Origin of the sequence: Halosolutus amylolyticus (assembly GCF_023566055.1) — an archaeon.
Lineage (GTDB): Archaea > Halobacteriota > Halobacteria > Halobacteriales > Natrialbaceae > Halosolutus > Halosolutus amylolyticus.
On record NZ_JALIQP010000001.1, the window covers coordinates 507,104 to 563,591 of the forward strand.

53 protein-coding genes (2 of these 53 cut by a window edge) are annotated in these 56,488 nt (G+C 67.0%); 24 read left to right on the top strand and 29 right to left on the bottom strand.

Annotated elements, in window-relative coordinates; all coding sequences use genetic code 11:
• From MUN73_RS02450 to MUN73_RS02460, 3 genes are all read left to right on the top strand, one after another.
• Positions 1-346, top strand: partial view of a hypothetical protein gene (locus MUN73_RS02450; protein WP_250138862.1) — the 3' portion only. Its footprint begins 179 nt before the window's first position; 346 of the gene's 525 nt are visible here — the last part of the coding sequence; the start codon falls outside the window, past its left edge; the stop codon is at positions 344-346.
• Positions 347-427: 81 nt separating this feature from the next.
• A complete protein-coding gene (locus tag MUN73_RS02455; protein WP_250138863.1) occupies positions 428-1,306 on the top strand; it encodes a ribose-phosphate diphosphokinase in 879 nt (292 codons plus the stop codon).
• 134 nt (positions 1,307-1,440) lie between these two features.
• Positions 1,441-1,989, top strand: a complete 549-nt coding sequence (locus MUN73_RS02460; RefSeq protein WP_250139599.1) for a heme NO-binding domain-containing protein — start codon at positions 1,441-1,443, stop codon at positions 1,987-1,989.
• Here the strand turns inward: MUN73_RS02460 and MUN73_RS02465 are convergent, their stop codons facing one another.
• A complete protein-coding gene (locus tag MUN73_RS02465) occupies positions 1,990-4,128 on the bottom strand; it encodes a CARDB domain-containing protein (RefSeq protein WP_250138864.1) in 2,139 nt (712 codons plus the stop codon).
• Positions 4,129-4,367: 239 nt separating this feature from the next.
• Between MUN73_RS02465 and MUN73_RS02470 the strand changes: the two genes are divergently transcribed.
• Complete coding sequence (locus tag MUN73_RS02470; RefSeq protein ID WP_250138865.1) at positions 4,368-5,390, top strand: DUF4382 domain-containing protein; 1,023 nt, start codon at positions 4,368-4,370, stop codon at positions 5,388-5,390.
• A gap of 103 nt (positions 5,391-5,493) precedes the next feature.
• Here the strand turns inward: MUN73_RS02470 and ileS are convergent, their stop codons facing one another.
• Both ileS and MUN73_RS02480 read right to left on the bottom strand, forming a co-directional pair.
• Positions 5,494-8,760, bottom strand: a complete 3,267-nt coding sequence (gene ileS, locus MUN73_RS02475) for an isoleucine--tRNA ligase (protein WP_250138866.1) — start codon at positions 8,758-8,760, stop codon at positions 5,494-5,496.
• A gap of 129 nt (positions 8,761-8,889) precedes the next feature.
• Positions 8,890-9,111, bottom strand: coding sequence for a DUF8151 family protein (locus tag MUN73_RS02480; protein WP_250138867.1), 222 nt, complete (start codon positions 9,109-9,111; stop codon positions 8,890-8,892).
• 131 nt (positions 9,112-9,242) lie between these two features.
• Here MUN73_RS02480 and MUN73_RS02485 point away from each other — a divergent pair, with 131 nt between their 5' ends.
• From MUN73_RS02485 to MUN73_RS02500, 4 genes are all read left to right on the top strand, one after another.
• Positions 9,243-10,031: an enoyl-CoA hydratase/isomerase family protein gene (locus tag MUN73_RS02485; protein ID WP_250138868.1), complete on the top strand. Its 789-nt coding sequence runs from the start codon at positions 9,243-9,245 to the stop codon at positions 10,029-10,031.
• A 55-nt stretch (positions 10,032-10,086) separates the two neighbouring features.
• On the top strand, positions 10,087-10,782 hold the full coding sequence (locus MUN73_RS02490; protein WP_250138869.1) for a uracil-DNA glycosylase: 696 nt from the start codon (positions 10,087-10,089) through the stop codon (positions 10,780-10,782).
• Between the two features lie 60 nt (positions 10,783-10,842).
• Entirely contained in the window at positions 10,843-11,262 is a 420-nt protein-coding gene (locus MUN73_RS02495) for an HIT family protein (RefSeq protein WP_250138870.1), read from the top strand.
• A 172-nt stretch (positions 11,263-11,434) separates the two neighbouring features.
• Positions 11,435-11,653 carry a hypothetical protein gene (locus MUN73_RS02500; RefSeq protein WP_250138871.1) on the top strand — a complete coding sequence of 73 codons (219 nt, stop codon included), beginning with the start codon at positions 11,435-11,437 and terminating at the stop codon, positions 11,651-11,653.
• On the opposite strand, the gene MUN73_RS02505 is transcribed toward MUN73_RS02500, so the two are convergent.
• The 3 genes from MUN73_RS02505 to MUN73_RS02515 all read right to left on the bottom strand — a co-directional run bounded on the left by MUN73_RS02505 (position 11,650) and on the right by MUN73_RS02515 (position 14,750).
• The gene (locus MUN73_RS02505) at positions 11,650-12,675 is read right to left on the bottom strand and encodes an A24 family peptidase C-terminal domain-containing protein (protein ID WP_250138872.1); all 1,026 of its coding nucleotides are present in this window, start codon (positions 12,673-12,675) and stop codon (positions 11,650-11,652) included. The two genes, MUN73_RS02500 and MUN73_RS02505, sit on opposite strands and share 4 nt — an antisense overlap.
• A gap of 256 nt (positions 12,676-12,931) precedes the next feature.
• On the bottom strand, positions 12,932-13,321 hold the full coding sequence (gene fer, locus MUN73_RS02510) for a ferredoxin Fer (protein ID WP_250138873.1): 390 nt from the start codon (positions 13,319-13,321) through the stop codon (positions 12,932-12,934).
• A gap of 247 nt (positions 13,322-13,568) precedes the next feature.
• Entirely contained in the window at positions 13,569-14,750 is a 1,182-nt protein-coding gene (locus MUN73_RS02515) for an inorganic phosphate transporter (RefSeq protein ID WP_250138874.1), read from the bottom strand.
• 361 nt (positions 14,751-15,111) lie between these two features.
• Here MUN73_RS02515 and MUN73_RS02520 point away from each other — a divergent pair, with 361 nt between their 5' ends.
• The gene (locus MUN73_RS02520; RefSeq protein ID WP_250138875.1) at positions 15,112-15,606 is read left to right on the top strand and encodes a hypothetical protein; all 495 of its coding nucleotides are present in this window, start codon (positions 15,112-15,114) and stop codon (positions 15,604-15,606) included.
• Positions 15,607-15,692: 86 nt separating this feature from the next.
• Here the strand turns inward: MUN73_RS02520 and MUN73_RS02525 are convergent, their stop codons facing one another.
• The 3 genes from MUN73_RS02525 to MUN73_RS02535 form a co-directional block, all read right to left on the bottom strand.
• The gene (locus MUN73_RS02525) at positions 15,693-16,121 is read right to left on the bottom strand and encodes a universal stress protein (RefSeq protein ID WP_250138876.1); all 429 of its coding nucleotides are present in this window, start codon (positions 16,119-16,121) and stop codon (positions 15,693-15,695) included.
• Between the two features lie 37 nt (positions 16,122-16,158).
• Positions 16,159-17,337, bottom strand: coding sequence for an inorganic phosphate transporter (locus tag MUN73_RS02530; protein ID WP_250138877.1), 1,179 nt, complete (start codon positions 17,335-17,337; stop codon positions 16,159-16,161).
• Between the two features lie 139 nt (positions 17,338-17,476).
• Positions 17,477-19,339, bottom strand: a complete 1,863-nt coding sequence (locus MUN73_RS02535) for an SLC13 family permease (RefSeq protein WP_250138878.1) — start codon at positions 19,337-19,339, stop codon at positions 17,477-17,479.
• Between the two features lie 116 nt (positions 19,340-19,455).
• Between MUN73_RS02535 and hisA the strand changes: the two genes are divergently transcribed.
• Positions 19,456-20,196 (top strand): 1-(5-phosphoribosyl)-5-[(5-phosphoribosylamino)methylideneamino]imidazole-4-carboxamide isomerase, encoded by a 741-nt coding sequence (hisA, locus tag MUN73_RS02540; protein ID WP_250138879.1) that lies wholly within the window; start codon positions 19,456-19,458, stop codon positions 20,194-20,196.
• 6 nt (positions 20,197-20,202) lie between these two features.
• On the opposite strand, the gene MUN73_RS02545 is transcribed toward hisA, so the two are convergent.
• Both MUN73_RS02545 and MUN73_RS02550 read right to left on the bottom strand, forming a co-directional pair.
• On the bottom strand, positions 20,203-21,732 hold the full coding sequence (locus MUN73_RS02545; protein ID WP_250138880.1) for a TrkH family potassium uptake protein: 1,530 nt from the start codon (positions 21,730-21,732) through the stop codon (positions 20,203-20,205).
• A 169-nt stretch (positions 21,733-21,901) separates the two neighbouring features.
• Positions 21,902-22,177, bottom strand: coding sequence for a DUF8028 family protein (locus MUN73_RS02550; RefSeq protein ID WP_250138881.1), 276 nt, complete (start codon positions 22,175-22,177; stop codon positions 21,902-21,904).
• A 279-nt stretch (positions 22,178-22,456) separates the two neighbouring features.
• On the opposite strand from MUN73_RS02550, the gene hisB reads away from it, so the two are divergent.
• Entirely contained in the window at positions 22,457-23,044 is a 588-nt protein-coding gene (gene hisB, locus MUN73_RS02555) for an imidazoleglycerol-phosphate dehydratase HisB (protein WP_250138882.1), read from the top strand.
• Between the two features lie 3 nt (positions 23,045-23,047).
• Here hisB and MUN73_RS02560 read toward each other — a convergent pair whose 3' ends face one another.
• Positions 23,048-23,950: a hypothetical protein gene (locus MUN73_RS02560; protein ID WP_250138883.1), complete on the bottom strand. Its 903-nt coding sequence runs from the start codon at positions 23,948-23,950 to the stop codon at positions 23,048-23,050.
• A gap of 128 nt (positions 23,951-24,078) precedes the next feature.
• Between MUN73_RS02560 and trpY the strand changes: the two genes are divergently transcribed.
• Positions 24,079-24,582: a TrpY family transcription regulator gene (gene trpY / locus MUN73_RS02565; protein WP_250138884.1), complete on the top strand. Its 504-nt coding sequence runs from the start codon at positions 24,079-24,081 to the stop codon at positions 24,580-24,582.
• 116 nt (positions 24,583-24,698) lie between these two features.
• Here the strand turns inward: trpY and MUN73_RS02570 are convergent, their stop codons facing one another.
• On the bottom strand, positions 24,699-25,094 hold the full coding sequence (locus tag MUN73_RS02570; RefSeq protein ID WP_250138885.1) for a DUF7522 family protein: 396 nt from the start codon (positions 25,092-25,094) through the stop codon (positions 24,699-24,701).
• Positions 25,095-25,235: 141 nt separating this feature from the next.
• On the opposite strand from MUN73_RS02570, the gene MUN73_RS02575 reads away from it, so the two are divergent.
• Positions 25,236-25,838 (top strand): IMPACT family protein, encoded by a 603-nt coding sequence (locus MUN73_RS02575; RefSeq protein ID WP_250138886.1) that lies wholly within the window; start codon positions 25,236-25,238, stop codon positions 25,836-25,838.
• Positions 25,839-25,841: 3 nt separating this feature from the next.
• Here MUN73_RS02575 and MUN73_RS02580 read toward each other — a convergent pair whose 3' ends face one another.
• From MUN73_RS02580 to MUN73_RS02595, 4 genes are read right to left on the bottom strand one after another with little or no spacing between them, the layout of a single operon-like run.
• Positions 25,842-26,738: a hypothetical protein gene (locus MUN73_RS02580; protein ID WP_250138887.1), complete on the bottom strand. Its 897-nt coding sequence runs from the start codon at positions 26,736-26,738 to the stop codon at positions 25,842-25,844.
• 54 nt (positions 26,739-26,792) lie between these two features.
• A complete protein-coding gene (locus MUN73_RS02585; protein WP_250138888.1) occupies positions 26,793-29,528 on the bottom strand; it encodes a TRAP transporter permease in 2,736 nt (911 codons plus the stop codon).
• Positions 29,529-29,533: 5 nt separating this feature from the next.
• Positions 29,534-30,088, bottom strand: coding sequence for a DUF1850 domain-containing protein (locus tag MUN73_RS02590; protein WP_250138889.1), 555 nt, complete (start codon positions 30,086-30,088; stop codon positions 29,534-29,536).
• A 27-nt stretch (positions 30,089-30,115) separates the two neighbouring features.
• On the bottom strand, positions 30,116-31,105 hold the full coding sequence (locus tag MUN73_RS02595) for a TAXI family TRAP transporter solute-binding subunit (protein WP_250138890.1): 990 nt from the start codon (positions 31,103-31,105) through the stop codon (positions 30,116-30,118).
• Positions 31,106-31,324: 219 nt separating this feature from the next.
• Between MUN73_RS02595 and MUN73_RS02600 the strand changes: the two genes are divergently transcribed.
• Positions 31,325-33,409 carry a S9 family peptidase gene (locus tag MUN73_RS02600; protein ID WP_250138891.1) on the top strand — a complete coding sequence of 695 codons (2,085 nt, stop codon included), beginning with the start codon at positions 31,325-31,327 and terminating at the stop codon, positions 33,407-33,409.
• Positions 33,410-33,450: 41 nt separating this feature from the next.
• Here MUN73_RS02600 and upp read toward each other — a convergent pair whose 3' ends face one another.
• Positions 33,451-34,131, bottom strand: coding sequence for a uracil phosphoribosyltransferase (upp, locus tag MUN73_RS02605; RefSeq protein WP_250138892.1), 681 nt, complete (start codon positions 34,129-34,131; stop codon positions 33,451-33,453).
• 294 nt (positions 34,132-34,425) lie between these two features.
• On the opposite strand from upp, the gene MUN73_RS02610 reads away from it, so the two are divergent.
• Together MUN73_RS02610 and MUN73_RS02615 are read left to right on the top strand one after the other, a co-directional pair.
• Complete coding sequence (locus tag MUN73_RS02610) at positions 34,426-35,124, top strand: hypothetical protein (protein WP_250138893.1); 699 nt, start codon at positions 34,426-34,428, stop codon at positions 35,122-35,124.
• A 64-nt stretch (positions 35,125-35,188) separates the two neighbouring features.
• Positions 35,189-35,911, top strand: a complete 723-nt coding sequence (locus tag MUN73_RS02615) for a DUF5828 family protein (protein WP_250138894.1) — start codon at positions 35,189-35,191, stop codon at positions 35,909-35,911.
• A 15-nt stretch (positions 35,912-35,926) separates the two neighbouring features.
• Here the strand turns inward: MUN73_RS02615 and MUN73_RS02620 are convergent, their stop codons facing one another.
• From MUN73_RS02620 to MUN73_RS02635, 4 genes are read right to left on the bottom strand one after another with little or no spacing between them, the layout of a single operon-like run.
• The gene (locus MUN73_RS02620; protein WP_250138895.1) at positions 35,927-36,946 is read right to left on the bottom strand and encodes an amino acid ABC transporter permease; all 1,020 of its coding nucleotides are present in this window, start codon (positions 36,944-36,946) and stop codon (positions 35,927-35,929) included.
• A 42-nt stretch (positions 36,947-36,988) separates the two neighbouring features.
• The gene (locus tag MUN73_RS02625; protein WP_250139600.1) at positions 36,989-37,738 is read right to left on the bottom strand and encodes an amino acid ABC transporter ATP-binding protein; all 750 of its coding nucleotides are present in this window, start codon (positions 37,736-37,738) and stop codon (positions 36,989-36,991) included.
• 44 nt (positions 37,739-37,782) lie between these two features.
• The gene (locus MUN73_RS02630; RefSeq protein WP_250138896.1) at positions 37,783-38,616 is read right to left on the bottom strand and encodes an amino acid ABC transporter permease; all 834 of its coding nucleotides are present in this window, start codon (positions 38,614-38,616) and stop codon (positions 37,783-37,785) included.
• Positions 38,617-38,627: 11 nt separating this feature from the next.
• Entirely contained in the window at positions 38,628-39,455 is an 828-nt protein-coding gene (locus tag MUN73_RS02635; RefSeq protein ID WP_250138897.1) for a basic amino acid ABC transporter substrate-binding protein, read from the bottom strand.
• Positions 39,456-39,621: 166 nt separating this feature from the next.
• On the opposite strand from MUN73_RS02635, the gene MUN73_RS02640 reads away from it, so the two are divergent.
• Both MUN73_RS02640 and MUN73_RS02645 read left to right on the top strand, forming a co-directional pair.
• The gene (locus MUN73_RS02640; protein ID WP_250138898.1) at positions 39,622-40,815 is read left to right on the top strand and encodes an inorganic phosphate transporter; all 1,194 of its coding nucleotides are present in this window, start codon (positions 39,622-39,624) and stop codon (positions 40,813-40,815) included.
• A 137-nt stretch (positions 40,816-40,952) separates the two neighbouring features.
• Positions 40,953-41,669: a hypothetical protein gene (locus MUN73_RS02645; RefSeq protein ID WP_250138899.1), complete on the top strand. Its 717-nt coding sequence runs from the start codon at positions 40,953-40,955 to the stop codon at positions 41,667-41,669.
• Positions 41,670-41,684: 15 nt separating this feature from the next.
• Here the strand turns inward: MUN73_RS02645 and MUN73_RS02650 are convergent, their stop codons facing one another.
• A complete protein-coding gene (locus tag MUN73_RS02650) occupies positions 41,685-43,064 on the bottom strand; it encodes a hemolysin family protein (protein ID WP_250138900.1) in 1,380 nt (459 codons plus the stop codon).
• Between the two features lie 102 nt (positions 43,065-43,166).
• Here MUN73_RS02650 and MUN73_RS02655 point away from each other — a divergent pair, with 102 nt between their 5' ends.
• Genes MUN73_RS02655 through MUN73_RS02665 form a run of 3 tightly spaced genes read left to right on the top strand, consistent with a single transcriptional unit; the run spans position 43,167 to position 44,634 of the window.
• Positions 43,167-43,496, top strand: a complete 330-nt coding sequence (locus MUN73_RS02655) for a glutathione S-transferase N-terminal domain-containing protein (RefSeq protein ID WP_250138901.1) — start codon at positions 43,167-43,169, stop codon at positions 43,494-43,496.
• The gene (locus tag MUN73_RS02660; protein ID WP_250138902.1) at positions 43,496-44,005 is read left to right on the top strand and encodes a redoxin domain-containing protein; all 510 of its coding nucleotides are present in this window, start codon (positions 43,496-43,498) and stop codon (positions 44,003-44,005) included. Before MUN73_RS02655 ends, MUN73_RS02660 begins: the two co-directional genes overlap by 1 nt.
• A gap of 44 nt (positions 44,006-44,049) precedes the next feature.
• Positions 44,050-44,634 carry an L-threonylcarbamoyladenylate synthase gene (locus MUN73_RS02665; RefSeq protein WP_250138903.1) on the top strand — a complete coding sequence of 195 codons (585 nt, stop codon included), beginning with the start codon at positions 44,050-44,052 and terminating at the stop codon, positions 44,632-44,634.
• Here MUN73_RS02665 and MUN73_RS02670 read toward each other — a convergent pair.
• Both MUN73_RS02670 and MUN73_RS02675 read right to left on the bottom strand, forming a co-directional pair.
• The gene (locus tag MUN73_RS02670) at positions 44,631-45,332 is read right to left on the bottom strand and encodes a CRISPR-associated protein Cas4 (RefSeq protein ID WP_250138904.1); all 702 of its coding nucleotides are present in this window, start codon (positions 45,330-45,332) and stop codon (positions 44,631-44,633) included. The two genes, MUN73_RS02665 and MUN73_RS02670, sit on opposite strands and share 4 nt — an antisense overlap.
• Before the next feature lie 224 nt (positions 45,333-45,556).
• The gene (locus tag MUN73_RS02675; protein ID WP_250138905.1) at positions 45,557-46,147 is read right to left on the bottom strand and encodes a conditioned medium-induced protein 4; all 591 of its coding nucleotides are present in this window, start codon (positions 46,145-46,147) and stop codon (positions 45,557-45,559) included.
• 179 nt (positions 46,148-46,326) lie between these two features.
• Between MUN73_RS02675 and MUN73_RS02680 the strand changes: the two genes are divergently transcribed.
• Entirely contained in the window at positions 46,327-48,528 is a 2,202-nt protein-coding gene (locus MUN73_RS02680) for a (Fe-S)-binding protein (RefSeq protein ID WP_250138906.1), read from the top strand.
• Between the two features lie 81 nt (positions 48,529-48,609).
• Here the strand turns inward: MUN73_RS02680 and MUN73_RS02685 are convergent, their stop codons facing one another.
• Both MUN73_RS02685 and MUN73_RS02690 read right to left on the bottom strand, forming a co-directional pair.
• Positions 48,610-49,362, bottom strand: coding sequence for a type 1 glutamine amidotransferase (locus tag MUN73_RS02685; protein WP_250138907.1), 753 nt, complete (start codon positions 49,360-49,362; stop codon positions 48,610-48,612).
• 145 nt (positions 49,363-49,507) lie between these two features.
• The gene (locus MUN73_RS02690) at positions 49,508-50,836 is read right to left on the bottom strand and encodes an AMP-binding protein (RefSeq protein ID WP_250138908.1); all 1,329 of its coding nucleotides are present in this window, start codon (positions 50,834-50,836) and stop codon (positions 49,508-49,510) included.
• Positions 50,837-50,916: 80 nt separating this feature from the next.
• On the opposite strand from MUN73_RS02690, the gene MUN73_RS02695 reads away from it, so the two are divergent.
• Positions 50,917-52,989, top strand: a complete 2,073-nt coding sequence (locus MUN73_RS02695; RefSeq protein ID WP_250138909.1) for a cation:proton antiporter — start codon at positions 50,917-50,919, stop codon at positions 52,987-52,989.
• Positions 52,990-53,015: 26 nt separating this feature from the next.
• On the opposite strand, the gene MUN73_RS02700 is transcribed toward MUN73_RS02695, so the two are convergent.
• The gene (locus MUN73_RS02700) at positions 53,016-53,795 is read right to left on the bottom strand and encodes an alpha/beta fold hydrolase (protein ID WP_250138910.1); all 780 of its coding nucleotides are present in this window, start codon (positions 53,793-53,795) and stop codon (positions 53,016-53,018) included.
• Positions 53,796-53,924: 129 nt separating this feature from the next.
• On the opposite strand from MUN73_RS02700, the gene MUN73_RS02705 reads away from it, so the two are divergent.
• Entirely contained in the window at positions 53,925-54,536 is a 612-nt protein-coding gene (locus MUN73_RS02705; RefSeq protein WP_250138911.1) for a DUF8121 family protein, read from the top strand.
• A 43-nt stretch (positions 54,537-54,579) separates the two neighbouring features.
• On the opposite strand, the gene alaS is transcribed toward MUN73_RS02705, so the two are convergent.
• Positions 54,580-56,488, bottom strand: the 3' portion of a protein-coding gene (gene alaS, locus MUN73_RS02710; RefSeq protein ID WP_250138912.1) for an alanine--tRNA ligase. Its footprint extends 869 nt past the window's final position; 1,909 of the gene's 2,778 nt are visible here — the last part of the coding sequence; its start codon lies beyond the right edge, outside the window; the stop codon is at positions 54,580-54,582.

Sequence of the window (56,488 nt, forward strand, 5' to 3'; positions counted from 1 at the left end):
CGTCCTCGGCGAGATCGATATCGCCAACTTCCAGGACGAGTCCCACACGGTCGACATCATCGTCGAGTTCGACGGGTCGTTCGAGGAGTGGAAGACGACCGAACTCGAGGGCCGAACCGACACCCGGCTCGAACGCAACTGGCCGACCAGCCCGGGCTCGTTCCGCGTGATCGCGCGGCTCGACGGGGGGGAGCCGGAGCAGGTTACGCCGGCGAAGTGGAATGCTCCGGACTGTCTCAACCTCGTCGTGATGGTCCGGAACGGCGAACTATCGATCACGGGCGATCCCAACGGCGGCCCGTGCGGGTCGGGTGACGCTGGACTCGACGACGAGAGCGACGACTGACGCGCTACCCATTGGTTCCGCCCCGGATCATCCGGTCGCGAGAACGAAAACTGGTTTACCCCGCGGGCTGTGGCCACGAGTATGATCGTCAGCGGATCCGCGTCGCAGGCTCTCGCCGCGGCGCTCGCACGCGAACTCGAGGAACCGCTCGCCGCCGTCGAGTACGATCGATTTCCCGACGGCGAACTGCTCGCGTCCGTTCCAGGCGCTGCGACCGACGCCACTGCCAGCGACGCGACTGACGCCGATCGGGCAGTGATCGTCGCCGCGACGGTCTCGAGCGACGCCCACGTCGAACTCCTCCAGCTACAGGACGCCGTCCGGGAAGCGGGCGTCGACGAGGTCGTCACGGTCCTGCCGTACATGGGGTACGGTCGACAGGACAAGTCATTCGAGGCGGGACAACCCATCTCCGCGCGTGCGGTCGCGCGAGCCATCTCGACCGGCGCGGATCGCGTGCTCACCGTCACCCCCCACGAGGAGGCCGTCTGCGAGTTCTTCGAGCCGACGGCGACCGCGATCGACGCGGCGGGCCGGCTGGCCGAGCCGCTGCCCGACGACCTCGCCGATCCCGTCTTCCTCTCGCCGGACGCGGGCGCGATCGATCTCGCCGAGACGGTCCGTGACGCCTACGAGACCGGCGAGACGGACTACTTCGAGAAGACCCGCCACTCCGGCACCGAGGTCGAGATTACCCCCAGCGACGTCGACGTCGCGGGCCGGGACGTCGTCGTGGCCGACGACATCATCGCGACGGGGTCGACGATGAGCGAGGCCGTCGGCGTCCTGGGCGAGCGCGACGTCGGTCGCGTCTTCGTGACCTGCGTCCATCCGCTGCTCGCCAGCAACGCCCTGGCGAAGCTCTCGCGGGCCGGCGTCGAGGCGATCTACGGCACGGACACGATCGAACGGGCGGTCAGCACCGTCTCGGTCGCCCCGGCGATCGCTGCCCACCTGTAATCGTCGGTAACGTCTCCGCCCGGCGACAGGTATCTCAATTCTTAAGTGATTACCCATCCCTCGCCTAATTGTTAGCGATTCGGACAGATCACAGTGCGGAGCCCGCCGTGGACCGGCCCCGATACCCCAACCAGATGCACGGAATCGTCCACAAGACGCTCAAGGAGTACGTCGTCGCGAAAACCGACGACGAGACCTGGGCCACCATCGTCGATCGCGCCGACGTCGAGTCGACGCTCTATCTTCCCGTTTCACACTACGACGACGACGACGCCGAGGCGATCCTCGCGACGGTCTCCGAGATGGCGGTCCAGGACCGGCGAGCGATCGAACGCGACTTCGGCCGCATGCTCGCGCCGAACCTGGTACGGACGTTCGACGCCTACATCGACGCCGATGGGGGCCTCGAAGGGGTGCTCACGTCGCTCGAGGCGATCGTCGACGACGTCGCGGCGGCGAGCGAGGAGACGTCGCCCCCGGACGTCTCGTCTCGACCGGAACCGGCGGTGGACGCGGTCGTCGTCACCTACCGAACCCACCGGGACCGCGACTACTGTGCGCTGGCCCACGGAATTCTCGAGGGGATCGCGACGACGTTCGACACCGACGCGACCGTCACGAAGACGGCCTGCATCGACGACGCCAACGATGACGCCTGTCGGTTCCGCGTCCAGTTCGAGTGATCAGGCGCGGCGACCGTGCACCGCGACCAGCGACAGGACGAGTGCCGCGAGCGACGCGATCGCCGCCGGCACACCGAACCCGGGCACGTCCTCGACCCTGTCGATCGGACTCGACCCGATCGTGACGGTCGTCGTCCGGTCGCCGACGGCGACCTCGTACCGGCCGGCGTCCGCGAACGAAAGCGTCGTCGCCACCGTCTCGCGCTCGCCCGGAGCGACGACGACGGGGACCTCGGCGGCGTCGCCCGCCGGCGTCCGGAAGGCGAGAACGGTCGCTCCCGGCCGATCGTCCGCGGCCTCGACGGTCGCCGTGGCCGTCACGTCCTCGCCCGGGTCGGCGGTCTCGGGATCGACCGCCAGCCCGGTCACGGCCACGCTCGCGGGCGATCGGACGTGCACCGTCAACCGATCCGAACCGACCCGCAGGTCGTACACGCCGGGTTTCGGCGGCGTCCACGTGAAGGCGTCCGTCGTCCGATCGCCGGCCGCGAGTTCGACCGGCCGGTGATCGACGACGTCGCCGTCGACTACGAGCGTCGCGTCCGCGGTCCCGTCTCGATCGCCGACGTTCCTGATCGCGACCGGGACCGTGACGGGTTCGCCGGCCGGGACCGCGACCTCGTCTACCGCGTCCGCATCGGCCGGCTCGCCGGGACCCCACGGTTCGCCCCCGACCTCGATCGGGGCCGCGTCGAGGTCGTACTCGAACTGCGCGACCGGCCCCTCGAAGGCGGCCTCGTGGGCCGTTCGGGTCCACATCTCGGGCGTCCGATCGGTCCGGGTGTACCGCTCGGCGACCGATCGCACGTCCGCGCCGCCCTCGGCCTCGACCGCCGCGAGGAAGTCGTCCTCGGTCACCGGCCCGTCGTCCCGGTTCAGCGTGCGGACGACGTCCGCGAGCGTTCGATCGCCGTCCGTCGCGAGCCGAAGCCGGCGATCGATCTCGCCGTAGACGAGTGCACCCTTCACGTAGTCGGTTCGATCGTCCGTCCAGGTCGCCGGCTCCGCCAGCGTGGCGTCCGCGTAGGGCTCGCGTTCGCCCGTCCCGAGGGCGTCGGCGAACTCGTCGAAGCCGACCAGCCCCGCTTCGAGTGCGAACAGCCCCGCGTAGTACTCCGCCTGTGCCTCGACGAGCCACGCCGTCTCGGTCGTGGTGCCGACGTCGGGGTTGGCAAACGCCTGTCGCGCGTGGACGTACTCGTGGAGCCAGACGGTGTTCGCCTCGTCTAAGGGTGCGTCGGCGACGACCCACGCGTCGGACTCGCCGTACTGGATTCCCCGGGCCGCCCACTCGACGTCGTCGGACGGCACCGCGACGAGAAACACTTCGTCGTGGCTCGCACCGACGTCGAACCGATCGCTCGCGGCGACGACGGCGTCGAGAATCTCCGCAGGCGACTCGCGGAGTTCCGCGTCGTCTGCGACCGCGAGCCTGACGCGTTCCCTGTCGCCCGTGCGTTCGTACTCGGTCACCGGTCCGAAGTACGCGATATCGCCGCCGGTCGCGCCGGGACCGTCGACGGTAACCGTCTCCTCGATGCCGACGGACGCGGTCTGCCGGAGCGAGAGGCCGACTCCGGGGACCTGGACGACGGCCCAGTCTCCCGTATCGACGAACGTGTAGCCGTCACCGTCGCGCGACTGGGCCAGGCCAGCGTCGTCGCGTGACGGCGTCACGGTCCGATCGGCCGACCCGTCCGCGTGACCGTCGCCCGTCCGATCGGTCGGCATCGTGAACCGGACCGTCGGTTCGTCGGTCGTCTCGGTCCAGCGATAGGTCCCGTCCCCGGTCGGTTCGAAGCCGTCGATCGAGTCGACCGACGCTTCGGACTCGAGTTCGATCTCGAGTTCCGTCACCGGATCGGGCACGCGAAACGTCATCTCCGCCTCGAACTCGCCCGGCCGATCGGGCCGGTGACGGAGGACGGTCGTCCGGTGGAGGACGTCGTCCGTCTGCGATACCGTGGCGGTCGATCCGGTTGCCCCGCCCGCAACAGCGACGAACGGGGTGGTGGTCACGGTGGCGTCCGGACCTGCCGACGGGGCCGGCGATCCGGTCGCAGCGATCACGCCGACGTTCGCGGGACCCGCGGCGACGAGCAAACAGACGACGAGGACGAGCGAGAGCCGGGCGTTCACAGAGGTACACTGGAAACTGATAGTCAAGACTTTTGTGGCGATTCCGTACACGCGTCGGGCCGTCCGCGAACGTTTTCGTAACTCGAAACTGATAATAACGGCCACGAACTGATTCGGCCCCAGCCGGGAGCCAGCGGACCGTTCGGTCTGGTTGACTCTCCGTTAAAAACGATCGTAAACGGTCCTGAAACGACGAACGGCTGTCGTTCCTTAAGTCCGGTCCGTTCGATGGGACGACCATGCCAAAAAACCAGCCGAGTCGCGATCGCAACGAAACCGACGATCGGTTCGCGTCCACCGTCGGACGCCGGACGTTCATCGCCGCCGGCAGTGGTGCCAGCGCCACGCTCCTCGCCGGATGTATCTCGGGGAGTTCGCCGACGGGTGGGGACGCCGATGCATCCGAAGATGGCGACGCCGAGGACTCCACGGACGACGCTGACAGTGCGAACTTCCGACTGCTCATCAGCGACATGCCGGCCGACATCGGAGACTTCGAGCGACTGGACGTCTCGTTCGATCGCGCCCGGATATTCGACGGCGGGAACGAGGAGTCCGACGGAGACGGGTCCGACGAGGAACAGGCGAAGGACGACGAAGAGAAAGAAGACGCCGACGACGAAGAACAGGCGGACGACGGAGACGGTGCCGACGATCCGGACGGCGAGGACGACGAATCCGGGGACGGAAACGAGAAAGACGACGAAGAGAGCGACGACGGCGTCGAGCGGAAACGCGGCTTCTACGTCATCGATCTCGACGGCGCGACGGTGGATCTGACGCAGGTGATCGGCGACAAGGCAAAGTCGGTCTGCGACGTCGAGCTATCCGACGGAACCTACCAGAAGATCGAACTCCACGTCTCGGACGTCGAGGGAATCGTCGACGGCGAGGAAGTGGCCGTGAAGGTCCCCAGCGAAAAGCTCCAGCTCACCTCCCCGTTCGAGGTCGGTGGCGACGAACCCGTCGAGTTCGTGTTCGACATCAACGTGGTGAAACGCGGCCCGGACAACGGCTACATCCTGAAACCCGTCATCTCGAAGAGCGGTGTCAACGGCAAGGACGTCGACGTCGAAGACGTGGACGACGATGAGGACGAAGACGAGGACGAGAGCGACGAGAAAGAAGACGAGAAGAGCGAATCCAGCGACGGCAACGATGATGACGATGCCGACGGTGACGGTGAAGAAGACGCGGACAACGGAGACGAAGCCGAAAACGAAGACGGAACCGATGAGAACGCCGGCGGAGCGGACAACTGAGACCGGTCGGTGAGCCGTTCCGCTACCGCCGGCTCTCCGCCGATCCGAATCAATCTCCGAACCAGGCGGCGTCCTGGGCCGATATCTTCTCGCGGCGGTTCGACTAGTCCGACGCTTCGGCCGTCGCGATCGGCTCGATCGCCAGTTCCATCGTCACGCCGTCGACGTCCCACTCCTCGCGGTAGCCGTCCTCGACCGTCCCGATCTCGTCGGCGCGGACCTCCTCGCGGACCAGGTCCGTCCGCTCCTCGACGAGGGCGGCGACGCGATCGTCCTCGATCTCGAGGTCGAGCGCGATCCGCTCCTCGACGTCGAGGTCGAGGTCCTTGCGCATCTCCTGGACCCGGCGGATGACCTCGCGGGCGTAGCCCTCGCTCTCGATGTCGTCGGTCAGCGAGGCGTCGACGTAGACGACGCCGCGATCGTCGCCGTTCAGGCCGAACGCGCTTCCGGCGACGCCCGCGGGCGTCTGGGTGACGAAGGAGACCATCTCCTCGGTGATGGACTCGTCGTCTTCGAGGACGTCCGCGACGGCGTCCGCGATCGTCTCGAGGCTCGGGTCCTCGATCCGGGCCTCGTTGAGGGCGTTCATGACCCGCCCGGCGCGATCGCCGAAGGCCGGGCCGAGTTCGCTCATGTCCGCCTCGGCGCTGTACTGGAGTTCGCCCCAGCGATCGTCCGGCGAGACCAGTTCGATCTCGCGGGCGTTGAGCCGGTCGGCCAGCAGGTCGGTGTGCCGGTCGACGGCCTCGACGACTCGCTCGTCGTCGGCCGCGACGACGACCCGCGGGACGGGCCAGCGGAGTTTGCGCCCGGCCTGCTGGCGGGCGTTCGCGCCGGCCTCCTCGATCGCCCGCAGGAGCGCGACGTCCTCCTCGAGCTGTTCGTCCTCCCAGTACTCCTCGACCGCCGGCCAGTCGCACATGTGGACGGTGTCGTGCTCGGCGTCGCCGGTCAGGGTGCCGTAGATCTCCTCGCTGATGAACGGCGCGTACGGCGCGAGCAGGGCGACGACCTCCCGGAGCACCCGGTAGATCGTCGCGTAGGCGGCCCGTTTGGTGGCGCTGTCGTCTTCCTCCCACATGCGTTCCCGGACCGCCTGCACGTAGAACCGCGAGACGTCCTCGACGACGAACTCGAGGAGGGCGTCGACCGCCTTGTCCTGGCGGAACTCCTCGAAGTGGGCGGTCATCTCGGCCTTCGTGGACTGGAGGCGGGCGAGGATCCACTCGTCGATCAGTTCCAGATCCTCGTCGACGTCCTCGAGCGTCGTCTGCTGTGGATCGAACTCGTCCAGTCGCATGTACGGCAGCGGGAACCGGAAGACGTTCCAGAGCGTCCGGAGGTGATTCTCCATCGTCTGCATCCCGTCCCAGGAGAAGCGCATGTCGTCGCCCTGCGGGTTGTTCGACAGCAGGAACAGCCGCATCACGTCCCGGCCGTGGCGATCGATCGCCTCGTGGGGGTCGATCAGGATGTCCTTGGACTTGCTCATCGCGCGGCCGTCGGGCATGAGCGCGTGGCCGTGCATCAGCACTTCCTGGTAGGGAATCTCGCCGAGTGCGGCGGTGCCCATGCCGAGCTGGGACCAGAACCAGCCGCGGGTCTGGTCGTGGGCCTCGAGGATGAAGTCCGCGGGCCAGAGTTCGTCGAACCGGCTGTCGTCCGCGGGGAAGTCGAGGGTCCCCCACGACGCCACGGAGGAGTCGAGCCAGACGTCGAAGACGTCGGGAACGCGGGTGTAGGTGGTCCCGTTCTCGGTGATCGTGAGGTCGTCGACCGTGTCCTTGTGGAGGTCGACCTCGTCCGGGTCGATCTCCTGGTCGACCCGATCGGCGAGTTCCTCGCGATCGCTGATGACGATCCGGTCCTGGTCGTCGTCGCGGTCTTCGGGCGTCCACACGGGAAGGGGAATGCCCCAGTAGCGCTGCCGTGAGACGTTCCAGTCGGGAGCCTCCTCGACGAAGTCGCGGAAGCGGTTGTCCCGTGCCCACTCGGGGTGCCACTCGCTGTCCTCGATGTTCTCGAGGAGTTCGTCCTTGACGTCCGTGATCGTGATGAACCACTGGTCGGTGACGATCTGGATGATCCCCGTGTCGCAGCGCCAGCAGTGGCCGTAGCTGTGGGAGACGGTGCCCGACGCCAGCAGCGCTCCGTTCTCCTCGAGATCCGCCATGATCTCGTCGTCGGCGTCCTTGACGAACTGGCCCGCGTACGTGCCGGCCTCCTCGGTGTAGACGCCGTCGCCGCCGACGGGACAGAAGATCGGGAACCCGAGTTCCCGCCCGCGCTCGAAGTCCTCCTCACCGTGACCCGGCGCGGAGTGGACGAGGCCGGTACCCTCGCCGTGCGTGTCGACGTAGTCCGCCGCGTAAACCTCGAACGCGCCCTCGGCGTCGACGTGGTCGGGGACCTCCTCGGCGAGCGGGTGCTCGTAGGACCAGCCGATCAGGTCCTCGCCGGACAGTTCCTCGACGACCTCGTAGTCCTCGTAGCGGCCCTCCTTGAGGACCTCCTCGTGTTTCGCTTCGGCGACGTACAGCAGTTCCTCCTCGCCGTCTTTCTCCGCCCGCACGCCGACGTAGTCGCCCTCTTCGTCGACCGCGACGAAGGTGTTCGCGGGGATCGTCCACGGCGTGGTCGTCCAGATGACGATCGAGCCCTCGCTGCTCGCGGGTCCGTCGTCCCCGCTCGCTCCATCCGGGGACTCCCCCTGGTCGTCCCCGCGATCCTCGAGGTCGAATTTCACGTATATCGAGGGGTCCTCGACGTCCTCGTACTCGACCTCGTTGTTCGCGATGGCGGTCTCACACCGGGGACACTGCGAGATCGATCGGTGCCCCTTCTCGACCAGCCCGCGCTCTGCGGCCTTCGAGAAGCCCCACCAGGCCGCCTCCATGTACTCCGGGCTGACCGTCCGGTAGGGATTCTCCCAGTCCATCCAGACGCCGAAATCCTGGAAGTCGGACTGCAGGCCCTCGAGTTGCTCGTTGGCGTAGTCCTTGCACGCCTGGATGAAGTTCTCCTCGCCGTACTCCTCGATGTCCTGCTTGTTCTCGAAGCCGAGTCGCTCCTCCACGCGGGTCTCGATCGGCAGGCCGTGCATGTCGTAGCCCGGCCGATCGGTGACGTCGTACCCCTGCATCCGGAAGAAGCGGAGGTAGACGTCCTTCAGCGATTTGTTCCAGGTGGTCCCCATGTGCGCCGAACCGGACGTGTACGGCGGGCCGTCCACGAAGAAGAAGGAGTCACCGTCGGAGCGATGCTCGACCGTCCGTTCGTAGGCGTCGACCGCGTCCCAGTACTCGAACACCTGCTGTTCGAGTTCGTGGGGATCGTACTGGTCGTCGACCTCGCCGAACCTGCTCATACCAGAGGTAACTGGCTGGTGCAGTAAAGAGGAATCGATATTGCGAACCCTGCGCCCGGATCGACGCCGGCCGCGGGTTCGGCTCGAAACGTCGATCGACGGGGACGAGAACCGCGGTTCAGGGGCCGATCAGACGACCCTCGAGAGGACCTTCTGGTAGCCGAGGCCGTAGGCTCCGGCGTAGAGCATGACGCAGCCGATCGCGGCGAGCCACACGGCAACCATCGCGTCGCCCGCCCCGAGGTGCTGGAAACTCGCGTACTCTGCGGCGATACCGCCCACCGTGAGCAAGCCGGCGATGGCGGTATAGACGACGAGCGAGAGCGATTCCACGATGAGTTCCGATGTCATTACCGAATCAGAGTTCCCGGGAGAACGTAAATCTGTCCCCGCGTTCGGAACGCGATGACGAGGGGCGCAGCGCCCGCCGTCCGACCGCCACGAGAACTGTTAACTGACAGTCCGGGGAACGTCCGGCCACCATGCCCGCGTACGAGAACCTCACGGTGGATCGCGACGACGGCGTCACGACGGTAACGCTCCAGAGCACGGCCGGCCGAAACGCCTTGCACCTGGAGATGGCGAACGAACTGGTGGCCGTGGCCACCGCGCTCGGCGAAGACCCGGACGCGAGATGTATCGTCCTGACTCACGACGGGGATTTCTTCGGGAGTGGGGCCGATCTCACCGAATTTTCGGGCGACGAATCCGACGCCCCGCTGCTCCGGCGACTGGCTGGCCGCCTCCACGAGGCGATCGTCCAGTTCCACCAGTCCGAAACGCCTGTCGTCGGCGGTATCGACGGGATCGCCGCCGGGGCCGGGTTCAGCCTCGCGCTCATGCCCGATCTGGTCGTCCTCGGCGACGAGGCGACGCTGAAATTCGCGTACCCGGGAATCGGACTGACCGGCGACGGCGGGGCGACGTTCTACCTCCCGCGACTCGTCGGCCTCCGGACCGCGAAGGAGATCGTCCTGCGTGACGAACCGATCGATCCCGAGGAGGCCGTCGAGATGGGGCTCGCGACCGAAGTCGTCCCGACCGACGCGTTCGACGATCGGCTCGCGGACCTCGCGAGCGAGGTGGCGTCGGGGCCGACGACGGCGTTCGGGACGACGACCCGCCTGCTGACCGAGAGCTTCGATCGGGACCTCGAGGCCCAACTCGCCGCGGAGACGAACGCCATCGCGAACGCGACCCACACCGAGGATTACGCGCGGGGCCTCGACGCGTTCTTCGGCGACGACGATCCCGAGTTCGTCGGCCGGTAACGAGCGGCGGCCGTCGGATCGGCCCGCATATATCCCTGCGGACGTATCCTCGCGTGTGCCCGCGTCCGACTCCGACTCCGACTCCGGATCTCGAGACGATCCACCCTTCCCGACCGCTCGCCACGTCCTCGAAGACGACTGCCGGCGCTGCCCGGCGCTCGTCGAGCACCGCGAGTGCATCTCGTGGGGCACCGGCGATCCCGACGCGAGCGTCGTGGTCGTCGGCGAAGCGCCCGGCTACGGCACCCCCGAGGCCGATCGGTGGCGGGGCGGCAACTGGACCGCCAAGGCCTACACCTCGCGTCACTCCGGTCGCCGGATTCGGCGCATGCTCGCACAGGTCGGCTACGGAGAGGAGGCGTACTACACGAACGCGGTGAAGTGTTTTCCCGCCGATCCCGAGGCGCCGACGAGCAACCGCGAACCGACCGCGGAAGAGCGCGCGAACTGTCGGACCCACCTGCTGACCGAACTCGATCTCGTCGATCCCGACGTCGTCCTCGCGACCGGGAAACACGCGACGAAGACGGTTCTCGCGGCCGAGAACCAGGACCTCGACGGCTTCGTCGACGGCGTGCTCGACCCGATCGACTGCGATCGGCTCGGGGTGTGGCTCGTCCCGATCCTGCATCCCTCCTACCAGGACGTCTGGATCGGCCGACTGGGATACGACGCCGACGAGTACCTCGCGGCGATCGGGGAGACACTGGACGAACTGTGCACGACGAGGGTCGACTCGAGGCGGGGATAGCGCCGCGGTCGTCGTAACAGGCGAGTAAGCTTCTTACAGGCGGGCGACACACAGTCGCCTATGAGTACGATCTTCAGCCAGATCGTGGAGGGAGAGATTCCGGCACGTATCGTGTACGAAGACGAGACGACGGTCGCCTTTCTCGACGCCAACCCGCTCGCGCCGGGCCACACGCTGGTGATCCCGAAAGACGAGTACGAACGGCTGAACGACGTCCCCGGCGACGTCGCCGACGACCTCTACGCGACCATCCACCGGCTGGTTCCCGTCGTCGAGGAGGCAGTCGACGCCGACGCGACCACCGTCGCGTTCAACAACGGCGAGGAAGCCGGCCAGGAGGTCCCCCACGTTCACTGCCACATCGTCCCCCGGTTCGAGGGCGACGGTGGCGGCCCCATCCACGCCATCGCCGGCGATCGACCCGACCTGGACGACGACGAACTCGACGAGATCGCCGGAGAGATCGAGTCGAACGCCTGATACGGAGTGCTGTACCGATGGACCGGCACGACCGCAGGCGGGTCGCGGTTGCGCCGGAACTGACGGACAGTAGTTCGTATGAATCGATCGTCCCACAGTCGGGTCGGCGTCTACTTGGCCGGCCCCGAACCGGTGCCGTGAGGGTTTTGCCGATCGCGCGCGAGCGTCGCGTATGAGTCTCGTCGCCCAGTTTCGCGCCCACCCGATCGCCACGACCCTCGAACTCGGGAGCGTCCTGGTCTGTTGCCTGCTGTTTTTCGGGACGTTCGTCGCGCTCGCGACCGTCCCGCCGTCGCAGTCGACGACGCCGTGGCTCGCGATCGTCGGCGTCGGTGCGGCGTTCGTCCTGTTCTGGACCGCGATCGTGCCGCTGTACGAGCGGACGCGCTAGACGATCGTCCCGACAAGCAGATCGCCGTACAGCAGGCCGATCACCAGCCCGGCGAACACCGGGACGAGAAACGGTGCGCCCGGCGAGATCCAGACCGTCTCGTTCGCCGTGAGCACCTCGAGCCCCTCCCGCAGTTCGTCCGGCGTGGTGCCGTAGGCCGTCCCCTCGATGTCGTCCAGGAATGCCGCGGCGCCCCACGGGTCGTCGGCGGCCGGCGTTCGATCGACACCCGACGCGTCGATGGCGCCAGTCTCGGGTCCAGCCTCCGCCGTCCCCCCGTCGCTTCGAACGTCGGGGCCGGCCGCGACCGCCCCGTCGGTCGGTGGGTTCGGCTCGTCGGGGAGCGACGCCGGGTCCCGGTACCGACCGGGCGCGTCGCGCAGGTCGGCGAGCGTCAGTCCGCGCCAGCGGAGGTACATCCGCAGGGCGTCGAGATCGAGTCCGTTCCGGGAGAGCCCCTCCGGCGTCGAGAGCAACGTCCCGTGGCGCTCGGCGACCGCCTCCCAGGAGACCGGCCAGCCGACGAACATGACGGGCGCGATGCGCCCGGCGACGGCGTTGCGGGCCGCGAGGACGATCGGGAGCGCCAGTCCGACGAGGACGGCGTTCGAGAGGATCGTGAACGAGAACGCCTCGATCGGCGTGCCCGAGACGGGGAGCGTCCACGTGCCGACGGTGTACTGCGGAAAGGTCGGGAACAGCAGGGCGAGCACGAGCAGCGCCTTCGCGTCCGCGCCGCCGAAGCCGCCGAGCCACCAGAACAGGTACGCGATCGGGACGACCAGCCCCAGGCTGATCGCCGCCGGGACGAGAAAGTCGTGGGTCCAGGCCAGGCCGCCCGCCTGCCGGGCGGTCCAGCCGTCCCAGACGAGCGTCACGGTTCCGATCGCCGCGAGGGGGATCCAGACGGTGCTCGAGACGCGCCTGGTCCGAACGTCGCGGATCGCGGCCCACGCGAAGACGGGGAGGGCGACGAGTCGCAGGAGATCCGGCACCGTCGCCGACGCGAAGGCGAGTGTCACAGGTCCCCCTGCGAAGGGCGGTCCCCTTACGTTTTCGGCTCCGGAGCATCCCGCAGATGAGAGACCGACGCCCGCCGATCGGCTGGTGGTGGACACCGTCGGATCGGTCCGCCAGCAGACGTCGCACGCACCGGAGCACAAGAGAGACGACGGGCGGTAGTAGCGACTAGAGTGGAGGAAAACGCAGTGTCCGGACCGGCCGGAGCGGCCGATCGGCACGGGATCCACGGCGGACCCCGCGGGTGACGGGCACAGTTTAAATGACGCGGTTCTGCAGGTAGTCGAGGTGTTTCGCGTTGTAGACGATCTTGACCTCGTCAGTCTCGGCGGACCCGATGCAGGTCAGCCGGACGTTCTTGTCCTCGACCTCCTCGTCGCTGAGGATCTGCTGCATGTCCATCTGGATCTCGCCCTCCTTGACGATCGCCGCGCAGTTCGCGCAGGCACCTGCGCGACAGGAGAAGGGCCAGTCGTAGCCCTGTGCCTCGGCGGCCTCGAGGATGTATTCGCCCTCGGCGACGTCGAGGGAGCCGTAGTCCTCGTCGTCCAGACCGGCGTCGGCGGCCTGGTCGAAGAGATCGTCGTCGTCCATGTCCCAGCCCTGGTCGTCCAGCACTTCGTAGTTGAGGTATTCTACCGTGGGCATCACTCGGCGATTCGAGTCCCGTACTGGTATAGCTTGCTGTTCGGTCCTCAATTGTCTTTCAGTCAGAATCGAGCAATTCGACTGAAAGACTGTCACGAGGTGACGAAGTTCACGGCGATGCGGAGAATCGAAACGGGAATGGTCGGGCGGATCCCGTGAGTACCCAGTCGGAGAGAATCGGGGCGAATACCACGTTAGCTGTCGGAGATCGTCGATCGGGCGCGTGCGGTCCGCGATCGGACCGGTCTCAGAACCCGAAGATGGGGACGAACCGGAACGTGAGAAACGCGCCGACCGTCGCGATGATCGGCACGACGTTCTGCATGATGATGACCCGCGCCGTCGTCGACGGATCGAACAGGTCGGACGCCTGGGGAATGTCCTCGGGTTCCTCCTCGCCGATCTCGGGCGGCGTCTCCCCCTCCTCTTCCGCGGTGAGCGCGCCGACTGAGACGCGGGTCTCCTCGCCACGGCGAGCGTCGGAGAGCGTCGTCGTCCGGGTTGCCCGACCCCAGCCGAGCCCGATGATGCACATCGTCGCGACCACGACGAAACTCGCGGGAATGCCGATCGCCGAGAGAACGATGACGATCGTCGAGGCGATGACGGCGACGACGATCGCCGCCGTAATCGGGAGGTTCGTGATGTCGTTGCCGAGCGTGTCGAGCGTCCGGCGGGCGATCGTGAAACACCCCACTGCGACGGCGGCAGAGCCGAGCAGAATGAGCGGGATCATGTCGACGTCGCCGGTGCCGTAGATCGGGGCGATCGCGTTCGCGATGTTACTCGTACCCGAGGAGAACGCCATCAGACAGCCGATCGCGACGACGACGAACGCGCCGGTGATCTCCCGCCGGTCCGCGCCGACCCCGAATCGGAGTCGGGGAACCGTCCCCGATCGATCGACGGTGATCATCTCGCGGCCCTCCTGATTGGCCTCGATGGCGACCCACGCGTTGATCTGAGGGTAGAAGTACCGGCCGACGACGCCGGCCACCCAGAAGCCGATGATCGGGGCGACGATCCACCAGACGACGATCTCGCCCATCACCGCCCAGTTGAGTTCGCCGGTCGCGAGGCCGAGCGCGGCGATCGCGCCGACCGCGGTCATCGACGTCGACGCCGGAACGCCGGCGTAGTTGCCGACGAACAGCGCGCCGCCGATGAAAAAGAGGACGGCGACGTTCGATCGCATAGTGAAGACGTCGGTCGTGTGCACGAGTTCGTCCCCGAGCGTCGTGACGACGTTCGGGCCGATCGTGATCGCGCCGAGAAAGAAGAAAATCGACATCAGCGCTGCCGCCGCGAGTTTCGTGATCACGTTGGCGCCGACGGCGGGCCCGAACGCCGGTCCCGTCGTCGCACCGCCGATGTTGTAGCCGACGAAGACCGCAACGAGAAGCCCCACGAGCAACAGTACTTCCGTCACGTTCGAGAGTCACGAGATCCAACCCCAAAAGCACGCCTGTTTGCGATCGGCCCCCACCGAGCGCGAGCGGCGTCACGTTCGTCGGTCCGGCCGACGCGTCGCCCCGTTTCGAGATCCTGTCTCGAGGGATCGGCGTCCGCGTGCCGTCAAATCCCGGTTTCGTCGCCGCTGTACTCGCGGTTCCTTGCCAAAGAATTTCAACTGGGTGTACCATACGTACCGACAGCATGTACTTCGACCGGGAACTGGTGCGGCAAACGGGACGAGGGCGAACCGAACCGACCCAACGAGTAGATCGAAGCGACCGCGTCGAGGTCCGCCGAGCGTCCACCCGTCCGAAACAGTTGGGTGACGATCGACGATGTTGAATCCGATCCGCGTCGATGCGGCCGTCGACCTCGCTTATGGTGCGTTGATCGCGCTTTCGATCGTCCTTATCGCGAGGCTGGATGCGAGCATCGGTCTCTCGTTCGGGATCGGCGTGTTCGCGTCGTACGTCGTCCACGTCGTCTGGAAGATGGCTCGGTTCGATCCCGACTGGATGACGCAGGCCGTCGAGGAAACGGTCGGCGAAACCGTCGAGAAGCAAGTCGAGGAGGTACAGGCGCAGGTCGAGCAGACGGTCGGTGAGACCGTCGAAGAAACGGTCGGCGAAACCGTCGAAGAGACCGTCGAGGAAACGGTCGGCGAAACTGTCGAAGAGACCGTCGAAGAAACGGTCGGCGAAACCGTCGAGAAGCAGGTCGACGAAGTACAGGCACAGGTCGAAGCCGTCGACGAGCGCGTTGATCGGCGCCCTCGCGAAGACGAAGTCGAAGAGATCATCGAGGAGTCGGTCGAGGACGAGTCGGAGTAAACCGGCACGCATCAGACGGACTGTCTTTACCGGGGCGGCCGAGGACAGGTTTCGCTTGCTCCGGGAAACAGTTACAGCAGTCAGTATCAGTGAACGATCGTCACCGGCACCTCGGACCGTTTGGACACCGTCTCCGCGACGTTCCCGACGAGAAACCGGTGTGTCGCGCGGGACCAGTCCGCGCCGTGGCTCCCGAGCACGATCGTGTCGTAGTCGTCGGCACGGCTGATGATGTTCCGGGACGGATGGCCGATGCCGAAGATCGTCTCGATTTCCCGATCCCGTTCGTCTGCGATCGTCCAAGCACGTTCGAAGACGGGGTCGGCGCGTTCGGCGGCGGCGTCGCTGATGTCGTCCTCGAGCGAGAGTCCCACCGCGTCGCCCATCATCATCGACGGGACGCCGACGACGTGGAGGACGGTGACCTCGGCGTCTGGATGGTTCTCGAGCGCGTACTCGAGGGCGTGGCCGGCGTACTCGGAGTCGTCCATCGGGACGAGAATTTTCGAGAGCATGCGCGAGGATACAGCACCCAGGGACGTAAGTTCCCCGTCAGGCGACGCCCGGAACGATGATGAAGAACCCGTAGGCCAGGATCGTCGACATCGAAGGGCCGATGATCCACATCGAGACGTACTTGATAATGGCCCGCGGGTTGAAGAGGTCGCCCGCGTTGAGCACCGCTTCGGGTTCTTCCTCGCCGATCGGTGGTGACGGTTCGCCTTCCATCTCCTCGGCGGTGATCGCGCCCGGAACGATTTCGGTGTCTTCCACGTCGCGGGTAACCGCCTCGCGGAAGGTGATCGGACGGGTCGCCCGCCCCCAGCCGATGCCGACGATCGTCATCACCGTCGCCATCACGAGGCTAATTGGAATCCCGATGTACGAGAGCGCGGTCGTGATCGTCGACGCGGTCACCATGACGAACAGCGCCGCGAGCAGGGGGATGTCGCTCAGTTCACCCCCGACCGAGTCCATCGTTCGGCGGGCGATGGTGAAGCCGCCGAGTCCGATCGCGAGCGTGGCGACCATAATCGCGACGTCCGCGTCCAGTCCGCCGGCACCGCCGACCAGCGGCGCGGCGGCGTTGGGAACGTTACTCGCACCGGCGCTAAACGCCATGTAACAGCCGATGATGAGGACGACCACCGTCGTGGCGAGTTCCCGCCAGGTCGTGTTCGGGCCGAACGTCGGTTTCGGGACCGAGCCCCGACGATCGAGCGTCAGTAACGGTCCGTCGGACTTTTCGATCTTCACCCGTCGATTGACCTCCGGATAGATGTAGCGGCCGATCATCGCGCCGATCCAGAACCCGATGATCGGCGTCACGACCCACCAGGAGATGATCTCCGCGATCGTCACGTAGTTGAGAGTACCGGTCGCCAGACCGAGTCCGGCGATCGCCCCGACGGTCGTCATCGACGTCGGGACGGGGACGCCGAAGACGTTGGCGACGAGGATTCCCAGCCCGATGAAAAAGAGGATCGCGACGCCCGACGTCAGCGTGAGATCGATCGTGATGATGCCCTCACTGAGCGTGTCCATCACGTTCCGGCCGACGGTCCACCCGCCGAAAAAGACGAAGAACGTCATGATCGCTGCCGCCGACGTCTTCTTTACGATTCCGGCACCGACGGACGGGCCCCAGGTGATCCCTGTCGATGACCCGCCGATGTTGAAGCCGACGAAAATCGAGGCGACGATCCCGACCAACAGCACGGTTTCGACCATCGACAGCGAATACGATTGTCCGGATGAAATAAGTATTGGAGCCTCCCTGTACTGTTTGCGTTGGTTATCACTCTTTCCGGAATGGTGACAGTGGAACGGTCGGTGGCCGCACCTCTCGATCGCGTTCGGACCGCTTCGATCACACGCCCCAGAAGAACGCGATGCCGAGCACGGTGACGATCGATAACAGCAACTGGAGCGGCGCACCGACCCGGAAGTAGTCGGTAAAGCGGTAGCCGCCAGGACCGTAGACGAACAGGTTCGTCTGGTAGCCGATCGGCCCCAGGAAGGCGGTGCTCGCGGCGAACGTGACCGCCATCACGAACGCGAACGGGTTCGAACCGATCCCGGCGGCCGCGGCCGCCGCCACCGGAATCAGGAGGACGACGCTGGCGTTGTTGCTGATCACCTCCGTGATCAACCCGGTCACGATGTAGAACAGCCAGAGGACGACGAGCGTCGGCAGGAAGCCGGCCGTCTGGACGACCAGGAACGCGAGATAGGCCGCCGCACCCGACTGTTCCAGGGCGATCCCGAGCGGGATCACGCCCGCCAGCAGGAAGATGATGTCCCACTCGACGGCGTCGTACAGTTCGTTCGGTTCGAGGACCCCGGTAACGACCATCGCGACCACGCCCGCGAGCGCGGTAAGCAGGATCGGGTATATTTCGAGGGCGGCGATCGCGACGACGCCGATCATGATGGCGACGGCGATCGGCGCCTTGTCGGCCCGGTACTCGGGCCGGGGCGGTTCGCGGGCGACGATCACGTCGTCGCGCCGCGAGAGGCGATCGAGCGTGTCGGGCGGGGCCTGTACGAGGAGCGTGTCGCCGACGTCGAGTCGCCGGCCGACGAGGCGCTCGCCGACGACAGTCCCGTGGTGTCGAAGTCCGAGCACCGCGGCGTTGAACTCCTCGCGGAAGCGTTCGGGGTCCAGCCGTTCCCCGACGAGTCGCGAGTCGAGTGAGACCACCAGTTCCGTGAGGATCCCCTCCGAGTCGAGCGCCGAAATCTCCGCCGCTGACTGCGGATCACCGACGAGTTCGACCACCTCGGCGTCCTCGAGGGTCGCGATGGCGTCCCGGTCCGTCCGGACCACGAGCACGTCGCCCTCGCTGAGACGGGTCGCCTGTCGCGGGGCGACCGATCGGTCCTCGTCGTGGAGGACCTGCACGACGTCGACCTCCGGCCCCAGCACGGCGGTCGCCTCGCGGATCGTCCCGCCGGCGAGGGGCGACCCGGGGACGACGGCCACGTCCGCGATGTAGTCGCCGACCGCGTACTCCTCGACGTAGTCGGCCCGCGGCGGCACGCGTTCCGGCAGGAGGTAGTGGCCGACGAAGACGAGGTAGAGCCCCCCGACGAGGGCGACGATCGCGCCCAGGCCCGTAAACTCGAACATCGAGAACCGGTGGAGTTCGGGGTAGTCCGCTCCGAGACGGGCGCTGATGTCGCTCGCGAGGATGTTCGTCGAGGTGCCGATCAGCGTGAGCATCCCGCCGACCTGCGAGGCGTAGGACAGCGGGATGAGCAGTTTCGACGGCGATGTGTTCCCCCGATTGGCGACGTCGGTGACGACGGGCACCAGCAGGGCGACGACGGGCGTGTTGTTCAGAAAGCCCGAAACGGGACTCGTCGCGAGGACGGTCGCGAACAGCTGCTTGCGGAGGCTCGTGCCCGCGAAGGCGGCCATTCGCCGGCCCAGTTCCTGCACCAGCCCCGTTCGGCTGATCCCGCCGCTCAGGATGAGCATCGCGAGCACGGTGATCGTCGCGTCGTTCGAGAACCCGGAGACGCCGGTGCTCGGATCGATCCCCGTCCACGGCTCCAGGACGACCAGGATCACGATCAGCAGGATCGCGGTCACGTCGATCGGCAGTCGCTCGGTGAGAAAGAGGACGAGCGCGACCGCGACGACGCCGAACACGACGAGAATGTCTGTCGTCAGTGCCGGCTGTGCCACTGGCTCCTGGGCGAGGGGCACGCCGGCCGCAACTGACATACGACGAGCAACACCGACCAGACACGTAACGATTCTGAACGGATAGCGAACAGTGTACGGCCGATGACGGTCGTGAAATCGTCGCCTTTACTCGCGTTCGCACCGCGAGGTCGGATATGAACGCCGACGACACTGCGGCGGAGTTCGAAGTGATTCCGGCGGTCGACGTCCAGGACGGCGAGGTCGTCCAGCTCGTCCAGGGCGAGCGCGGCACGGAGAAGACCTACGGCGATCCCGTCGAGGCCGCCCGGCGGTGGATCGACGCCGGTGCCGAGACGCTCCACCTCGTCGACTTAGACGGCGCGTTCGAGGGCGAACGGGCCAACGCCGACGCGATCGAGGCCGTGATCGACGCGGTCGACGTCCCGACCCAGCTCGGGGGCGGGATCCGAACCGCCGCGGAGGCGATCGACCTGCTCGATCGGGGCGTCGATCGGGTCATCCTCGGGACGGCGGCGATCGAAAACCCCGAGATCGTCGCGGAGATCAGCGACACGCACCCCGACAGCGTGGTCGTCAGTCTCGACGCCAAAGACGGCGAAGTGGTCGTCGAGGGCTGGACCGAGGGGGCCGGCGTCTCGCCCGTCGAGGCCGCCGAGCGGTACGCGGACCTCGGCGCGGCCGGCATTCTCTTTACGAACGTCGACGTCGAGGGGCAACTCGAGGGCGTCGCGACCGATCCCGTCCGCGACCTGGTCGAGGCGACCGAGATCCCGGTGATCGCGAGCGGCGGCGTCGCGACGATCGACGACGTGCGGGCGCTCGCGGACGCCGGCGCGGCCGCCGCGGTCGTCGGCAGTGCGCTGTACGAGGGACGGTTCACGCTCGCCGAGGCACAGGCCGCGATCGAAGCGTGAACTCGGCTACGATCGCCAGAACGCGGCCGTGAACAGGACGAGCACCGGAATGATCTCGATGCGCCCGATCCACATCATGACGATCATGACGATCCTGGTCGTGGTCGGGAACCCGGCGTAGTTTTCGAACGGTCCCGCGCGCTCGAACGCCGGGCCGATGTTGAGGAAGATCGACGCGGAGGCACCCATCGCCTCGAACTCGCCGACGCCGTCGCCGACCCGCACCGAGTCGACGACGACGAACACCGTCAGGAGGAAGAAGATGATGATGGCCAGCAGGACGTAGGTGTAGACGTCCTGGACGGTCTCCTCGTCGACGACCTCGTCGCCGAGCCGCAGCGGCCGGACCGCCTCCGGGTGGATCGAGGTGAAGAGATTTCGGCGGAACGCCTTGATCGTCACCAGCCAGCGCAGCGACTTGATCGAGCAGGTCGTCGACCCGGCCATCCCGCCGAGGAACATCCCGAGAAAGAGCATGTGCTTCGCGCCCGGCGACCAGAGGTCGAAGTCCGTCGAGGCGTAGCCCGTCGTCGTCACCATCGAGACCACGTTGAACAGTCCGTGGCGGATCGTCGGTTCGACCGCCGAACTCGTCTCCGGATCCAGCCAGACCATGGCCGACACGATCGCCCCGAGAACCGCGAGGACGCCGATGTAAAACCGGAACTCCTCGGACTCGATCGGGCGCGTCCAGTCGCCCTGTGTCAGGTAGTACAGCAGGACGAAGTTCGTCGCCCCGACGATCATGAACGGGATGATCGCCCACTGGACGATCGGCGTGAACGCGCCAGCGCTGTCGGGTTCCGGCGAGAACCCGGCGGTTGCGACGCTGGTCAGCGCGTGCGAGACGGCGTTGAAGAGATCCATTTCGGGTGCCAGTCCGAGCAGGTGCAACGCGTAGAACGTTCCCGCCGCCAGTGCCGTCAGCCCGACGTACAGCCCCCAGATGAGTCGTGCCGTCTCGTCGAGGTGCGGGTGGAGCTTCCGGACGTTTCGCGTCTGGGACTCCGTCTCCATCAGCTGGGCACCGGCGACGAGCAGGTTCGAGAGGAGCCCGATCGCGACGATCAGGATCCCGAGCCCGCCGAGCCACTGGAGGAGCTGTCGCCAGAGCAGGACGGCCCGCGACTGATTCTCGAAGTCCCAGCCGCTCATCACGGTCGCGCCCGTCGTCGTGATCCCGCTCATGCCCTCGAAGAAGGCGTTGACGGGGCCGTCGATCGGGCCGGCGAACGCGGACGCGGACGGCGCGGCGAGGCCCGTGACGAAGAAGGGGATCGAGCCGACGGCGGCGACGCCGAACCAGGTCAGCGCGACCATCAGGAACGCTTCCCGCTGTTCGAGCGTCCGCTCCTCGCGGAGGCGTTCGAGGGCGCCGCCGAGGACGACTGCGACGGCGATCGCGACGAGGAACGGCAATGGATCGTCACCGTCGATGACGGCGAGCACGAGCGGGGCGGCGAGCGGGACGGAGAGCCACTTCAGGACCGTCCCGGTGAGACTACAACTCGATCGCCAGTCGACTCGGATCTCCATCTACTGCGAATGACTGGCGGAGCGCCGAAATAATTGGTTCGGATTCGAGCATCGTGAAACGGATCGAAACGACGACGAACCGTCGGGAGGTGTGATGGAAGCACGGGGTAGAGCCGTGGGAGGGCATTGCCGAAAGCGGTGAGGGCACGCGACCGCGAACCGCCGCCGCTCACCGCTCCTGGTTGTAGCCGTGGCCGACGTAGAGGGCCACCACGTTGAGCGCGAGGAGGGCGAGGAACGTCAGCGTGGCGGTGGCGGTGCCGAGCCCCTGCGCGAGCAAGGGCACGTGGACGAACGGGAGGGCGATGGCGATCCAGAACGAGAGGAACTGGGCCGGCCGCTTGACCGATCGGGCGAGCCGGCTGCGGTGTCCCTCGCGCTGTCGCTCCGCCTCAGGGTTCGACGGTGCGATCGAGTCGTTCGAGAGCGGGGAGTGGTTGGACATTGGTCGACGATTCACCTCGTCGTATTCACGACATTCACTGTAGACATCATATAATGGGCTGAATATTGCCCTGGTTTCGGCCCGTTTTACCCCGGTAATCGACCCAAATCGACGTTTCGAAACCGGGTTAGAAACAGTTAGACGTTTTATAATCACATCTGGTGCCGTAACCGTATTTGACCATCGAGACGAGGTCAGAATGTGTCGTCCCGTACTGTCGAGACGTAGACGGGTCCGGCGAGCGGAATCCCCTTGTACCGTCGGCCGTATCGATACGGCATGAGCGATCGAACGGCGACCGTGATGCGCGAGACCGCCGAGACGGCGATCGACTGTACCGTGACGATCGACGGCAGCGGCGAGGCGGCGGTCGAGACGGGGGTCGGGTTCTTCGATCACATGCTGACTTCGCTGGCCAAACACGGCCTGTTCGACCTCGAACTCGAGTGTGACGGCGACCTCGAGATCGACGACCACCACACGGTCGAGGACTGCGCGATCGTCATCGGGGAGGCGATCGACGAGGCGCTCGGCGATCGATCGGGCATCGTCCGCTACGCCGATCGGCGGGTTCCCCTCGACGAGGCGGTGGCGAGTGCGGTGGTCGACGTCAGCGGACGCCCGCGTTTTTACTTCGACGGCGAGTTCTCGCAGGACCGGATCGGTGAGTTCACCAGCGACATGGCGCGTCACTTCGCCGAATCGCTCGCGATGAACGCCGGACTGACCCTGCACCTCGCGGTCGAGGGCGAGAACGCCCACCACGAGGTCGAGGCGCTGTTCAAGGCGCTGGCCCGGACCCTCGACGACGCGACGCGGATCGACGAGCGCCGGGAGGGGACGCCGAGTACGAAGGGCGCGCTCTGACGGTCAGGCACGCCGGAGGAGTCGCCCGTCCTCCGCGAACTCCCCGTTCTCGATCGCTCTATCGAGTATTTCCTCCACCTCGTGGTTCTCGAGGTCGTACGCGCCGGCGGCGAGCGACTCGACGGCGTCGCGTTCCATCGGGAACTCGCGGTTGCGAAGCAGGCGAACGACCTTGGCGTAGGCCTTCGGGGCCCGGTTCCGCGTCGCGGCCGTCGCCGCCGCGCCGGATTTGTCGTTCCGATCGGCACCCGTCTCGGCGCCGTCCTCGTCCGATGTCTCGACATCGATTCCGTCCGATTCGGTCGCAGCGGAGTCGGTAGCCGTTCCGTCCGGTTCGTCGGCGGTAGTGTCGGGACTCGTCTTCTCGTGGTCCAGTTCGGTGGCAGCGTCGGCAGACGACCCGTCGTCGGTTTCGGCGGGAGTGGCGTCGGCCCCGGACTCGCTCGCCGACGTCTCGCTCGTCTCGGAGTCGTGCTCGCGATCGGTCGCGCCGGTCACGTCGTGTTCGACGGTGATTCCCTCGATCGATCGGCGCTCGTCCGGGTCCGCCACTGCGGCGGCGTCGGCGGTGGCCTCGGTGGAGCGATCGCTGCGCTCGGGATCGGCGTCGACCGCGTCCGACACGGTCCCGTTCGGACTGCTCGAGCGCCCGCGGGTCGCGGTCGAGCCGTCGGCGGTCGCGACGCCGGTTCCCGATCCGGCTGCGTCGGGCCCGTCACCGACGGTCCCGTCGGCACCGAGCCGATCGAGCAGTGGTTCCAGCAGCGTCTCGAGTCGGTTCGAGCAGTCGGTACAGAGGACCACGCGTCGTTGCTCGGCGTCGGTCGGATCGAGTTCCGGCGGCACGACCTCGAACGTGCCGACGGCCTCCGCCTCACAGAAGTCACAGCTCCGGAGTGCGCGCATAGACGAGGAGTATCAGGGGCGAGGCTAAAAAGCTCCGTCAGACGGCCACACCGTCCGGGCGGTCGGCAGTGCCGTCGCGTCCCGGACCACCGGACATTATATTCAGGCCCGCGTACATCCGCCAGCGAATGTTCGACGAGATCATGGAGAAGTTCGAAGGGTCGCCGAGCCAGCAGGCGGTCATCCGCCTGTTGCTCGAGCGGGGCTTCTCCGTCAACGACGACGGGCGCGTGGTATCCGGCGGCATCGAGATTCCGAACACGGGAATCGCCCGGGAGATCGACGTCGATCGACGGGTCGTCGACTCGACGACCGACGCAATCCTCGAGGATCCCGAACTGCGGCGGATCTTCCAGAACATCTCCCAGGTGCCGAGCCTGATGGACCTCGCACCGGTGCTCGACCTGACCGTGCTGTCGATCGCGGTCGACGACGCGGAACAGGAGGGGATCGTCTCCCAGGTTACCGGCACGCTCGCCGACAACGGCATCTCGATCCGCCAGACGATCAGCGAGGACCCCGAGTTCACCGACGAGCCGCGGCTCTACCTCGTCACCGACGAGGACCTGCCCGGCGAGGTGATCACCCAGCTTCGGGACCTGGAGTTCGTCCGCAAGATCGAACTGCAGTGACGACTGGCTCGAGCACCGCGGGGACCGATCGGCTCATACGGACCGCTGGCACTGTGTACCGGCGCACCCGCGGCCCGCCATGCGGGTACGCCGGAACTGACTGACAGGAGTCCGTATCAGGCGTCGATCGCCACGTCGTGGTCCACGAGAACGGTCTCGAGCGCGCTCGTCAGCTCCTCGAACCGCTCGATCGACATCGGGTCCGTCGTCACCCAGACGCCGTGCTCGCCGCGGATGACCCGCGTCAGGTAGCCGTTCTCGAACAGTCGAATCGTCGCCCGGTAATCGCCGAGTTGCGTATTGCGGTAGGCCGACTGGGAGCGAAAGCCGAGCCGTTCGTGGTCGGCGAAGCCGACGAGGTCTGCCGTCTGCTCCAGGTCAGAGCGGAGATACAGCTGTTCGATCGCGTCTTCGGTGAAGTACGTGATGCTTCGCAGTTCGTCGCCGACCGTCGTGCGACAGGTGCTACGGAGTTCGTCCGCGAACGCCGGATCGATCGCGTTACCGTCCATGCCAACAGAAACCACACCATCGCTAATAGCATCGGGGGTTCCGGGAGTACTCGCCACGGAGGATCGGCGGGACCGATGGGCTCTTTTCGCCGGCTGGAGTAGCGCCGCCATGGAGGATCCACGGGACGACGGGGTGAAACCGTGAGCGAGACCTACCGGACCGTCGCGGCGTCGGCGACCGCGCAGTTCGTCGTGCAGGGCTCGGAGTTCATCGGCCACGTCCATCCCGTCGACTCGGTCGCGGACGCGGAGGCGTTCGTCGACGCCATCGCGGCGGAGTACGACGACGCCACGCACAACGTCCCGGCCTACCGGGTCCGGGTCGACGGCGACATGCTCCGGGAGTACTCGAGCGACGCGGGCGAACCGACCGGCTCCGCCGGGAAGCCGGCGCTGAACGTGCTCACCCAGCAGGAGATCGAGAACTGCGCGGTCGTCGTCACGCGCTACTACGGCGGGACGAACCTCGGCGTCGGCGGCCTCGTCAGGGCCTACTCCCGGGCGGTCAAGGAGGCCGTCGAGGCGGCCGGCGTCGTCGAGGAGCGCCCGCACGAGCGCGTCTCGATCACCGTCGCGTACGACGACTCCGGGACTGTGCGGAGTATCCTGGAGAGCGAGGGCTACGAGTTCGAGGCCGAGTACGAGGCCGAGGTGTTCTTCGACGTGCGCGTCCCGGTCGCGGCGGCCGACGACCTCCGCGATCGGCTTCGCAGCGCGACGAGCGGCCGGGTCGACCTCGAGTGAGCGTCAACCCGACGCGACCCCGCGGGAATCGACGTTCGAGAGCCGACGTTCGATCGTCTCGAGCGCCGCCTCCGGGTCCGCCAGTTCCTCCCGGTCGAACCGGACGTCGAACAGGCCCCGATCGAGGACGAGTTCCCCCTCGCGGAGCCGAACCCGATCGATCGTCTCCCACGGGACCAGCGAGCGGGTGTACGGCCGTCGTTTGACGAGGCCGGCGTCGTGAACGCGGATCTCGGTGGTGGATCCCGCACCGACCTGCCAGCGTCCCTCCTCGACGGCGCTGATCACCCAGAACACGGCAACGAACAGCCAGCCACCGGCGAGTACCCAGTCACCGCTGAAAGCGTTTCCGACGGCCAGAAAGAGAAACAGCGCGATTATCGCGGCGTCGAGTTTGTGCGCGTTCGGCGGCGTCCATCGCCACGCCGCGATCGGTTCGTCGGCCGTGACGCGCTCGACGTACCGGGACTGGGCCACTCTCGCGAGGACGTAGCCCGTGAGCGAGAGGGCGGCTGCCGTCCCGAGCGCGACGGTGGCGGCCGCGTCACCGATCGGCCCCCACCACGAGGCCGCGACGAGCGCGCCGAACGGTAGTACGGGCAGGATCGGGAGGAAACGGCGTCGCGCGGTTCGACCGAGTCGCGCCGGAAGCACGCGGTCGCGGCTCGCGATGACAGCGCCGAGGACCGCTCCGAACAGGAGTCCGCCCACGTACGTGCTCGCGAGGACGGTCACCGACGGGGGACGCGGACCGATCGGGGTCGACGCGAGGAGCGTGATCGACACGACTCCGGCGAAGAGCAGGCCACCGTAGAGAGCGGCGGCGAATCGAAGCACCCGGTCCGGGTCGTCGGATTCGTCGGGATCGGCGATCGACGGCGCGTCGGTCTGCGCTGGCACAGATGTCCGTACGCTGACGGGTGCGAAAAGGATACCGGACGGCCGCAACCGAGGTCAGGCGTCTCCCGGAACCGCCGTCCCGACGTCGGCACCGTTGGCCACGCGTCGGTTACGGGTGGAGAAGCCAACGAGGATCGCCAGGCCGGCGGCCCGGAGCGGGGCCGTGATCAGGGTGATCGTCAGGGCCGAGGGGATGCCGGCCAGCGCGAGGACGGCCTCGACGAGGAGCAGGGGGATCTCCGGCACCATCAGCAGGATCGAGGCGATCGAGTACGCGATCCGTTCCCTTCCCGAGACGGACGCGTACTGATAGCCGATGATCGTCACGCCCAGCGCGTAGACGCCGAGGAACATCCCGAGCACGGGGATCACGACTTCCGGGATGAAGAATCCGACGTCGGCGACGTCGCCCGGTCTGATGACCTCGCCGTCACGGAGCAGGAGGATGCCCGGCGAGAAGACGAACGCGAACGGCACCAGGATCTTGTTCAGCGAGAGCAGGAACGCGATCGACGCGGTCTTGAGTTCCTCGGCCTTGGCGACGCCCGCGCCGGCGAAGGCGGCGACGGCGACCGGCGGCGTGACGTCCGCCATCAGCCCGAAGTAGAGCACGAAGAGGTGCGCGGCGAGGGCCGCGATACCGGCGTCGCGAAGCGGGGTCTCGAGCATCGCGATCAGGATGATGTACATGGCGGTCGTCGGCATCCCCATCCCGAAGATGATCGAGGCGACGCCCGTCAGCGAGAGCAGGACCAGCATCGAACCACCGCTGACAGTGTCGATGAGCGCCGCGAGGTTCGGCCCGAGTCCGGTGACGCTGATGACCCCCGGCACGACGCCGGCGGCGGCGACGGCGACGACGACCGTCGTCGCGGTTCGTGCGCCGGAGTCCATGGACTGCAGAATGAACGAGAGGAACCGGTAGGCCGTGTTGTCCGCCGCCTGCGGCCGGCCGATCGCCGACGCGGTTCGCCGGGCGCTTTCGTCGACGTCGTCGTCGAACTCGAGCAGGGACCCGTCCGAATCGGGACGGACCAGCAGGAACGCGGCGCTGACGAGGATCACGATCGTGCCGAGGTCCGCGGCCGCGGCGGACGCGGCGGCCCCGATCGAGTACGCCTCGGTCGCCACGTCGGCACCGACCGCCGATCGGATCGCGCCCGCGAGGCCGGTCCCGGCGACCGCGTAGGCCCCGATCTGAGCGAGGAAGACGGCGGCGATCGTCCCGAGCAGGGGGACGCGGGTGTGCTCGTCGTAAGCCGCGACGAGCGCGATCAGCGCGACGATAGCGACGATCGTGTACCAGCCCGACCGGCCGATCGAGAGGCGAGCGACGATGAGGTAGTACAGCAGGAGGACGATCGGGACCAGATAGAACCAGCCCTCGCGGAAGCGAGCGCGAAGGTCGGGAAGTTGGTCCCGCGGAAGGCCGCCGATGCCGCCCCGGACAGCCTCGAAGTGGACCATAATCCACATTCCGAAGAAGAACGCGATCGCGGGCAGGGTGGCGGCGACGATGACGTCGCCGTAGGGAATCCCGAGGAACTCGACGATCAGGAACGCGGCGGCACCCATCACCGGCGGGAGCATCTGGCCGCCCGAGGAGGCCGACGACTCGACCGCACCGGAGAACTCGGGCGTGTAGCCCGAGCGCTTCATCAGCGGAATCGTGAACGCGCCGGTCGTGACGGTGTTGGCGATCGACGACCCCGAGAGCATCCCCATGAAGCCGCTCGAGACGACGCTCGCCTTGGCGGGACCGCCTTTCTTCGTCCCGGTCAGCGAGTACGCGAGGTCGATGAACCACTTGCCCGCGCCGCTCATCTCGAGGAACGCCCCGAAGAGGATGAAAATGTAAATGAACCGGACGCTGACGGTGACAGGCGTGCTCATGACCCCCGCCTCGACCGTGTACCAGAGGTTGAAGACGATGCTCCCCCAGGTGGCCTCCTGGATCGCCAGCGCGCCGATCACCGAATCGCGGGGAACGAAGTAGCCCCACCGTGCGTAGACGATGAAGAACGCGACCAGCGACATGAGCAGCGGACCGAGCGTTCGGCGGGTCGCCTCGAGCACCAGCAGAATGCCGAGGACGCCGAGCAAGAAGGCGTAGGAGATCTCGTCGAGCGGAATGCCGATCGCGGCGAGCGCCATCACGATCGGCTCTAAGAACGGATAGACCTCCTGGATCGGCCGCGCCGCCTGGATCCCGAAGAGGGGAATACTCTGGATCTCCTCTCTGAATTCGGTCACGATGTAGAGCGGCGGCAGGAGCGAGAGGACGATCAGGACGGCGTCGACGGGCGTGACGCGGCTGAGTTCGCGATCGACGAACGCCCAGCGGACGCCGTCGCCGAGCCGTCCGACGACCCGCGTCGCGGCGCTGTCCGGCCCGAACCGCCGGCGAACGGTGGGTTCGATCGCGCCGAGTCGGCGGGCAATGAACCCGTCGCCTCGGGTTCCCGGAAACAGCAGGAACGCGAGAACCAGCGCGAACGTCACGTGGATCGCGTTGACCTGCAGTTGCTGGAGCTGCACGGGTTCGATCTCTCCGACGATCGGCAACGGCAGCCCCAGCGAGGGGCCGACCTCGCCGACGATCGGGAGCGTCGCCCCGAACGTCCGGCCGCGGGCAGCGAGCCACAGCTGGAACGCCGAGAAGGCGATCGCGACCAGGGCGACGAGAACGGCCGTCGATCCGCCGTGCGTCCGGCGACGTTCGACCTCCTGGAGAATTTCTTCCTGTTCTTCGTCCGAGAGTGTGTCCGTATCGGGCGTGTCTACGCTCATGGCTGTCAGGAGTGAATAGCAGTCGACTTCGCGTGTATCGGCTCGGACCGATGGTCGATCGAGAGCAGGTCCGAGAGCCGATCGGTCGGGCCCCGCTCGGTCACCGAGATAGTCACTGACCCGTCAGTGAGCGCGACCAGATCGTAGCGGTCGTCGCCGACGACGAGTTCGTGACCGGGGATCGGTCTCGGCGCGACGGTGAATTGGTCGTACGATTCGTTCAGCGGGAGCACGAACCCCTCGTCGGTCCGCTCGATCGGCGCGTCGGACGGCAGTCCGGCCCCGTGAGAGTGGAAGATCATCCGGTCCATTCGAAGCTCCGTCCCGTCGACGACGTAGATGTCCTCGACCGTCGTCTTCTCCACGCTGTGAGTATAGCGGAGCGTCACTTCGGTGCGGTTCTCGATCGGCCGTTCGAGCAGTCGGTCCCCCGACTCGGCGTCGGCGACGACGAGGGTTCGATCCGCCGACGCGGTCGCGACCGCGGCCGCCGCGGCTGCCGTTGCTACCAGAAGGGCCAGCACGGCGACGACGAGCTGCCGGCGAGATGGTCGGAACACGATCCAGAAGGTGGACTGGTCCGGGGGTTAGTTGAAGTACGCGTCCGCACCCGGGTGCAGGTCGATCGGCATGCCGTCCTGTGCCGAGTCGACGTCGATGAAGTCCGCCTTCTGGGTGATGTCGCCGGTGTTCTCGAAGATGGCTTCGGTCACTGCCTCGACGACGCCATCGTCGACGCCGTCGTGCGTGGCGATCATCGCCTGGACGGAGACGGTCTCGACGTCCTCGTCGACGCCGTCGTAGGTACCGGACGGGATCGTGTCGTCGGCGAACCACTCGGCGTCGCCCTTGATGTCCTCGCGAATGTCACCGGAGACTTCGACCATGGAGATGTCCGACGTCGTCGCGAGTTCGTCGATGGAACCGACCGGCCAGCCGCCGACGACGAAGGCCGCGTCGACGTCGCCGTCGCGGATCTGGTCGGCCGCCGTCGCGAAGTCGGCGGTCTGTTCGTCGAAGTCACCTTCCTCGATACCGGCCGAGGAGAGGATCTGCAGGGCGTTGACCTGCGTCCCGCTGCCGGCGTCGCCGGTGTTGACCGTCGCGCCCTCGAGGTCCTCGACGCTCTCGATGCCCGAATCGGCCTGGGTGATGACGTGGATCGTCTCGGGGTACAGCGTCGCGACGCCCCGGATGTTCTCCATCGCGTTCCCTTCGAAGTCTTCGAGGCCGGTTCCGTTGACCGCGAAGTACGCGATGTCGTTCTGGATCATCGCGAAGTCGGCCTCCTCGCGGGTGAGACTGCCGACGTTCGCGACGCTCGCGCCCGTCGACTGCACCTGCAGGCTGTACTCCGTGTTGTCCTCGACGATGGTCTTGAAGTTGTTCGACAGCGGGTAGTACGTGCCGCCGGTTCCGCCGGCGTGCCACGAGAGGGTCTCGCCACTGCCGGAACCTCCGTTATCGTCGTCTTCGTCCTCGTCCTCGGCGTCCTCACCGATACAACCGGCCAGACCGGCGATTCCAGCAGCCCCACTCAGCGCAACGAACTGGCGCCTCTTGATATGACGAACCATGCCTGCACTATACTGCCCAACTTATTAATAGTCCTTCGATCTTCAATCGCGTTCGGAAATTTCCTGACATATGTGTAAAAAATACGAACCAGAAATATCAATTATATGTTATTATGGGCAGAGGACGATCGCCGTACGGCGGATACGATCGTCAGGCAGTTCGGCACGTCCCACGACTCGGACGGCAGAATAATTCGTCGTGCGACACAGAGTGGGCGTATGGACCGAATCCAGGCGGCTGACTACCACGACATTGCCCGCGTCGCGGATCCACGGCTCTCCCCCGACGACGAACGAGTCGCGTTCGTCCGCACTCTCCCCGACGACGACGAAACGCACGAGGCAACGATCGACGTCGTCCCCCTCGGCGGCGACGAACCCAGACAGTTCACCGCGAGCGAGGGGGTCGATAGCCACCCGCGCTGGCACCCCGACGGCGACTGGCTCGCGTTCGCGAGCACCCGCGGCGAGGAGAACGATCGCCAGCAGCTCTACCTGCTCCCCACCGACGGCGGCGAGGCGCGACAGGTCACGGCCGTCGTCGGGGGCATCGGAGACCTCGCGTGGAGTCCGGACGGCTCCCGGCTGCTGTTCACCCAGGCGGTAACGGCAGACGATCGGGAGGCCGGACGCGACCGCGCGGTCGATCCCGAGTTCGAGCGCGAGGAACCCGATCCGCGCGTGATCGATCGACTGGTCTACCGCGCCGACACGGAGTACTTCGACGGCCGCCGCAGTCACGTCTACACCATAGACGTCGAATCGGCGCTCGACGGCGACGTCGCGACCGATCCCGAGGACGCCGCCGTGACGCGGCTCACAGACGGCGACGCCGACCACGTCGCGCCCGCCTGGGGCGACGGCGAGACCGTCTACTACGCGAGCAAGGCCGGCGATCGCCCCGACGACTCGATCAGGTACGACCTGTACGCGCACGACATAGAGAGCGGGACGGCCGAACCGGTCACGCAGACGACGGGGATGCTGGGCCCCGGATCGATCGACGCGACCGCGGACGGCCGCGTGGCCTACCTGTACACGCCAGAAGAGAAGTTTACCCTCCGCCAAACCGAGATCGCCGTCTACGACCGCGATCGCGGCGAGGAAGTGGTGCCGACCGAGCCGCTGGACAGGACGTTCGGCTACAACGGCAGCTTCGAGTGGGGGCCCGACGAGGAACTGCTCTACTTCAGCACGCCGGACGAGGGCTCGAAGGTCGTCCACGCGGTCCCCGGCGACGCGAGCGCCGACCCGACGACCGTATACGGCGACGGCATCACTGTCGAAGGCTTCTCGGTCGGCCGGAACGCGATCGCGTACGTCCAGAGCGAGTGGGATCATCCCGGCGACGTCTTCGCCACGACCCGCGGGGGCAACGAGGCGACCCGGCTGAGCCGCGTCAACGACGACTACCTCACCGATCGGGCGGTCGCCCAGCCGGAGGAGGTGCGGTTCGAGAACGACGGGACGGAGATCCAGGGCTGGCTCCTCAGACCGCCCGAGTTCGATCCCGACGAGACGTACCCGCTCGTCGTCGAGATCCACGGCGGGCCACACGCCCAGTGGACGACCGCAGGGACGATGTGGCACGAGTTCCAGACCCTCGCCGCGCGGGGCTACGTCGTCTTCTGGTGTAATCCGCGCGGCTCGACGGGCTACGGCGAGGACCACGCGATGGCGATCGAACGCGACTGGGGCGCGGTGACGCTCTCGGACGTCCTCGCGGGCGTCGACGCCGTCTGCGAGCGCGAGTACGTCGACACGGACGAGCAGTTCGTCACCGGCGGAAGCTTCGGCGGCTTCATGACCGCGTGGGCGGTCACGCAGACCGATCGGTTCCGGGCGGCCGTCGCCCAGCGCGGCGTCTACGATCTCACGGGCTTTTACGGCTCGACGGACGCGTTCAAGCTCGTCGAGGGCGATTTCGGCACGACGCCGTGGGACGAGCCCCAGTTCCTCTGGGAGCGCTCGCCCGTCGCACGCGTCCCGGAGGTCGACACCCCGACGCTCGTCGTCCACTCGGATCGGGACTACCGGACGCCCGCGAACACCGCCGAACTGTTCTACCTCGGACTGCAGAAACACGGCGTCGAGACCCGCATGGTGCGCTACCCCCGCGAGGGTCACGAACTGTCGCGGTCCGGCGAACCGGCCCACGTCGTCGATCGCATCGAACGCATCGCCCGCTGGTTCGACGGCTACTCCGACCACCACGACGCGCCGCCCGCGCTCGAACGCGATCGGAACGACGGTCTCTCGAGCGGGGACGACGCCGACGCGGACCAGGGCGAGGACAGGACGTAAGTGATCCCCCTACCCGATCGGCCGAGAACCGCGACGCCGGCTCAGGTCGTCCGGAACGCCCGATCGCCGGCGTCGCCCAGGCCGGGCACGATGAAGCCGTCGTCGTCGAGGTGGTCGTCGATCGAGACCGTCAGGAGGTCGGCCTGCGGGACGGCCTCGCCGACCCGGAGCAGTCCCTCCGGGGCCGAGACGGCCGAGAGTACGATCAGGTTCTCCGGTTCGGCCGCGGCGCTCTCGACGACGTGATCGAGCACGGTACACATCGTACTCCCCGTCGCGAGCATCGGATCGGCGACGATCACCGTATCCTCCTCGTGGATCTCGGGCAGTTTCACGTAGTCGACCGTGATCGGGAACGACCCGTCCTCGGCGCGCCCGGCCTCCTCGTCGCGACTCGCGCTGATGACCCCCTGCCTGGCGCGCGGGAACGCCTTCAACAGTCCCTCGACGAACGGCGTCGCGGCGCGCAGGACGTTGATGATGACCACGTCGTCCAGCCCGCGGACGCGCTCGCCCATCGTCGGTTCCAGGGGCGTCTCGATCTCGACGTACTCGGTCTCCATCCGGCCGTCGATGATCTCGTAGCCACAGATCCGCCCGAGTTTGACCAGCCCTTTCCGGAAGCTGACCTGCTCGGTCTCGACGTCTCGGAGCCGTGAGAGCGTATCTTTCGCCAGTGCGTGCGTGACGAGATAGGCGTTGTCCCGATCTTCGATCGTCATACTCGAATACGGATTCGCCGGGTAGTTCATCGTATCGGTCCGGCGCGAGCGGCGATACCGTGCTGACAGAACGACGATCGGGGTCGCGATCCGACCGGTCACAGGTCGAACCGCGGATCGCCCCGTTCCGATCGCGCTCAACGCGACGTTACCCCCTCGACGCGATCTGATCGCCGGACGGCGCGGCCCGAATCGTCCCTCGAAAGTCCGGATTAGGGGACGAAAACGGTCGTAACGGTGCGGTCGCTTTACTCGGCGATCGATCGACCGTCACGGTAGCGGTCAGGTGACTCCATGACACAGCATCAGCACCAGCCACGGCAGGGACGGTACCAGCGACAGGGACGCCAGTCGGCCAGCCCACAGATAGCCGATGCGATGGGCGGGAGCGGTCACAGCGCGGGTGGGCAACGGACGGAGAGCCAACGGCGGTCCGAGCGGACGAGCGAGCGGCAGATAGGGAGCCAGCGGACCGGCGGACGGCAGCTGACCGAGCAGATGGGGCGCCAGGAGACCGGGAGCCGGGACCGATCGTTCGAGGACCACATGACCGACGAACTGCGCATCGTCCTCGAGGACTTCAGCGAACTCTCACACGTCGCCGCCTGGTGTGCCACGGAGTGTGCATCCGGCCCGCCGGAACTCGGGACCTGCGCCCGGGTCTGCCAGGACGTCGCCGAAATCGCCGCCCTCAACGAGATGCTGATCGCCCGCGACTCGATGTTCGGCCCCGACGTCGCGGACATGTTCATCCGCGTCGCGGCCGAGGGCCTGCCGGAACTCCGCCGGTACCAGCACCATCCACACGTCGCCGAGACGATCGCGACGATCGAGCGAACGATGACGTCGTGCGAGACCGGCCTCCGGCAGGTCGGACGGGGCGCCCAGATGGGCGGCGAGGGAATGCAGGGACTGCCCGAGCAGGGACGGCACGGCCAGGGAATGAGCGGCCAGCCGACGGGCCGATCGGAGATGACGGGACAGCAATACTGATCGCACGTTGCAGGGGTAGCAACGAAGTTTATACCGATCCATCTCCTACCACCCGCCCAGCCGAATGGAAGAGAGCATCTCGGGATTCAAGGTTCGCGGTGACTGGGGCGACGTCGTCGAGCACGGCGAACGCATCACGCAGGCGCTCCGGGACGCCGGGGTCCACGACCCCAACCGGACGAACGGCGCCGACTTCGCACCCGCCTTCGAGGAGTGGGAGGAGTGGCGACCGCGCGCCCACGAGACCCTCGATTCGGACGTCAGCGAGAAGACCGCCGACCAGGCGAGCGTCGAAGAGGGGAAAGGCGAGAAAGCCGGGAAAGAGCCCGACGAGGACATCAAGACCGCCGGTGAGAAGCTGTCGGAGTCGTACGAACGGCTCGAGGAGGACGATCCGGAAGCCGCGGTCGGCACCTGGAAGGAGTCGGTCAACTACGTCGCGCGGGCGGCCGACTCCGCCAGCCGCAAGGCGCTCCGCCGGGTCGAGGACACGGTCTACCAGAACGTGATGACCCAGCTCGCGCCGTACTATTTCGACAACGAACTCGTCAGCGCCAACATCCAGCAGTCGACCCGCAACGGCGACGACGGCGAGCAGTTCGTCTTCGAGGTCAACGTCAACGACGACACCCTGAAAGAGGACGTCTCCGATCGACTCGCCGAACTCGACGAGGAGATCGACCGCTGGCACGTCGAGGTCGAGAAGGACACGGACGCCGCCGAAGCGATCGAGGGTGCCGAACCGCCGCCGGAACCGGAAGACCAGTCGAAGTCGACGACGAACTGACGGTGCGGCCGATCGCTACTGGGCCTCGCTCGCCGCCTCCTCGGCGGTCCCTTGCTGACGGCCGTCAGCCTGGCCCAGACCGGGGACCGCGACGCGTCGCTCGACGCGGCTCATGACGTTCGTCGCCGAGAGGACGAGTCCGAGATAGACGAGCCCGAGCAGGACGTAGATCGGCGTGTACTCGAACGTCGACGACGCGATATCGCTGGCGCGGTAGTACAGCTCCGGCACCGTGATGAAGCCCGCCAGCGAGGAGTACTTGATCAGATAGACGAGTTCGTTGGTCCAGGCCGGAATCCCGTAGCGCAGCGTCTGCGGCAGGACGACGTACCGGATCCCCTCGAGCTTCGAGAGTCCGATCGCCCGCGCGGCGGTCAACTGCCCCTCGTCGACGCTCTCCAAGGCGCCGCGGATGTACTCGGCCTGATACGCGGAGCCGTTGATGGTGAAGCCGACGATGGCGATCCAGAAGGCGTACTCGGGGACGAAGCCCCGACCGACGAGGTCGACGTCGCTGAGCCGGACCGCCAGGTAGGGCGTGTAGTAGAGGACGAACAGCTGCGCCAACAGCGGCGTCCCCCGGATCAGTTCGGTGTAGGCGAGCGCGAGCCACCGGAACGGGCCGCCGTAGACGCGCACCACGGCGACCGGGACGGCGATGACGAGTCCGAGCGCGATGCTGGCGATCGTCAGGACGATCGTGTACCACGCGCCCGCCGCCAGCGCGGGCGCGATCTCGATCGCCAGCGCGACGCCGTTCAGCAGGCTCGCGAGCCAGTCCATCGGCACGGCGATCGGACCGATCACCGCCACCGTGTCCTCGAACGGTGCCGCCAACGACTCGAGGGGCGCCGGCGAGACGAACTGCTCGCCGGCACCCGGCCCGACGCCCAGTCGGCTGATTACCCAGTCGTAGAGCCAGCGCACGAGTAGCCAGCCCCAGAAGAGAACGCCGGTGACGACCGCGAGACCGCTTTCGAGGTCGTCGACCGAGCCGCGGAGTCGCTCGAGGCCCGGCGCCTTCGACGTGCTCATCGAACGGTCGCCTCCATTTGCGTCGGGTTCGGTGTCGCGTCGTCAGTCATGACGGATGCTCTGGAAGAACGCGGCCGTTCGATCGTGCGTCGGGTTCTCGAAGAGTTCCTCCGGCGGCCCGCGCTCGACGAGCCGTCCGTCAGCGAGAAACGAGATATTGGTCGCGCCGCCGCGGGCGAAGCGCATCTCGTGGGTGACGACGACCATCGTCATCCCCTCGGCGACGAGTTCGTCCATCACGGCCAGCACCTCGTTGCTCAGTTCGGGGTCGAGCGCGCTCGTCGGCTCGTCGAACAGCATCACTTCGGGGTCCATCGCGAGCGCACGGGCGATGCCGACGCGCTGTTTCTGCCCGCCCGACAGCTGTGCCGGATAGGAGTCGGCCTGATCGGCGAGCCCGACCCGATCGAGTTCGGCGTCGGCGCGGTCCCGGGCTTCCGCCGTGCTCATCCCGCGGACCCTGCGGAGGCCGAGCGTGACGTTCTTCCGCGCGGTCAGGTGCGCGAACAGGTTGATGTCCTGGAACACCATTCCGATCTGCTGGCGGACCTCGTTGGGGTCGGTGTCCGGCGCGGTCACCTCCAGATCGCCGAGGTAGATTTCGCCGCTGTCGACCTCGGTGAGTTGGTTGAGACACCGCAACAGCGTCGACTTGCCGCTGCCGCTCGGTCCGACCAGCACCTCGACGTCGCCGCGGTCGATCTCGAGGTCGATCCCCTTCAACACCTCCTCGTCGCCGTAGGACTTGCGGAGATCGTCGATTCGGAGTAACGGACCGTCCGCCGTCTGCATCGTTGTGCGTTCGGTGCCGCCGGAGCCGTCGGTTCGATACTCGGTCACGAGGATTCACCCGGAATTGCAAAGCGGTTGTTCACGAAGTCGAGCGTCCGATTCGTCGTGAAGGTCAGCACGAAGTAGATCAGGCTGATGAAGACGATGACCTCGAGGATCGCGGTAGTCTGCTCGATGAACAGGTCCTCACTGCGCTTGAGGAGTTCGCCGAGTCCGATCGCGAAGGCGATCGAGGTGTCCTTGAGGACGATCGTGAACTCGTTTTGAAAGCCCGGCACGCTGCGGCGCAGCGCCTGGGGGACGATCACGTATCGGATCGCCTCGAGCCGGCTCATGCCGATCGAGCGGGCGGCCTCCATCTGGCCCTCGTCGATGCTCTGTAACGCGCCGCGGAAGATCTGCGACTGGTAGGCGGCGCTGCGAAAGCCGAGGGCGAGCGTCGCCGCGACGAACGCGCCGGGAACGTCGACTGCCGCGGTGAACGGCGTCGGTCCGAGGACGAAATCGAGCGCACCGAACAGCGCTTCGACCGCGGCGTGGACGATCTCGTACGGCAACACGAAGAACGTGACGAGCATGATGACGAGAATCGGCGTCCCCCGCAGCAGGACGCCGAACTTTCGGACGAACGACCGCGAGTAGCCGCTCCCGTAGGTCTCGATCGCGCCGGCCGGAAAGCCCGCGAGGAATCCGAGCAGAATGCTGGTGACCGTCAGGAGAACCGAGACGACCGCTCCCCACAGCAGGTAGTCGGCGTTGCGGGAGACGAACTCCCAGTCCTCGCCGAGCAGCCGGCCGACCGTCTCCTCACCGATCGGCAGGAGTTGCCCGACTGGAAGCGTCACTGCGGCGTCTGCCGTCTGTACTGCGAGATCCATTGCCGATCAGCTTACTCGTCGAACCACTTTCGCGTGATCTCTTCGTACTCGCCCGACTCCTGGACGGCCGCGATCCCCTCGTTGAGCGCCTCCCGGAGGTCGTCGGCGTCCTGTCGGACCCCGAGACCGTACTCCTCGCCGGTCTCGAACGTGAAGGCGATCTCGACCTCGCGGTTCGCCTCGAACGACTCGGCGACGGGCTGGTCGATGACGATGGCTTCGATCCTCCCCTGCTCTAACTCTTCGACGGCGTAGACGTAGTTTTCGTACGATCGGTAGTCCGGGTCTTCGACCTCGTCCTCGATGATTCCCTCGCCCGTCGTTCCCGACTGCGCGCCGACCGTTCGGCCCGCGAGGTCGTCGAGGTCCGAGGGCTGGAAGCCGCCACCCGTCTGGACGAGCACCGACTGATCGGCGCTGTAGTAGGGGTCGGTGAACGCGATCTGCTCTCTGCGCTCGTCGTTGATCGTCATTGCCGCCGCGATCACGTCGATGTTGCCGTTGTTGAGCGCCTGAATCAGCGTATCGAACTCGAATTCCTCCCAGCTAGTCAGTTCGTAGTCGGTCTCGTCGACGACCGCCTCCAGATGGTCGACGTCGAATCCGACCAGTTCGCCGTCTTCGTTCATCTCGAACGGCCGGAAACCGGGCGCCGTTCCCGCGACGATCTGGTTGTCGTCACCGTCGCCACCATCGCCACCGTCTCCGTCGTCTCCGCCGTCTCCATCGCCATCGCCGGTATCTTCGAGACAGCCGGCCAGTCCGACCGTGCCGATTCCCGCGACCCCACTCAGCTTCAGGTAACTCCGCCTGTCGATCGAGTTCGAGCGTTCGCTCATGGTTGCTACTGCCACGGATAGCCCTTAGTCCTTAAGATCCCTTCGTTAGTGCGTGGACGCGCCGAACGCACGACGTCGATTCGAGCCGAACTCGCGATCCACCGCGCCGTCGCCGGCACCCGCAGGTCGGCACACACTTGTAGGCGCATCGGTAAGAGCCCGGTAGATGGTCGAGATCGCGACGGTTGGGACGTTTCTGGTCGCCGCGATCGCCAGCCTCTTTATGGCCTGGGCGATCGGCGCCGGATCGAGCGGATCGACGCCGTTCGCCCCTGCGGTCGGCGCCAACGCGATCTCCGTGATGCGGGCCGGCTTCCTGGTCGGATTGCTGGGCTTCGCCGGCGCGGTGCTCCAGGGCGCGAACGTCTCCGAAGCCGTCGGCGCCGAGTTGATCGGCGGGGTCACGCTCTCGCCGATGGCCGCGACGATCGCGCTTTCCATCGCGGCCGTCCTGGTCGCGTTCGGCGTCTTCGCGGGGTATCCGATAGCGACGGCGTTCACCGTCACCGGCGCGGTCATCGGCGTCGGACTGGCCATGGGCGGCGATCCCGCGTGGCCGAAGTACACCGAAATCGCCACCCTGTGGATCCTGACGCCGTTCGTCGGGGGCGGTCTCGCCTACACGATCGCCCGGACGCTCCGTGCCGAACCGATCGCCGAGGAGGCGCTCATCGTCGTGCTCGCGGCCTTCGTCGGCGCGCTCGTCGCCAACCTCGAGTTCGCGATCCTCGGCCCGGAGGAGGCCGGCGGCGCATCGATCGCCCAGGTGGCCGGTGGCTGGCTCCCCGGACCGACGGTCGCCGGTATCGCCGCCGCGACAGTCGTGATCGCGGCCGCCTGGGCGCTCGCGATCGGCGTCGATCTCCGCCAGGGCACCGAACGGGGAGAGCGACACTTCCTGCTCGTCCTCGGTGGCCTGGTCGCGTTCTCCGCCGGCGGGAGCCAGGTCGGACTGGCGGTCGGTCCGCTGATCCCGCTGTCGGGCGACCTCGGGTTGCCGCTCTCCGCCCTGTTGCTCGGCGGCGGGTTCGGTCTCCTGCTCGGCTCCTGGACCGGCGCCCCGCGGATGATCAAGGCGATCTCGCAGGACTACTCCTCGCTCGGCCCGCGGCGATCGATCGCCGCGCTCATCCCGTCGTTCATCATCGCCCAGACCGCCGTCCTCTACGGCATCCCCGTCTCGTTCAACGAGATCATCGTCAGCGCGATCATCGGGAGCGGCTACGCCGCGGCCGGGTCCGGCGGCGGCGTCAGCGGCCGCAAGATGGGCTATACGGTGCTCGCGTGGATCGGCTCGCTCGCCGGCTCGATCGTCGTCTCCTACGTCGGCTTCCGCGTCGTCTTCTCGGTGCTGGGTTGAGTCGGCTGGATTGCACCACCAGTACGACTCATCGTCGCCCCCGTCGACACCAGTTACAGATCCGCGTTCGATCTCTCAGCGTCCGATCCCGCTCTGCATATCGAACCGCCTTTACAGCAACGCTACCCAGATCGGGTATGGACGACTCCGAACCGATCAGTTGGCGGCGGGACGCCACGACCTCCCGGACGGTCCGCGTCCTGTGGTCGCTCGGCGTCGGCACCTTCTTCGCCGCTATCGGGATCATCGTCTTCTGGCGCATCTTCGAGTTGACAGGGCAGATCGGCGGCCAGTCGATCGTCGTCGCCGTCGCGATCGCGATCGTGGCCACCATCCTCGCGCTCGCCGCCTCCGATCGGACCGAACAGCACGTCGAGGCGCTCGGTCGGCGACTGCCGATCACCACTCCAGCGGACGAGCGACTCGACCGGGCGATGGACGCCGCGATCGGCGCGATCGTCATGATGGCGGTCATGGGCACGCTGATAGTGGCCGGCAGAATCGTCTCCCAGCGGGACCTCCTCGCGGTCGGGGCCGGCCCGTTCACGGGCCTGGCCGCGCTGACGATCCCGCTCGCGCTCGTCGCGATCGTGCTGGCGGTGTTCCTCAAATCCGTCGGCACCTTCGATCCCGAGGACGAAGCGATCTACCTCTACGATCCCGACCAGGCGATCGACCTCGACGTGATCCGGGACGCGTCGATCCGGCAGGTCGGCGACACCGCGATCGTGAAATTCGAGTACGACCAGCCCGACGGCCAGTACGTTCAGGGGCCGCGCCGCCTGACGATGCCGCCGGCCGTCGCTCGCGAGGTACAGGCGCTGGTCCGATCGAAGTCCTCACCCGCGCGGTAACGACACGATCGCGCGTTACTGTTCGCCTTCCGCTTCGAGGTCGTCTACTTCGTTGGGTTCCTGCTCGAGTTTCCGCAGGCGAGCTTTCATGATTCGGGTGTTCTCGACGTCCTCGACGGTGATCCGGACGCCGTCGAACTCGATCTCCTCACCCTCCTCGACGAGGCGGCCCGCGCGGTTGAAGATGAAGCCGGCGATCGTCTCGAACTCCTCGCCCTCGGGCAGGTCGATGTCGAGCGCCTCGTTGACGTCCTCGATGTTGACCTCGCCCCGGACGAGGACGGTGTCGGGGTCGATATCCTCGATCGGCTGTTCCTCGCCGCCCTCCAGGATCTCGCCGATGATCTCCTCGACCATGTCCTCCATCGTCACCAGCCCCTCGGTGGTGCCGAACTCGTCGATGACGATCGCCATGTGCATCCGGTTCTCCCGCATCTCGGTCAGCAGTTCGTCGACGTTCTTCGACTCGGGGACGTGGAGCGTCGGCTGGATGAGATCCGCGAGTTCGAGGCTCTCGACTTCGGTCTCGCCGTAGTTGAGGTCGCGCACGAGGTCGCGGATGTGGACGATCCCGAGGACGTTGTCGAGGCTCCCCTCGTAGACGGGAATCCGCGCGTGGCCGCTCTGGATACAGGTCTCGATCGCCTCGTCGATGTCGGCGTCTTTCGGCACCGCGGTCATGTCCAGCCGGGGGGTCATCACCTCCTTGACGATCGTGTTGTTGAACCGGAAGATGCGGGTGAGCATCTCGTGTTCCTCCTCCTCGAGGACGCCCTCGCGCTCCCCGGACTCGATCATCTCCTGGATCTCGTCGCGGGTGACGTACGGCGACTCGATCGCCCCGGTCGAGCCCGTGAGCCGGTTGACCTGCCGGGTGAGGTAGTCGAAGAGGACGATCAGCGGGAACAGCAGGTACTCCGTGGCTTTCAGCGGCTTCGAGATGCGAACGGCCCAGGACTCGGTGTTCTCGACGGCGTAGGATTTGGGGACGCTCTCACCGAACAGGAGGACGAGGGCGGTGATCCCGAACGTCGCCAGTAACACGCCGACCAGTCCGCCGAAGTAGATCGACAGGATGGCCGTCGCGATCGAGGACATCGCGATGTTGACGATGTTGTTGCCGACGAGGATCGTCACGAGCAGGCGGTGTGGATCGTCCTTGAGGACTTTCACCAGTTCTGCTCCCTCGGTACCCTCCTCGACCATCCCCTCGAGACGGTGTTTGGGGAGGTTGAACATCGCGATCTCGGACGAGGAGAAGAACGCGGAGAGACCGATGAGGACCACGACGGCCAGCACGCCGAGGATCGTCACCGTCGACTGATCGAACTCGAGACCCACGACTGGGACATCGTAAGCGGCGAGCACGACTTCGAACAGCGGAGACAACGCCATTGATGTGGAGACTTGTTACCGGATCGGTTAACCGTTTACTGTTTTGCGGTCGGAACCACCGCCGACGACACGTTTACCCGCCCCTTTCCCGAACGAACGTCTATGACCGCATCAGGAAGCGAAGCGACGGCCGCACCGATCACGCTCTACCGACTACAGGGGTGTCCTTTCTGCGAACGCGTGGTTCGGCTACTCGACGAGTACGACCTCGACTACACGTCGCGGTTCGTCGAACCGATGCACTCCCGCCGGGACGTCGTCAAGCGCGTCGCGGGCGTCCGGACCGTCCCCGTCGTCGTCGACGAGACCACCGGCGTCACGATGGCCGAGAGTGCGAACATCGTCGACTACCTCGAGTCGACCTACGGCGATCGGACCGACGTGGACGCCGCTCCGGAGGCGGCCGCCGCCGACGCCGGAGGTGACGAGTAATGCCCGAGTTCGACGTCGTCGACCTCGGCCCCGCCGACGGTCCAGACCCCGGCGACGACGCACCCGACTTCACCCGGCCGCTGGTCACCGACCAGTTCTGGCAGGACCGGACGCTCTCCGACCTCACGAGCGAGGGGCGGACGATCCTCGTCTTCACCCCCATGATCGGCTCCTTCGTTGGCAAGTACGTCTACGACGAACTCGCCGATCGCGGCTGGGACGAGCGCGACGAGCGCGTCGTCGGCGTCACCGCCTCGACCCCGTACGGGATCTCGCGGTTCCTCGACGAGAACGACGCCCCGTTCGAGATCTTCGCCGATCCCGCCAACGCGGTCGCGGAGTCGTACGGCATCGCACACGACCTGGACGGGATGGCCGGAATCAGCGAACCGCGTCCCGCGTTCGTCGCGATCGACGCGGACGGCACCGTCGAGGCGGCGTGGGTCGCGACCGAGTGGCCCGAGTTCCCCGACTACGACGACCTCGAGGCACAACTCGAGCTCGCGTAGCGACGCGGTACGCTTTTGCCGGTTACGGCCCGATAGTCGAGCGAATGAGTGAACTCGATCGTGCGGCAGCCGCGATCACGAACGGGGAACTCGTCGTCTACCCCACGGAGACCGTCTACGGTCTCGGTGCGGACGCGCTCGATCCCGACGCTGTCGACCGCGTCTTCGACGCCAAGGGGCGGGACCGATCGAAGCCGGTCTCGCTCGCCGTGCCCTCCGTCCCGGCCGCGTTCCAGTACGTGCGGGCGACCGATCGCGAGCGCCACTTCATGGCGCGGTTCCTGCCTGGCCCCGTAACGGTGCTCTGTCGGCGACGCGAGGCCGTCCCGGACGAACTGACGGCCGGGCGCGATCGGGTCGGCGTCCGGATTCCGGACCACGACCTCGCGCTGGCGCTCTGTGAACGGGCCGAGACGCCGATCACCGCGACGAGCGCGAACGTCAGCGGGCAGGGAAGCGTTCGGCGTCTCGACGACCTCGATCCGGCGATCCGCGAGGCGGCCGCGGTGATCCTCGGCGGCGGGGAGACCGCCGGCACCGAGAGCACCGTCGTCGACGTCTCGAGCGGAACCATCCACCGGCGGGGGGCGCTGGCCGACGAGATCGAAGCCTGGCTCGATCGGCACTAACCGAACCCGAGCAGCGATCGCAGCGTCCGCGTCCGGACGCCACACTCGTCGGCGAACTCGCAGGCCGCACACTTCGATCGGTTGTCGATCCGCGGCGGCGGCCCGTCGAGTTCCCGGACCGTCCGCAGGGCCGCCCGGTACTCGGCTTTCCGTCGGGTCGTGAGGTCGAGTTGCCGGATCACGCCGGCGGCCGGGTACTCCAGCCACGCCCGTTCGACCGGCCGTTCGTGCTCCCAGGCGAGCGCCTTCGCCGCCGCGACCGCGTGGACCGATTGCGGGTGCCAGACCCCCCGTTCGGGCGGCTTTCCGGCCGAGACGATCGCGGGCTCGATCGGCTCCGCCAGTACCTTGTGGACGATGCCCCGACAGTCGCGTCCGGTGACGAGGGCGTTCCGATCGGCCGGGTCGCGGAGTCTGGCCCAGTGATCCGCCCCGCCCTCGCCGCCCTCGCCACCGAGTCGGTCCCGGGCGTTCGTCAGTCGCTCGCGATACGTGGCGGGCGGGACGGCGATCGGTTCGGCCGCGAGTTCCTCGGGGGATGCATCGAGCAACTCACCGTACCGGGTCGCGAGGTCCCTGACCGCACCGACCTCGGGCGGCGGGTCGCGGTCGTGATCGTCCCGCGTTCGCTGGTAGTAACACTTCCGCGGGCAGTAGGCGGCCGTCCGGAGGTCGCTGAACGCGACGTGTCGAGTCACGGGGCGTCTGGCCGCCCGATCGTATATAAAGGCGCGGAGAGGGTCAGTTGCGGGAGGCTGGACCAGCAGTTGTACCGAGTGCGAGCGGAGCGAGCGCTCGGCCTTTCTCGTGAGTTCCGGAGGAACGAACGAGGGGTCGGGAGAGCTCGCTCTCCCGGTGTTTTTCATCGAAGTTTTTTGCTCGAGTGGTCGGCCTGCGGCCGACCCGAGAGGAAAAAAGTTCGTTAGAACTCCACGTCCGTCTCCATCCCCTCGGTGGCGTCCTCGAGGCCGTCCTCGCGGACGTCGCTCGCCATCCGATCGGTCAGGTCGGCGTCGGCGAGGACGCTGTCGAACTCGTCGCGGTAGCGATCATTGGCCGCACGCGACTCGTCCTTGGCGGCGGCGACCCTCCGGTACCGGCGGATCTGGGCCTCGCTGACGTCGTACTCGTCGGCGAGCATGGCGTCGTCCTCGTTTCGGTTGCGGATCGCGACGAGGTCGACCTCGTCGGCGTCGTCGTTGGCCACGAGGTGGAGCGAGAGGCGGGCCTCGAAGACGTCGGCTTCGTCGACGCCAAGTTCGTCGGCGATCGCCGCGTCGCTCTCGTCGTCGTAGAACGCCTTGGCGAGGTTGATGAGCTGGTCGTTCGAGAGCGGCGTCTCGAACTCGTACCGCTCGCGCATCTGCGCGATGACGTTCTCGAGTCGTTCCTCGACGGATCGTTCGTCCTTCTCGAGCGAGCCGCGAGTGTCCTCCTGCGATTCGGTGACGGTCGCCTCACCGTCGGTGACGTCAGTGAAGATGTCCCGGAGCTCCTCGGTTTTGTCGTTCATGGGTGGACACTCCCGACGGGCGGCTATTTAAGCCTGTTGCCAGATAGCGTCGGTCGGGAAGCGACCACGGACAACGTTTATAAACTCACAACCGCGAATTTATTTCCGCAAGAGGGCGTCGGGGTAGTGGATCGGTTGGTGTGACAAGAGTTAAGTCACATCCCTCCGGGTCATAGAACATGAACATCGTAGCCCAGGCGGAGGTGACCAGGGAAACGTACTGGGGGATCAGCAGTACGGAGTACGCCCTGTTCTATCTCCTCGCGACCATCACGATCGCCGTCCTCCTCTACGGCGTCTACCAGCGGTTCGCCCGCTACGCGGAGGGGGACGACGACCCGTTCGCCCGGATCGACGACCTTCCGGATCGAGTTACCAGCGCCGCAAAGATCGTCCTCTCGAACGAGAAGAACTTCAACCGGGACCTCTACGGCGGACTGATGCACTCGTTTATCCTCTGGGGGTTCCTGACCCTGTTCATCGCGACGTCGATCATCGCGTTCAACCAGTACGGGACCGACCTGCTGTTGAACATCGACTTCTGGCGGGGCGACTTCTACCGCGGCTACCAGTTCATGGTCGACGCGATGGGCCTGCTGTTCGTCGTCGGGATCGGCATGGCGATGTACCGGCGCTACTGGGTTCGCAACGAGCGCCTCTGGGATCGCCACACCTCCAACGAGGACGACGTCTTCATCTGGACGCTGTTCGGCCTCGGCGTCGGCGGCTTCCTCCTCGAGGGCTTTCGCATCTACGCGACTGGCATGCCCGAACACGAGATCGTCAGCTTCGTCGGCTACGGCCTCGCGATGGCCTTCGACGCGATCGGGCTTCCGACGATCGAGGGGACGGCCACCGATCCGACCTACACCGCGGTGAGCGTTCTCGGGGCCAACGCCGAGACACTCCACTGGCTGACCTGGTGGTCCCACTCGCTGCTCGCGTTCTTCTTCATCGCGTGGATCCCTTACGCCAAGCCGTTCCACATGATCTCCTCGTTCGCGAACGTCGTCACCCGCGACGAAAAGGCGGGCCAGCGTCTCCCCAACGTTCCCTCCGACCTCGACGCGACCAACGCCGAGTCGATCGACGACTTCACCTGGAAGGAGATCCTCGATCAGGACGCCTGTACCAAGTGCGGCCGCTGTTCCTCGGTCTGTCCCGCGAAGGCGTCCGATCGGCCCCTCGACCCGCGCAACGTCATCCTCGACCTGAAAAAATACCGCGAGAGCCTCGACGCCGGCGGCGACGAACAGCCGATCATCGCCGACGGCGGCACCTCGGTGATCAACGCGGAGACGATGGAGTCCTGCATGGCCTGTATGGCCTGCATGGACGCCTGTCCGGTCGAGATCGAGCACCTCCAGTCGTTCACCCGGCTCAACCGTCAGCTGACCGACCAGGGAGACGTCTCCTCGTCCATGCAGGACGTCTTCCAGAACGTCATGCAGAACGGCAACACGTTCGGTGACAGTCCCCGGAACCGCGGCGACTGGGCCGACGAACTCGAGTTCGACGTCGCCGACGCCCGCGAGGAGGAGGTCGACTACCTCTGGTACGTCGGCGACTTCCCGAGCTACGACGAGCGCAACAAGAAGGTGGCCCGATCGCTGGCCGCGATTCTCGAAGAGGCCGACGTCAGCTTCGGGATCCTCTTCGACGACGAGAAGTACGACGGGAACGACATCCGCCGCGTCGGCGAGGAGTTCCTCTACGTCGAACTCGCCGGCCACCACGTCGAGACGTGGGAGGACTGCGAGTTCGACAAAATCGTCTGTACGGACCCACACTCCTACAACACGTTCGAGAACGAGTATCCGGAAGTCGACTTCGAGGAGTTCTCGGACGACCCGATGATGCCGTTCGACTACGAGGACCAGTGGAACGCCGACGGCGAGATCGAGGTGCTCCACTGGACGCAGGCCGTGGAGGAACTCGTCTCTGCGGGCCACCTCGAGCTGTCGGGCACCGAACTCGACTACACGGTCACCTACCACGATCCCTGCCATCTGGGCCGGTACAACGACGAGTACGAGGCCCCGCGCGAACTCATCGAGGCCACGGGCTGCACGCTCGACGAGATGCCCCGCAACCGCGACAACTCCTTCTGCTGTGGCGGCGGCGGTGGCGGTCTCTGGATGGACTTCGAGGAAGAGCCGAAACCCAGTGAGGAGCGCATCCGCGAGGCCCTGGAGGACACGGACGCCGGCGCGGGCGTCGAGAAGTTCGTCGTCGCCTGTCCGATGTGCATGACGATGTACGAGGACGGCCGCAAGACCGGCGGCTACGAGGACGAGATCGAGATCGTCGACGTCGCCGAACTCATCGTCGAGGCGATCGGCGCAGAGGAGAAGGCGAAGGTCGCGGCGGCGGCCGACTGATCTACCGATCCCCGGTTCGTTTTACGTTCGAGACCGATTCGACGTCGCTTACCCCCGTTTGTTGACAAACTGGAGATCGCTTCAGTTGGGACGATCGTTAGAACTGCCGACGGTCGTAGCGCAGCCCGCGGTGTCCGCTTCGACGGCCGGTCCGGTCGCGGTCACCTCGCGGACGAACTCGACGAAGTTGTCGAAGACCAGTTTTGCCTCGCAGGCGTCCCGGTAGTTCGCCGCGGTGATCTCGTCGAGGACGGACTCGCGCCGATCGTCGGAGAGGTCCTTCCGGTGGACGAGTTCGCGGGCGGTCTTCGTGTCGTACTCGGGGTGGAACTGAACGCCGAAGACCCGGTCCTTGCGGAAACCGTGGTTCGAGTACTCGTTTTCGGCGATCGGGTCGGCTCCGGGCGGGAGGTCGGCCACCTCGTCGGAGTGGCTCGTGAATGCCGTGAACTCCCGGGAAATGCCGTCGAACAGCCGCGAGTTGCCGTCGTGCTCGATCGGGCTGTAGCCGACCTCGTAGGTGCCCATGTCCGCGACCGTACCGCCGAGGACGTCCGCGAGCAACTGGTGCCCCCAGCAGACCCCGAGGGCCGGAATCCCGCGATCGATCGCCGACCCGACCCACTCCTTCGTGGCGTCGATCCAGTCCTCGTCCCAGTAGACCGACGAGCGCGAGCCGGTGACGACGGCGCCGTCGAACTCGAACCCGTCGGGGACCTCGCCCTCGGTGACGTCGAACTCGGCCAGCGAGGCGTCGAGTTCGCGCCGGAAGTTTCGCGTCGTGTTCGCGTCCTCGTGAGCCGCGTTGAGGACGGCGAGACGGAGCTGACTCATTGGCCGCTAGTGGCGACTCGACGAAAATAGGCCTTCTGTCGTGCGCCGGCGTTGCCGCGACCGCGGCGGGGAACGGTCTCAGGACCAGCGACGATCACTGCGGTGGCCAGCGCCCGATCTACGTCGGAAGATCGCACCGCTCCTACTACCGGTGATAGCGCCCGTCTTCGTCACGACGGACGGTCTCGCCGGTGTCGAACCAGCCGTCCGTGAACCGACCGCGATCGGGGTCGGACTCCGCCGCCGATTCGGCGGTCGCCGCGGCCGCAGGATCGAACCAGTCGTCGTCCGTTCCGGCAGTAGTTGCGTAGCCGTCGGCGAGCACCGGCCCCGATAGCTGGAGTCGCCCCTCGACTGCGCCCTCGAGAACGGTTCCGTCGGCGTCGACGAGGCGGGCCCGACAGTCCAGTACGGGGCGACCGACGTCGACGTCGTCGACGGACCCGCCGTCGTCCCGATCGGGATCGATCGACCCGCTCAGGGCGACGGGGCACTCGAGCCGACCGTACGCCCGGGCGATCGGGACGCCGCGGTCGAGGTACGGCGCGAGCGCCTCCGCCGGGGTCGCCGCGTCACAGAGCACGCGATCGAGCCCGTCGACCGCCGCGACCCCATCGCTGGCCGCGAGTTCGCGGATCGCGGTCGATCGACAGGCCAGCGTCGTCACCCCGTGATCCGCGATCGCCGTCAGCGCGTCGCCGGGATCGAAGGCCCGATCGAGCAGGACCGTTCCCCCGGCGTAGAGCAGGGGAAGCGCCACCCGGAACAGCCCGTCGACCGTCGAGAGCGGCGTACAGACGATCGTCGAGTCGACGGCGGAGAGCCCCCACGTCACGGCCGCAGTGATGCAGTTCCACTCGACGGCGCGCGCCGAGAAGCCGGCGACCGGGCGTCCGGACTCGCCGTGGAGCGCGAGCAGCGGGGTGTCCGGATCGTCGTCCGCGTCACCCGACTCGGAACCCCCGTCGACGCCGTCGGACGGCTCGATCGACGCACCCTCTTCGGCCGCCAGTTCCTCGAGCGTCACCGACCGATCGAACGGGATCGATCGGACGAGATCCCGCTGGGCGGCCTCGGAGACGACGAGGTCCGGATCGAGCGCCTCGAACGGGCGCGTCACCGTCGCCGGCGTCAGCCAGTGACAGATCGGAGCGTACGTCGCCCCCAGCCGTCGGCAGGCGAACAGGACGGCGAGCGAGGCGACCCGGTTACGCGAGACGAAACAGACCGTGTCGCCGGCCCCGATTCCGAGCGACGCCAGACGCCCGGCGGTGCGACCGGCGATCGCGGAGAGTTCTCCGTACGAGACGCGATCCTCGTGGACGGTCTCGGCGGGCGCGTACAGCCGTTCCTCGGAGACGTCGACGACCGCGGTCCGGTCCGGGAAGCGATCGGCCCGGCGAGCCAGCGAGAGCGTCACAGACGCGACTGCGACACCCGCAACCGTAGTAGGAAGGGGGTCATTCGCAAGCATCGAACCGACGGACGTCACCGGACGAAGTGTTCAAAAGCACCACATCAAAGACGACACCCTCCGTTCTGAGAACTACGTTCATGTGGTCGAACACGCCGCTGGTAGTCGCAGTCGCGATTCCCGAGCTCCCGCTCGAGGAGCCGGTCCTGGTATTCACCATCGCGCTGGCGGTCTTCCTTGTCGGACCGTTGCTCGTGCGACGGCTCGGTCAGCCGGGAATCATCGGCATCGTCCTGTTCGGGGCGATCCTCGGCCCCGGCGGAACGGGGCTGGTCGCACACAGCGACGCGATCGTCCTGCTCGGCGAGGTCGGGCTGATCTATCTCCTCTTTACCGTCGGTCTCGAACTCGATCTTCGGCAGTTCTCGGAGGACCCGGGTAGCGCGGCCCTGTTCGGACTCGTGAGCTTCGGGCTTCCGTTCGTCGTCGGAACGATCGTCGCGATGGCCCTGCTCGGCCTGGATCGGCTCTCCGCGCTGCTCCTCGCTGCCGTGTTCGCGTCCCACACGCTGCTGGCGTATCCGATCGTCAACCGGTACGACGTCACCAGGAACCGGGCCGTAACCGCCGTCTTCGGCGGTATTCTGTTTACTGATACGCTCGCCCTGTTCGTCCTCGCGCTGGTCCGGAGCGCGGCCGAGGCGGGACTGACCGCCAGCGTCGTCGTCGAGAAGATCGTCGCGCTGGGTGTCCTGCTGGCCGGGACCTGGTTCGTCGTCCCGCCGATCGCGCGCCGGTTCTTCCAGAATTTCAGCGAGGAGAGCTACTTCGAGTTCCTGTTCGTCACCGTCGTCTTCTTCGGTGCGGCCAGCGCCGCGACGCTGCTGGACGTCGCACCGATCCTCGGGGCGTTCGTCGGCGGCCTCGCGCTCAATCGGTTGATCCCCGAGGGTGGGACGTTGCTCTCCCGGATCGAATTCGCGGGCAACGCCTTCTTCATCCCCTTCTTCCTGCTGCACGTCGGCATGTTCGTCGACGCGACGGTCATCTTCCAGGGCCGGCGGACCCTCGAAGTCGCGGCCGTCATCGTCGGCGTCATGATCGCGCTGAAGTGGCTGGCGGCGTGGCTCGTCGCCCGCGTCAAGGGGTACACCGCCGACGAGCGGGACGTCATGTTCGGCCTCTCGATCGGGCAGGCCGCGGCGGCGCTGGCGATCACGCTGATCGGCTTCGAGGTGGGGCTGTTCGACGCAGCGATCCTCAACGCAGTCGTTCTCATGCTGATCGTGTCCGCCGTTCTCAGCCCCTGGGTCACGAAACGCGCCGGACAGCGGCTCGCGCTCGCAGAGGCCGTCGAACCCGACGACGGCGCCCTCGGCGACCCGCGAATCCTGCTTCCGATCTCCTACGCCGCCGATCGCCAGCGGCAGCTGCTCGAGATGGCCCTGTTACTCAAGGACGACGAACGCGAGCGGCCAATCCACACGCTCACCGTCGTCCAACCCGCCCGTCGCGGTTCCCCGGACCGGACGGTCGACGAGGCGTACGACGACCTCGAAGAACTCACCGCCGTCGGGAGCGAGGCCGAGGTCCCCGTCGATCCGGAGATCCGGGTCAATCACAACCCCGCTTCGGGGATCGTCCGCGGCGCGGTCGAAGTACAGGCCGATCTACTCTTGCTCGGCTGGGACGCCCAGCGATCGATCGGCCAGCGGCTGTTCGGGAGCGTCATCGACCAGGTCCTCGCTCGGACGACCGATCCCGTGATGGTCGCTCGACTCGGACACCCGGTCAACACGACCGACCGGCTCTTCGTCGTCCTCCCGGACGGGATCGACCATCACGAGGGCTTCTTCGAGAGCGTCGCCCTGCTCAAGCGGCTCGCGGACCGACTCGGCGCACCGGTCACCGTCCTCGCAGTCGGGGGGTCGGCCCACCAGTACGAACGGCTCTTCGATCTCGTCGAGCCGGAACTGGACGCCGAGTTCCGAGAACTGTCCTCGTGGCGGGCGCTGCACTCGCGACTCGAGGACGACGCGACGGCGAACGACCTGGTTAGCGTGATCTCCTCGCGACCGGGGAGCGTCGGCTGGCACGACGAACTCCGCGAGCTACCCTCCCGACTCGCGGAGCTCCCGCCGGCGTCGTTCGTCCTGTTACACCCGCGGGAGGACGATCCGGAGTACGATCGGCAGTTCCTGCGGTTCAAGTAGCTCGCGGCGGTTCGCTTTCCGTACCCTCACTCGTCGCCGTGGGCCTCGAGAAAGCCCAGCAACCGATCGTTGACCGTCCGCGATCGCTCGACGAACGCCAGGTGACCGGCCCCGTCGAGGGCGACGAACTCGCCGCGCGGGAGGCCCCGCGCGAGGTCACGGCCGGCGTCGGGAGGGACGAGGTCGTCGCCGGTCCCGTGACACACGAGCGTCGGCTGAGTCACCTCGACGAGCCAGTCGGTCGCGTCGAAGCCCTCGAGGGCGGCGACCTGCGCGTCCCAGCCCTCGCGGGTCGCGTCGCCGTCGGCCCGCCAGTCGACGATGCCGTCGCAGACGTCCGGCTGCGCGGCGCGAAAGTCCTCGGAGAGGCCCGCCGCGAGCGAGTCACGAAGCGCCTCCCGATCGGCCGGCGGGGCGAACAGCGGGTCGAGGTCGTACGCGTCGCCGCGGGCTGCGGTCCCGAACAGGGTCAGCGTCTCGACCCGACCCGAGGTCCGGGCCGCCGCGAGCGCGACGGCCCCGCCGAGACCGCAGCCGACCACGTGTGCGTTCCGGATCTCGCACTCGGCGAGGACCGCCTCGAGGTCGTCCGCCAGCGTTTCCATCGTGTACGGGCCCGGCGGCGCGTCCGATCGGCCCGTCCCCCGGAGGTCCCAGACGACGGCCTCACAGGGGCCGGCGACGGCGGCGTGTTGCCACCCCCACTGCCAGCCGCCGAGGCCAGCCTCGGGAACGAAGACGACGGAGTCGCCGCTCCCCTGGCGATCGTAGTACAACGAGACGGAGCCGTTCGTCGCAGTAGGCATGAGTGGACGGACGCCGCTATCGAGGAAAGAAGGCGCGGTTTCGACTCGACCCGCGGCCCCCCGAGACCGGCCCGATTCGACGCGGTACGTTCAGGAACGTTGATACTCCCGCGACGGGACGCGTACGCTATGGTTCCCTCCGCCCGGTCTCGACGATCGATCCGGACCACGTCGCGCCGACGATTGCTCGCCGCTACCGGCGCCGGTCTCGCGACCGCCCTCGCCGGCTGCGGCGATCTCCGGACGCGGACGCTCGATCGGCCGGAGACGGTCGAGGAAGACGGGCAGACGCACCTGCACTTCGACGACGGCGACCGACGGACCGCGACGATTTCGCTGGTCGATCGGTGGGACGCCGGCCGACTCCCCTACGCGATCAGACTGCCCGCCTGGCACGCGGCGGACACCTACCTCGAACGGCTCCGGTACGAACTCCGCCCGCTCGGGGGAGCCGGAACGCCGGAGTTCTCGCTCACCCGGCCCGGTGGCTATCCCTGGGAACCGATCGAATTCGCTCGGGGCGACGATCCCGAGGTGACCGTCATCGCCGTCCCGGAACTCGGCGTTCAGGGCCGCGGCTCCGTGGCGTTCGACCTCCTCGTCGAGCCGCGGAACGACGAGGCGTTCGAACTGCGCCTCGACGTGGCGGCGACGGTCGAGTCGAGCGGCGTCCTCGGCCGGACGTACGAACTCGAGGGCAATCTCGTCCGAACGCTCCCGGGATACGATCGGTTCGACTGAACGCTCGATCGGCAAAAGCGAAACAGGAGTCTGGTCGGTCGAATTACGCGTCCTGGACCTGCCGCAACACGTCCGGGGCGTCCTCGAGCGCGGCGTCGAGGTCCTCGACGTTGGGGCCGCCGCCCTGCGCGAAGTCCGGCGGACCGCCCCCGCCGCCGCCGACCTTCGCGGCGAGTTCGCCGACGACCTCGCCGGCGTTGACACCGACGCCGTCGGGCACCGAGACGACGAACTGGGCGCCGTTCTCCCCGCTACCGATGACGGCGATCTTCCCCTTCCCGGTGATGGCGTTGGCCGTCGCGCGGAGTTCGTCCATGTCCGCGTCGATCCGGTCGACGACCGCGGTCGTCTCGCCGACCTCGACCTCCTCGGCGTCGCCACCGCCGCCGGCGCGGGCCGCGGCGAGCTGTTCCTTCAGGTCCTCGATTTCCTTGCCTCGTGCCTTCCACTCCTCGAAGAACCGCTCGGCGGTGTCGGGGACCTCCTCGGGGGCGACGTCGAGGATCTCGGCGGCCTCGTAGAGGGCGTCTTCTTTCTCCTGGGTTGCCTCGAGCGCGGCCTCACCGGCCGCGAAGGTGATCCGCTCGACGCCGTCCTGGACGCGCTCGGTGTTCAGGACCTTGATCGCGCCGATGTCGCCGGTCCGGGCGACGTGCGTGCCACCGCAGGCCTGGACGTCCTCGTCGACGTGAATCAGTCGGATCTGCTCGCCCGGCGGGATGCCGCCCTGGTAGAGGTCGAAGCCGTGTTCGGCCTCCGCGTCGTGGCGATCGGGCCACTCCTGGCTGACGGCCGTGTTGTCCATCACGATCCCGTTGGCGAGGCGTTCGATTCGCTTGACGTCCGCACGATCGATCCGCTCGTAGTGGCGCAGGTCGATCCGCGAGGAGTCGACGCCCTTCTGGGCACCGGCCTGGCGGACGTGCTCGCCGAGCACCTGTCGCGCGGCGTGGATGACGATGTGGGTCGCCGTGTGGTGGCGCATGAGCTGGCGACGGCGGCCGCCGTCGACCTGCCCGTTGACGAACTCGCCCTTGCCGGGGCTCTCGTCGGTCCGGTGGAGGATCACGCCGTCCTCGATCTGGACGTCCGTGACCTCGACGGTGACGTCGTCGGTCGAGAGCGTCCCGGTGTCGGCGGGCTGGCCACCGCCCTCGGGGTAGAACATCGTCTGGTCGAGGACGACGTCGTAGCCCTCCTCGCGCTCGAAGACGTCCAGGACGACCGCCTCGAACTGCGTGCGCTGCTGGTCGTCGTAGTAGAGTTTCTCGGTTTCGGGGAGGTCCGCGAACCGATCGTCGCCCTCGTCGGTTACCGTCTCGACCCCCTCGGGCGTGTCGTGGCGCTGGGCGACGAGGCTGTAGAAGTCGTCGGGGACGTCGACGTCCGCGCCCGCCTCCTCGGCGATTTCCGCGACCATGTCGGGCTGGATGCCGTGGGAGTCGTAGAGTTCGATCAGTTCCCCGGTCGGGATCGACTCGCCGTTCTTCGCGTACTCCTCGGCGAGGCTCTCGACGCGGCGACCGCCGCGTTCGAGCGTCTCGCGGTACTTCTCGACCTCGGTCCGGACGATGTCGCGGATGGTGTCGCGGTTCTCGTACTCCAGGCGCTCGGCCTGCATATCGACGAGTTCGTCCAGCGGGGCGTCGACGCCGACGTTGTCACACAGGCGCTTCGTGCGCCGGAGGACCATCCGCGCGAGATACCCGGTGCCGACGTTCGAGGGAACGATGCCGTCGCCCAGCATGTACGCGAGCGTGCGGCAGTGGTCCGCGATCGCGTAGATGTCCTCGAGCGGTTCGACCAGATCGCGGAGTTCGTCCGTCGAAACGTCCAGTTGCGCGGCGATGTCGTCCCGGGCGGCCTCGACGTCGTCGACGTCGTCGATGTCGAGCTGGCCCGACAGCCGGGCGGCGCGGTTGACGAGTTCGGCCTCCGCCTCGGTGTGCTCG

Excerpts from the sequence above, each read along its gene's own strand:
- MUN73_RS02455 (WP_250138863.1), top strand. The coding sequence starts at position 428 with ATGATCGTCAGCGGATCCGCGTCGCAGGCTCTCGCCGCGGCGCTCGCA.
- MUN73_RS02460 (WP_250139599.1), top strand. The coding sequence starts at position 1,441 with ATGCACGGAATCGTCCACAAGACGCTCAAGGAGTACGTCGTCGCGAAA.
- MUN73_RS02470 (WP_250138865.1), top strand. The coding sequence starts at position 4,368 with ATGCCAAAAAACCAGCCGAGTCGCGATCGCAACGAAACCGACGATCGG.
- ileS (WP_250138866.1), bottom strand. The coding sequence starts at position 8,760 with ATGAGCAGGTTCGGCGAGGTCGACGACCAGTACGATCCCCACGAACTC.
- MUN73_RS02480 (WP_250138867.1), bottom strand. The coding sequence starts at position 9,111 with ATGACATCGGAACTCATCGTGGAATCGCTCTCGCTCGTCGTCTATACC.
- MUN73_RS02485 (WP_250138868.1), top strand. The coding sequence starts at position 9,243 with ATGCCCGCGTACGAGAACCTCACGGTGGATCGCGACGACGGCGTCACG.
- MUN73_RS02495 (WP_250138870.1), top strand. The coding sequence starts at position 10,843 with ATGAGTACGATCTTCAGCCAGATCGTGGAGGGAGAGATTCCGGCACGT.
- MUN73_RS02500 (WP_250138871.1), top strand. The coding sequence starts at position 11,435 with ATGAGTCTCGTCGCCCAGTTTCGCGCCCACCCGATCGCCACGACCCTC.
- fer (WP_250138873.1), bottom strand. The coding sequence starts at position 13,321 with ATGCCCACGGTAGAATACCTCAACTACGAAGTGCTGGACGACCAGGGC.
- MUN73_RS02520 (WP_250138875.1), top strand. The coding sequence starts at position 15,112 with ATGTTGAATCCGATCCGCGTCGATGCGGCCGTCGACCTCGCTTATGGT.
- MUN73_RS02525 (WP_250138876.1), bottom strand. The coding sequence starts at position 16,121 with ATGCTCTCGAAAATTCTCGTCCCGATGGACGACTCCGAGTACGCCGGC.
- MUN73_RS02530 (WP_250138877.1), bottom strand. The coding sequence starts at position 17,337 with ATGGTCGAAACCGTGCTGTTGGTCGGGATCGTCGCCTCGATTTTCGTC.
- MUN73_RS02535 (WP_250138878.1), bottom strand. The coding sequence starts at position 19,339 with ATGTCAGTTGCGGCCGGCGTGCCCCTCGCCCAGGAGCCAGTGGCACAG.
- hisA (WP_250138879.1), top strand. The coding sequence starts at position 19,456 with ATGAACGCCGACGACACTGCGGCGGAGTTCGAAGTGATTCCGGCGGTC.
- MUN73_RS02545 (WP_250138880.1), bottom strand. The coding sequence starts at position 21,732 with ATGGAGATCCGAGTCGACTGGCGATCGAGTTGTAGTCTCACCGGGACG.
- MUN73_RS02550 (WP_250138881.1), bottom strand. The coding sequence starts at position 22,177 with ATGTCCAACCACTCCCCGCTCTCGAACGACTCGATCGCACCGTCGAAC.
- hisB (WP_250138882.1), top strand. The coding sequence starts at position 22,457 with ATGAGCGATCGAACGGCGACCGTGATGCGCGAGACCGCCGAGACGGCG.
- MUN73_RS02560 (WP_250138883.1), bottom strand. The coding sequence starts at position 23,950 with ATGCGCGCACTCCGGAGCTGTGACTTCTGTGAGGCGGAGGCCGTCGGC.
- trpY (WP_250138884.1), top strand. The coding sequence starts at position 24,079 with ATGTTCGACGAGATCATGGAGAAGTTCGAAGGGTCGCCGAGCCAGCAG.
- MUN73_RS02570 (WP_250138885.1), bottom strand. The coding sequence starts at position 25,094 with ATGGACGGTAACGCGATCGATCCGGCGTTCGCGGACGAACTCCGTAGC.
- MUN73_RS02585 (WP_250138888.1), bottom strand. The coding sequence starts at position 29,528 with ATGAGCGTAGACACGCCCGATACGGACACACTCTCGGACGAAGAACAG.
- MUN73_RS02595 (WP_250138890.1), bottom strand. The coding sequence starts at position 31,105 with ATGGTTCGTCATATCAAGAGGCGCCAGTTCGTTGCGCTGAGTGGGGCT.
- MUN73_RS02600 (WP_250138891.1), top strand. The coding sequence starts at position 31,325 with ATGGACCGAATCCAGGCGGCTGACTACCACGACATTGCCCGCGTCGCG.
- upp (WP_250138892.1), bottom strand. The coding sequence starts at position 34,131 with ATGACGATCGAAGATCGGGACAACGCCTATCTCGTCACGCACGCACTG.
- MUN73_RS02610 (WP_250138893.1), top strand. The coding sequence starts at position 34,426 with ATGACACAGCATCAGCACCAGCCACGGCAGGGACGGTACCAGCGACAG.
- MUN73_RS02615 (WP_250138894.1), top strand. The coding sequence starts at position 35,189 with ATGGAAGAGAGCATCTCGGGATTCAAGGTTCGCGGTGACTGGGGCGAC.
- MUN73_RS02620 (WP_250138895.1), bottom strand. The coding sequence starts at position 36,946 with ATGAGCACGTCGAAGGCGCCGGGCCTCGAGCGACTCCGCGGCTCGGTC.
- MUN73_RS02625 (WP_250139600.1), bottom strand. The coding sequence starts at position 37,738 with ATGCAGACGGCGGACGGTCCGTTACTCCGAATCGACGATCTCCGCAAG.
- MUN73_RS02630 (WP_250138896.1), bottom strand. The coding sequence starts at position 38,616 with ATGGATCTCGCAGTACAGACGGCAGACGCCGCAGTGACGCTTCCAGTC.
- MUN73_RS02635 (WP_250138897.1), bottom strand. The coding sequence starts at position 39,455 with ATGAGCGAACGCTCGAACTCGATCGACAGGCGGAGTTACCTGAAGCTG.
- MUN73_RS02640 (WP_250138898.1), top strand. The coding sequence starts at position 39,622 with ATGGTCGAGATCGCGACGGTTGGGACGTTTCTGGTCGCCGCGATCGCC.
- MUN73_RS02645 (WP_250138899.1), top strand. The coding sequence starts at position 40,953 with ATGGACGACTCCGAACCGATCAGTTGGCGGCGGGACGCCACGACCTCC.
- MUN73_RS02650 (WP_250138900.1), bottom strand. The coding sequence starts at position 43,064 with ATGGCGTTGTCTCCGCTGTTCGAAGTCGTGCTCGCCGCTTACGATGTC.
- MUN73_RS02655 (WP_250138901.1), top strand. The coding sequence starts at position 43,167 with ATGACCGCATCAGGAAGCGAAGCGACGGCCGCACCGATCACGCTCTAC.
- MUN73_RS02660 (WP_250138902.1), top strand. The coding sequence starts at position 43,496 with ATGCCCGAGTTCGACGTCGTCGACCTCGGCCCCGCCGACGGTCCAGAC.
- MUN73_RS02665 (WP_250138903.1), top strand. The coding sequence starts at position 44,050 with ATGAGTGAACTCGATCGTGCGGCAGCCGCGATCACGAACGGGGAACTC.
- MUN73_RS02675 (WP_250138905.1), bottom strand. The coding sequence starts at position 46,147 with ATGAACGACAAAACCGAGGAGCTCCGGGACATCTTCACTGACGTCACC.
- MUN73_RS02680 (WP_250138906.1), top strand. The coding sequence starts at position 46,327 with ATGAACATCGTAGCCCAGGCGGAGGTGACCAGGGAAACGTACTGGGGG.
- MUN73_RS02685 (WP_250138907.1), bottom strand. The coding sequence starts at position 49,362 with ATGAGTCAGCTCCGTCTCGCCGTCCTCAACGCGGCTCACGAGGACGCG.
- MUN73_RS02690 (WP_250138908.1), bottom strand. The coding sequence starts at position 50,836 with ATGCTTGCGAATGACCCCCTTCCTACTACGGTTGCGGGTGTCGCAGTC.
- MUN73_RS02695 (WP_250138909.1), top strand. The coding sequence starts at position 50,917 with ATGTGGTCGAACACGCCGCTGGTAGTCGCAGTCGCGATTCCCGAGCTC.
- MUN73_RS02700 (WP_250138910.1), bottom strand. The coding sequence starts at position 53,795 with ATGCCTACTGCGACGAACGGCTCCGTCTCGTTGTACTACGATCGCCAG.
- MUN73_RS02705 (WP_250138911.1), top strand. The coding sequence starts at position 53,925 with ATGGTTCCCTCCGCCCGGTCTCGACGATCGATCCGGACCACGTCGCGC.